64 protein-coding genes and 1 tRNA gene (1 of these 65 running past the window's edge) are annotated in these 56,297 nt (G+C 38.5%); 51 read left to right on the forward strand and 14 right to left on the reverse strand.

Translation table 11 applies throughout. From position 1 onward, the window contains the following. Nucleotides 1-99 precede the first annotated feature (99 nt). Nucleotides 100-173 (forward strand) — tRNA-Arg (locus tag VZD24_RS13290). 233 nt (nt 174-406) lie between these two features. Here the strand turns inward: VZD24_RS13290 and VZD24_RS13295 are convergent. After that, nucleotides 407-850 carry a DUF1569 domain-containing protein gene (locus VZD24_RS13295; protein WP_342687212.1) on the reverse strand — a complete coding sequence of 148 codons (444 nt, stop codon included), beginning with the start codon at nt 848-850 and terminating at the stop codon, nt 407-409. Between the two features lie 133 nt (nt 851-983). Here VZD24_RS13295 and radC point away from each other — a divergent pair, with 133 nt between their 5' ends. The 6 genes from radC to VZD24_RS13325 are packed head-to-tail and all read left to right on the forward strand — an operon-like array spanning nt 984 to nt 6,456. Further along, nucleotides 984-1,679 (forward strand): RadC family protein, encoded by a 696-nt coding sequence (gene radC, locus VZD24_RS13300; RefSeq protein ID WP_279448908.1) that lies wholly within the window; start codon nt 984-986, stop codon nt 1,677-1,679. Nucleotides 1,680-1,685: 6 nt separating this feature from the next. Beyond that, nucleotides 1,686-2,981 carry a DUF7033 domain-containing protein gene (locus tag VZD24_RS13305; protein WP_279448907.1) on the forward strand — a complete coding sequence of 432 codons (1,296 nt, stop codon included), beginning with the start codon at nt 1,686-1,688 and terminating at the stop codon, nt 2,979-2,981. Next, nucleotides 2,971-3,660 (forward strand): YjjG family noncanonical pyrimidine nucleotidase, encoded by a 690-nt coding sequence (locus VZD24_RS13310; protein ID WP_342687213.1) that lies wholly within the window; start codon nt 2,971-2,973, stop codon nt 3,658-3,660. The genes VZD24_RS13305 and VZD24_RS13310 overlap by 11 nt, the downstream gene beginning before the upstream one ends. A 49-nt stretch (nt 3,661-3,709) precedes the next feature. Next, nucleotides 3,710-4,255 (forward strand): hypothetical protein, encoded by a 546-nt coding sequence (locus VZD24_RS13315; RefSeq protein WP_342687214.1) that lies wholly within the window; start codon nt 3,710-3,712, stop codon nt 4,253-4,255. A gap of 3 nt (nt 4,256-4,258) precedes the next feature. After that, nucleotides 4,259-5,674: a DUF5723 family protein gene (locus VZD24_RS13320; RefSeq protein ID WP_342687215.1), complete on the forward strand. Its 1,416-nt coding sequence runs from the start codon at nt 4,259-4,261 to the stop codon at nt 5,672-5,674. Then, nucleotides 5,671-6,456: a hypothetical protein gene (locus tag VZD24_RS13325; protein ID WP_342687216.1), complete on the forward strand. Its 786-nt coding sequence runs from the start codon at nt 5,671-5,673 to the stop codon at nt 6,454-6,456. Before VZD24_RS13320 ends, VZD24_RS13325 begins: the two co-directional genes overlap by 4 nt. Here VZD24_RS13325 and VZD24_RS13330 read toward each other — a convergent pair. Next, a complete protein-coding gene (locus VZD24_RS13330; RefSeq protein WP_342687217.1) occupies nt 6,453-7,730 on the reverse strand; it encodes a replication-associated recombination protein A in 1,278 nt (425 codons plus the stop codon). The genes VZD24_RS13325 and VZD24_RS13330 overlap by 4 nt on opposite strands. Before the next feature lie 90 nt (nt 7,731-7,820). On the opposite strand from VZD24_RS13330, the gene VZD24_RS13335 reads away from it, so the two are divergent. Continuing rightward, entirely contained in the window at nt 7,821-8,618 is a 798-nt protein-coding gene (locus tag VZD24_RS13335; RefSeq protein ID WP_342687218.1) for a rhomboid family intramembrane serine protease, read from the forward strand. A gap of 2 nt (nt 8,619-8,620) precedes the next feature. Here VZD24_RS13335 and rlmB read toward each other — a convergent pair whose 3' ends face one another. The 5 genes from rlmB to VZD24_RS13360 all read right to left on the reverse strand — a co-directional run bounded on the left by rlmB (nt 8,621) and on the right by VZD24_RS13360 (nt 16,274). Then, a complete protein-coding gene (rlmB, locus tag VZD24_RS13340) occupies nt 8,621-9,361 on the reverse strand; it encodes a 23S rRNA (guanosine(2251)-2'-O)-methyltransferase RlmB (RefSeq protein ID WP_342687219.1) in 741 nt (246 codons plus the stop codon). Between the two features lie 128 nt (nt 9,362-9,489). Next, nucleotides 9,490-9,915, reverse strand: a complete 426-nt coding sequence (locus VZD24_RS13345; protein ID WP_279448899.1) for a hypothetical protein — start codon at nt 9,913-9,915, stop codon at nt 9,490-9,492. A 21-nt stretch (nt 9,916-9,936) separates the two neighbouring features. Next, complete coding sequence (locus tag VZD24_RS13350) at nt 9,937-11,343, reverse strand: RagB/SusD family nutrient uptake outer membrane protein (RefSeq protein ID WP_342687220.1); 1,407 nt, start codon at nt 11,341-11,343, stop codon at nt 9,937-9,939. A 50-nt stretch (nt 11,344-11,393) separates the two neighbouring features. Continuing rightward, nucleotides 11,394-14,456: a SusC/RagA family TonB-linked outer membrane protein gene (locus VZD24_RS13355; protein WP_279448897.1), complete on the reverse strand. Its 3,063-nt coding sequence runs from the start codon at nt 14,454-14,456 to the stop codon at nt 11,394-11,396. Between the two features lie 120 nt (nt 14,457-14,576). Then, the gene (locus VZD24_RS13360) at nt 14,577-16,274 is read right to left on the reverse strand and encodes a POTRA domain-containing protein (protein ID WP_342687221.1); all 1,698 of its coding nucleotides are present in this window, start codon (nt 16,272-16,274) and stop codon (nt 14,577-14,579) included. Between the two features lie 187 nt (nt 16,275-16,461). Between VZD24_RS13360 and rpsL the strand changes: the two genes are divergently transcribed. From rpsL to VZD24_RS13560, 40 genes are all read left to right on the forward strand, one after another. Beyond that, nucleotides 16,462-16,836 (forward strand): 30S ribosomal protein S12, encoded by a 375-nt coding sequence (gene rpsL / locus VZD24_RS13365; RefSeq protein ID WP_014782632.1) that lies wholly within the window; start codon nt 16,462-16,464, stop codon nt 16,834-16,836. A 92-nt stretch (nt 16,837-16,928) separates the two neighbouring features. Beyond that, nucleotides 16,929-17,405 carry a 30S ribosomal protein S7 gene (gene rpsG, locus VZD24_RS13370; protein WP_237602263.1) on the forward strand — a complete coding sequence of 159 codons (477 nt, stop codon included), beginning with the start codon at nt 16,929-16,931 and terminating at the stop codon, nt 17,403-17,405. A gap of 3 nt (nt 17,406-17,408) precedes the next feature. After that, nucleotides 17,409-19,538, forward strand: coding sequence for an elongation factor G (fusA, locus tag VZD24_RS13375; RefSeq protein WP_279448887.1), 2,130 nt, complete (start codon nt 17,409-17,411; stop codon nt 19,536-19,538). A gap of 11 nt (nt 19,539-19,549) precedes the next feature. Next, nucleotides 19,550-19,855, forward strand: a complete 306-nt coding sequence (rpsJ, locus tag VZD24_RS13380; protein ID WP_010181931.1) for a 30S ribosomal protein S10 — start codon at nt 19,550-19,552, stop codon at nt 19,853-19,855. A gap of 146 nt (nt 19,856-20,001) precedes the next feature. Continuing rightward, nucleotides 20,002-20,613, forward strand: a complete 612-nt coding sequence (gene rplC, locus VZD24_RS13385; protein ID WP_279448885.1) for a 50S ribosomal protein L3 — start codon at nt 20,002-20,004, stop codon at nt 20,611-20,613. After that, complete coding sequence (rplD, locus tag VZD24_RS13390) at nt 20,613-21,242, forward strand: 50S ribosomal protein L4 (protein ID WP_279448883.1); 630 nt, start codon at nt 20,613-20,615, stop codon at nt 21,240-21,242. Before rplC ends, rplD begins: the two co-directional genes overlap by 1 nt. A 7-nt stretch (nt 21,243-21,249) precedes the next feature. Continuing rightward, a complete protein-coding gene (rplW, locus tag VZD24_RS13395) occupies nt 21,250-21,540 on the forward strand; it encodes a 50S ribosomal protein L23 (RefSeq protein ID WP_279448882.1) in 291 nt (96 codons plus the stop codon). A gap of 26 nt (nt 21,541-21,566) precedes the next feature. Beyond that, nucleotides 21,567-22,391 carry a 50S ribosomal protein L2 gene (gene rplB / locus VZD24_RS13400; protein WP_279448880.1) on the forward strand — a complete coding sequence of 275 codons (825 nt, stop codon included), beginning with the start codon at nt 21,567-21,569 and terminating at the stop codon, nt 22,389-22,391. Nucleotides 22,392-22,394: 3 nt separating this feature from the next. After that, complete coding sequence (gene rpsS, locus VZD24_RS13405; protein WP_062622473.1) at nt 22,395-22,673, forward strand: 30S ribosomal protein S19; 279 nt, start codon at nt 22,395-22,397, stop codon at nt 22,671-22,673. A 6-nt stretch (nt 22,674-22,679) separates the two neighbouring features. Beyond that, entirely contained in the window at nt 22,680-23,090 is a 411-nt protein-coding gene (rplV, locus tag VZD24_RS13410; RefSeq protein ID WP_272855231.1) for a 50S ribosomal protein L22, read from the forward strand. A gap of 4 nt (nt 23,091-23,094) precedes the next feature. Continuing rightward, on the forward strand, nt 23,095-23,823 hold the full coding sequence (rpsC, locus tag VZD24_RS13415) for a 30S ribosomal protein S3 (RefSeq protein WP_279448878.1): 729 nt from the start codon (nt 23,095-23,097) through the stop codon (nt 23,821-23,823). 18 nt (nt 23,824-23,841) lie between these two features. Then, complete coding sequence (gene rplP, locus VZD24_RS13420) at nt 23,842-24,261, forward strand: 50S ribosomal protein L16 (RefSeq protein WP_062622470.1); 420 nt, start codon at nt 23,842-23,844, stop codon at nt 24,259-24,261. 11 nt (nt 24,262-24,272) lie between these two features. Then, on the forward strand, nt 24,273-24,464 hold the full coding sequence (gene rpmC / locus VZD24_RS13425) for a 50S ribosomal protein L29 (RefSeq protein WP_342687222.1): 192 nt from the start codon (nt 24,273-24,275) through the stop codon (nt 24,462-24,464). A gap of 15 nt (nt 24,465-24,479) precedes the next feature. Then, a complete protein-coding gene (rpsQ, locus tag VZD24_RS13430; RefSeq protein WP_279448875.1) occupies nt 24,480-24,743 on the forward strand; it encodes a 30S ribosomal protein S17 in 264 nt (87 codons plus the stop codon). 2 nt (nt 24,744-24,745) lie between these two features. Then, nucleotides 24,746-25,114 (forward strand): 50S ribosomal protein L14, encoded by a 369-nt coding sequence (rplN, locus tag VZD24_RS13435; protein ID WP_272855229.1) that lies wholly within the window; start codon nt 24,746-24,748, stop codon nt 25,112-25,114. A 13-nt stretch (nt 25,115-25,127) separates the two neighbouring features. Then, nucleotides 25,128-25,442: a 50S ribosomal protein L24 gene (gene rplX / locus VZD24_RS13440; protein WP_279448874.1), complete on the forward strand. Its 315-nt coding sequence runs from the start codon at nt 25,128-25,130 to the stop codon at nt 25,440-25,442. Nucleotides 25,443-25,444: 2 nt separating this feature from the next. Next, complete coding sequence (rplE, locus tag VZD24_RS13445; protein ID WP_279448873.1) at nt 25,445-25,996, forward strand: 50S ribosomal protein L5; 552 nt, start codon at nt 25,445-25,447, stop codon at nt 25,994-25,996. Between the two features lie 3 nt (nt 25,997-25,999). Beyond that, nucleotides 26,000-26,269 (forward strand): 30S ribosomal protein S14, encoded by a 270-nt coding sequence (gene rpsN / locus VZD24_RS13450; protein WP_279448872.1) that lies wholly within the window; start codon nt 26,000-26,002, stop codon nt 26,267-26,269. A 93-nt stretch (nt 26,270-26,362) separates the two neighbouring features. After that, a complete protein-coding gene (gene rpsH / locus VZD24_RS13455; protein WP_279448871.1) occupies nt 26,363-26,764 on the forward strand; it encodes a 30S ribosomal protein S8 in 402 nt (133 codons plus the stop codon). 15 nt (nt 26,765-26,779) lie between these two features. Next, nucleotides 26,780-27,325, forward strand: coding sequence for a 50S ribosomal protein L6 (gene rplF / locus VZD24_RS13460; RefSeq protein WP_279448870.1), 546 nt, complete (start codon nt 26,780-26,782; stop codon nt 27,323-27,325). 11 nt (nt 27,326-27,336) lie between these two features. Beyond that, nucleotides 27,337-27,693 (forward strand): 50S ribosomal protein L18, encoded by a 357-nt coding sequence (rplR, locus tag VZD24_RS13465; protein WP_279448869.1) that lies wholly within the window; start codon nt 27,337-27,339, stop codon nt 27,691-27,693. Between the two features lie 8 nt (nt 27,694-27,701). Beyond that, nucleotides 27,702-28,226 (forward strand): 30S ribosomal protein S5, encoded by a 525-nt coding sequence (rpsE, locus tag VZD24_RS13470; RefSeq protein ID WP_237602245.1) that lies wholly within the window; start codon nt 27,702-27,704, stop codon nt 28,224-28,226. 11 nt (nt 28,227-28,237) lie between these two features. Continuing rightward, nucleotides 28,238-28,417: a 50S ribosomal protein L30 gene (rpmD, locus tag VZD24_RS13475; RefSeq protein ID WP_279448868.1), complete on the forward strand. Its 180-nt coding sequence runs from the start codon at nt 28,238-28,240 to the stop codon at nt 28,415-28,417. Between the two features lie 13 nt (nt 28,418-28,430). After that, nucleotides 28,431-28,883, forward strand: a complete 453-nt coding sequence (gene rplO / locus VZD24_RS13480; RefSeq protein WP_279448866.1) for a 50S ribosomal protein L15 — start codon at nt 28,431-28,433, stop codon at nt 28,881-28,883. Between the two features lie 12 nt (nt 28,884-28,895). After that, nucleotides 28,896-30,239, forward strand: coding sequence for a preprotein translocase subunit SecY (gene secY, locus VZD24_RS13485; RefSeq protein ID WP_279448865.1), 1,344 nt, complete (start codon nt 28,896-28,898; stop codon nt 30,237-30,239). Between the two features lie 2 nt (nt 30,240-30,241). Beyond that, on the forward strand, nt 30,242-30,457 hold the full coding sequence (gene infA / locus VZD24_RS13490) for a translation initiation factor IF-1 (RefSeq protein WP_026452613.1): 216 nt from the start codon (nt 30,242-30,244) through the stop codon (nt 30,455-30,457). Between the two features lie 44 nt (nt 30,458-30,501). Further along, nucleotides 30,502-30,618 (forward strand): type B 50S ribosomal protein L36, encoded by a 117-nt coding sequence (ykgO, locus tag VZD24_RS13495; RefSeq protein WP_009779203.1) that lies wholly within the window; start codon nt 30,502-30,504, stop codon nt 30,616-30,618. A gap of 3 nt (nt 30,619-30,621) precedes the next feature. After that, nucleotides 30,622-30,996: a 30S ribosomal protein S13 gene (rpsM, locus tag VZD24_RS13500; RefSeq protein WP_045079257.1), complete on the forward strand. Its 375-nt coding sequence runs from the start codon at nt 30,622-30,624 to the stop codon at nt 30,994-30,996. Between the two features lie 11 nt (nt 30,997-31,007). Continuing rightward, entirely contained in the window at nt 31,008-31,409 is a 402-nt protein-coding gene (rpsK, locus tag VZD24_RS13505) for a 30S ribosomal protein S11 (protein WP_279448864.1), read from the forward strand. 193 nt (nt 31,410-31,602) lie between these two features. After that, nucleotides 31,603-32,208, forward strand: a complete 606-nt coding sequence (gene rpsD / locus VZD24_RS13510; RefSeq protein ID WP_279448863.1) for a 30S ribosomal protein S4 — start codon at nt 31,603-31,605, stop codon at nt 32,206-32,208. A gap of 19 nt (nt 32,209-32,227) precedes the next feature. Continuing rightward, the gene (locus VZD24_RS13515; protein ID WP_279448862.1) at nt 32,228-33,220 is read left to right on the forward strand and encodes a DNA-directed RNA polymerase subunit alpha; all 993 of its coding nucleotides are present in this window, start codon (nt 32,228-32,230) and stop codon (nt 33,218-33,220) included. Between the two features lie 153 nt (nt 33,221-33,373). Next, the gene (gene rplQ, locus VZD24_RS13520) at nt 33,374-33,871 is read left to right on the forward strand and encodes a 50S ribosomal protein L17 (RefSeq protein ID WP_342687223.1); all 498 of its coding nucleotides are present in this window, start codon (nt 33,374-33,376) and stop codon (nt 33,869-33,871) included. 148 nt (nt 33,872-34,019) lie between these two features. Next, a complete protein-coding gene (carA, locus tag VZD24_RS13525; RefSeq protein WP_342687224.1) occupies nt 34,020-35,141 on the forward strand; it encodes a glutamine-hydrolyzing carbamoyl-phosphate synthase small subunit in 1,122 nt (373 codons plus the stop codon). Between the two features lie 74 nt (nt 35,142-35,215). After that, on the forward strand, nt 35,216-36,502 hold the full coding sequence (gene eno / locus VZD24_RS13530) for a phosphopyruvate hydratase (protein ID WP_279448859.1): 1,287 nt from the start codon (nt 35,216-35,218) through the stop codon (nt 36,500-36,502). A 178-nt stretch (nt 36,503-36,680) separates the two neighbouring features. Beyond that, a complete protein-coding gene (locus VZD24_RS13535) occupies nt 36,681-37,967 on the forward strand; it encodes a citrate synthase (protein WP_279448858.1) in 1,287 nt (428 codons plus the stop codon). A gap of 63 nt (nt 37,968-38,030) precedes the next feature. After that, nucleotides 38,031-38,945, forward strand: a complete 915-nt coding sequence (locus VZD24_RS13540; RefSeq protein ID WP_279448857.1) for a dimethylarginine dimethylaminohydrolase family protein — start codon at nt 38,031-38,033, stop codon at nt 38,943-38,945. 475 nt (nt 38,946-39,420) lie between these two features. Next, nucleotides 39,421-41,601: a S9 family peptidase gene (locus VZD24_RS13545; protein ID WP_342687225.1), complete on the forward strand. Its 2,181-nt coding sequence runs from the start codon at nt 39,421-39,423 to the stop codon at nt 41,599-41,601. Nucleotides 41,602-41,627: 26 nt separating this feature from the next. Continuing rightward, nucleotides 41,628-43,031 carry a peptide MFS transporter gene (locus VZD24_RS13550; RefSeq protein WP_279448855.1) on the forward strand — a complete coding sequence of 468 codons (1,404 nt, stop codon included), beginning with the start codon at nt 41,628-41,630 and terminating at the stop codon, nt 43,029-43,031. A 34-nt stretch (nt 43,032-43,065) separates the two neighbouring features. Continuing rightward, nucleotides 43,066-44,856, forward strand: a complete 1,791-nt coding sequence (locus tag VZD24_RS13555) for a peptide MFS transporter (protein ID WP_342687226.1) — start codon at nt 43,066-43,068, stop codon at nt 44,854-44,856. A gap of 85 nt (nt 44,857-44,941) precedes the next feature. After that, complete coding sequence (locus VZD24_RS13560) at nt 44,942-45,475, forward strand: thioredoxin family protein (protein WP_279448853.1); 534 nt, start codon at nt 44,942-44,944, stop codon at nt 45,473-45,475. 27 nt (nt 45,476-45,502) lie between these two features. Here the strand turns inward: VZD24_RS13560 and VZD24_RS13565 are convergent, their stop codons facing one another. The 4 genes from VZD24_RS13565 to VZD24_RS13580 form a co-directional block, all read right to left on the reverse strand. Next, nucleotides 45,503-47,530, reverse strand: a complete 2,028-nt coding sequence (locus VZD24_RS13565; RefSeq protein WP_342687227.1) for a ComEC/Rec2 family competence protein — start codon at nt 47,528-47,530, stop codon at nt 45,503-45,505. A gap of 140 nt (nt 47,531-47,670) precedes the next feature. Continuing rightward, nucleotides 47,671-48,255 carry a C40 family peptidase gene (locus VZD24_RS13570; RefSeq protein WP_279448851.1) on the reverse strand — a complete coding sequence of 195 codons (585 nt, stop codon included), beginning with the start codon at nt 48,253-48,255 and terminating at the stop codon, nt 47,671-47,673. 44 nt (nt 48,256-48,299) lie between these two features. Continuing rightward, nucleotides 48,300-49,415, reverse strand: a complete 1,116-nt coding sequence (gene lpxB / locus VZD24_RS13575) for a lipid-A-disaccharide synthase (RefSeq protein WP_279448850.1) — start codon at nt 49,413-49,415, stop codon at nt 48,300-48,302. 72 nt (nt 49,416-49,487) lie between these two features. Continuing rightward, nucleotides 49,488-50,462, reverse strand: coding sequence for a D-alanine--D-alanine ligase (locus VZD24_RS13580; RefSeq protein WP_279448849.1), 975 nt, complete (start codon nt 50,460-50,462; stop codon nt 49,488-49,490). Nucleotides 50,463-50,642: 180 nt separating this feature from the next. On the opposite strand from VZD24_RS13580, the gene VZD24_RS13585 reads away from it, so the two are divergent. Together VZD24_RS13585 and VZD24_RS13590 are read left to right on the forward strand one after the other, a co-directional pair. Then, nucleotides 50,643-51,269 carry a PASTA domain-containing protein gene (locus VZD24_RS13585; RefSeq protein ID WP_279448848.1) on the forward strand — a complete coding sequence of 209 codons (627 nt, stop codon included), beginning with the start codon at nt 50,643-50,645 and terminating at the stop codon, nt 51,267-51,269. Next, a complete protein-coding gene (locus tag VZD24_RS13590; protein WP_342687228.1) occupies nt 51,259-52,302 on the forward strand; it encodes an RluA family pseudouridine synthase in 1,044 nt (347 codons plus the stop codon). Before VZD24_RS13585 ends, VZD24_RS13590 begins: the two co-directional genes overlap by 11 nt. 4 nt (nt 52,303-52,306) lie before the next feature. On the opposite strand, the gene VZD24_RS15265 is transcribed toward VZD24_RS13590, so the two are convergent. The 3 genes from VZD24_RS15265 to VZD24_RS13600 form a co-directional block, all read right to left on the reverse strand. Next, on the reverse strand, nt 52,307-52,531 hold the full coding sequence (locus VZD24_RS15265; RefSeq protein WP_373693819.1) for a type II toxin-antitoxin system RelE/ParE family toxin: 225 nt from the start codon (nt 52,529-52,531) through the stop codon (nt 52,307-52,309). A 31-nt stretch (nt 52,532-52,562) separates the two neighbouring features. Further along, entirely contained in the window at nt 52,563-52,778 is a 216-nt protein-coding gene (locus VZD24_RS13595) for a hypothetical protein (protein WP_342687229.1), read from the reverse strand. Between the two features lie 88 nt (nt 52,779-52,866). Next, nucleotides 52,867-54,624 (reverse strand): T9SS type A sorting domain-containing protein, encoded by a 1,758-nt coding sequence (locus tag VZD24_RS13600; RefSeq protein ID WP_342687230.1) that lies wholly within the window; start codon nt 54,622-54,624, stop codon nt 52,867-52,869. Between the two features lie 413 nt (nt 54,625-55,037). On the opposite strand from VZD24_RS13600, the gene VZD24_RS13605 reads away from it, so the two are divergent. Continuing rightward, nucleotides 55,038-56,297: the 5' portion of a S46 family peptidase gene (locus VZD24_RS13605; RefSeq protein WP_342687231.1), read on the forward strand. Its footprint extends 882 nt past the window's final position; the window shows 1,260 of its 2,142 coding nt (coding positions 1-1,260); its start codon is at nt 55,038-55,040; its stop codon lies off the right edge, out of view.

The raw sequence follows: 56,297 nt of genomic DNA on the forward strand, positions 1-56,297 counted from the left end.
TCATAAGGAAGAATATTTAACAAGAGAAGAGGCTAGAGATAGAGAAAGATATTTAAAGAGTGCGGCAGGGAGAAGATGGAGAAGAAAGCACTTAAATTTGGCCGCGTGGCGCAACTGAATAGCGCATCAGATTTCGGCTCTGAGGGTTGGGGGTTTGAATCCCTCCGCGGTCACGAATAAATGAAAAGGCAGAAAAAAGTTTTGAGCTTGCTCAAAAAACTTTTTTCTGCCTTTTCATTTTCAAAGCGGAGCTTTGAGGGATCACCGCAGGTACTCCCATTCGTGGATTGTTTGGTGATTGGGCTCGTCCGGGAATCCTGTTTTATTCAACTTCTAAAATAGGACTCATAGCAGCGCTAAAAAAATGTTGGATTGACTACAAAAACAAAATGAAAATTACGTTTAACTATTCTCCAAACTGCTTTAAATGATGATCTAAATGCTTGTATTGCATTTGGCCCCATTGCTGTTTTGTAAAATAACCAAAACCAGGATGTGCGTTCCATTCTTCTTGTGTACGCTTGCTTTCAAATTCGTCTAAAAGTGCAATGAGTTTTGTTCTCTCGTTCGTAAAATTTCTAGGTTCAGTTTCTTTTAAGAATCTGGCGGTAGGTAAACTTTTCTTAAATGGTGAGTCGTTATATAGCATCTTTTTAAAGAATAAGGTAGCTAAAAAATTGGAACGAATACCATAATCTTTCTTTTCTAACATAATATTCAATGGTCCTTGACAGTGGTGAAGCATCTGCCCTACGGTCATTTTGCCCCAATGTTTTTCAGAATTCTCAGTAAGAGCGTTTAGTCTTTTTCTAATTTCTAATAAAGTTTCAGTATCAAAAAGCGATTTCATTTTTTGGCCATTAACGAATTGGAAACTATAAATTTATTGAATAATCGCCATTTATTAATGCCTAAAAAGATTATTTTCAAAACTTTATGCCAATTCCCCATTCCTTATTATCTTTAAGGAAACGCAAAAAACCATGGAAGAAAATCACTCCTTTTCCATAAAAAATTGGAACGAAGACGATCGGCCCCGCGAAAAAATGCTACTTAAAGGGCATATAGCCTTAAGCAACGCAGAACTTATTGCTATTTTAATTGGTTCGGGCAATCGCGAGGAAAGCGCCGTTTCGTTAAGTCAGCGAATTTTATCTTCAGTCAGTAATAATTTAAGCGAACTCGGGAGGCGTTCAATCTCTGAATTAATGCAATTTAAAGGGATAGGCCAAGCAAAGGCCATATGTATTGTAGCGGCTATGGAGCTTGGCCGACGCAGAAGAGCGGGAGAGGCATTGGAACGAAAAAAAATTACCTCCAGCAATTCAGTTTTCGAATATGTACAACCCATAATCGGAGAGCTGCCTCACGAGGAATTTTGGATACTGTATTTAAACAATTCAAATAAAATCATTAAAAGTGCACAACTAAGCAAAGGCGGTATTACGGGCACAATTGTAGATGTGCGTTTGGCGTTTAAAGAAGCTTTACAGCTTGGAGCTGTGGGCATTATCTTGGCCCACAACCATCCTTCGGGAACTTTAAAACCCAGCCAGGCCGATATTCAGCTTACTAGAAAATTAAAAACGGCGGGAGACAGTTTAGACATTAAAGTGTTAGACCACCTTATAATTACCGAAAAAGCGTACTTTAGCTTTGCCGATGAAAATATGCTGTAATCTGCTATGCTATTAATCTACACCCAAAAACTTACGCCCCGAATTTCTTATATTTTTAAGCACATCTGTCTGCGTATTTTGGGTATCGATGTAATTTTTACCTCGGTAATCGATGAATTTATAGCACATACAGGTCCAAAAATATCATACGGTAAAAAGCCGCTCGGGAACGAAATGTTCTTTCAAAGCGATGGTCTTTTGGAACAGCAAGGACTGGAAGCTATCGAGGTTACGGTAAAAAAATGGAACAATACATACGGTTTTTTTTCAGTATCTAACATTAGCACCCTGCCTTTTGATATTTTTGCAGCCAGCTTTTTTATGCTAACCCGCTATGAAGAGTATTTACCCCACGTTAAAGATGAAAAGGGACGCTTTATGGCTTCCGAAAGTCTGGCGTATAAAGAAGGGTTTTTACAGCAGCCCATTGTAGATATCTGGGCTTACATTTTTAAAGAGAAACTTTTATCTGCTTTTCCAGAAATTAATTTTCCTGCAAAAAAGATAGCAATCCATCCTGTAATTAAAGCAGCCCAACCTTATGCTTATAAGCAAAAGGGGTTTTTTCGGTCCTTGGTGGGTTATTTCCACAGTCTGGCTCGGGGAAAATTTAGAGAAATAATTAGCCGAACCCAGGTATTAATAGGATATAAACGCGATCCGATAGACACTTTTAAGTGGATGATAAATATTGCAAATCGCAGTAATTTTAAACTAACCGTTTTTTTCCTATTGGGCAATGCTTTGTCATTTAATGAAAGTATGAACACGCACAGGCAAAAGTTTAAATTACTCATTAAATATGTGTCTGATTATAAGGATGTGGGCCTTATTTTTTCGTACAATGCCCTAAAAAATTACAATGTTTTAAAAACTGAAAAACGCAGAATGGAAGAAATAACAAACCGTGCGTTGGACAGTTCTATGAATTCTGAATTTTTAGTGAATTTACCCGATATTTACCGGCATTTGGTAGAGTTGGAGGTGTATCGAGATTTTACGATGGTTTTTCGCGATACCATAGGCTTTAGGGCCGGAACTTGCACTCCTTTTCTTTTTTACGATTTAGATTTTGAAATTAAAACCCCATTGGTAGTGCATCCGGCGGCTATGACAACTTTTGCTTTTCAAAAGAAGTATGCTTCGGATATAGACAAAATTGTTGGGCAAACTATTGCCGAAGTTGAAAAGGTAAACGGTACTTTTACCATGATTTTTTCAAATAAGGATTTTTCTTCTGAAGCAAACAACAAAGTTTGGCGCGCTATCTTTTCAGAAAAACTACAGAAATATGCAGTATAGCGGTATTACAGACGTTTTTTTTGACCTTGACCACACACTTTGGGATTTTGACCGAAATTCTGGTTTGGCGTTTCAAAGAGTATTTCAAAAGCATAAAATAGAACTGCCTTTAGCTGATTTTCTGAAGGTTTACGAACCGATAAATCTTCAATACTGGAAAAAATATCGCGAAGATAGAGTTTCAAAAGAAGAATTGCGACGAGGGCGCTTAACCGAAACCTTCGCAACTTTTAAACTAAAATTTCCTTTGGAAACTATAGACTCTTTGGCGCATTGCTATATAGAGGAACTTCCTGTGGACAACCATCTTTTTATGGGTGCAATAGAAATTCTGGAGTATCTTTCGCCTAAATATAAACTGCATATTATAACAAATGGTTTTGAAGAAGTGCAGCATTTAAAGCTTCAAAATAGTGGCATAAAACAATATTTTAACACGGTTACAACTTCCGAGGAAACAGGTTTAAAAAAACCGCACCCGGTTATTTTTGAAACTGCCCTAACCAAGGCTGCGGTTAATTCGAAAAGCAGTATAATGATTGGCGATAGTTTTGAAGCAGATATTTTGGGAGCCAAAAACGCCGGTATGCACACCCTATTTTTTAATTACAGAAAGGAAAATGTTTCAACTGCAAGTTTTGCAATCAACGAACTTTCTGAAATAAAAAACCATCTGTAATAATATTCTTTACCAATAGTCGTTTATAATTAGCACTTTATCCCCAATTATGAACAGATTATCCCATAACGTTATAATTTTACTACTCGCATGCGCGTTGTTTACGGCTTGTGTAAAAGATACCGATTTTAATCAGGCGGAAGATATTGCTCTAACTCCCGTAATGGAATTGGACTTAATATACTTTAATATTGAAGCCAATCGTTTTTATGACTCATTAACTTCAAACCCGGTTTTTACAGTTAGAGATACCACCGAAATTCGGTTTCTGGATGACAGCAATCTTCAAGAAAATTTAAAAAAAGCCGACTTCTATTTTAAGTTTACCAATAGTATTCCACGAAATTTTGAAGTAGATTTTCAATTTTTAAGTGAAGCCAACGATACGGCGTACGTCGCCGGTACCCCTGTGCTTGAGGGGGCTGTTTCGGCGCCGGTAATTACCGAATACACCCAAATTGTTGAAGGAGAAGATGTACTGCGACTAACACAAGCTAATAAAGTCGTGGTAAGTGTTACGATAGATTCATCTAACGAAAATCTGGAAGGCAGCTTAAATTTGAAATCCAAGACAACCTACTATCTGGAAAACTAAACCATGCGCTATTTCTTTACCCTATTTTTATGTTTCGTGGGCTATTTTGCTATTTCACAAAATAAGCAAATACTTTACGGTTTTGACGATATTCCCCAATCGTTGTTGCTAAATCCCGGTAGCAAAGTAATTCAGAAAAAACATTTTGGAATTCCCTTTTTATCGCAATTTCATTTTAATGGCGGGGCTTCTGGCGTTACTGCTTACGATATTTTTAAGGAGGGAAACGACAATATTAACGACCGCATTCGTGAAAAGATTTTTGAAATGAAAAATTCAGATTTTTTTACCGCCACGGTACAATTGGAACTTATAAATATTGGATGGCGTGCAAAAAACAATATTTACTTTTCTGGGGGTATTTATGAAGAGCTGGATTTTATAACATATTTCCCCAAAGACTTAGCAATATTAGCGTGGGAAGGCAATCGCGACTATCTGGATTATCCTTTTAATCTAGGTGAAATTAGCACGACAGGCGATTTAACAACTGTGTTTCATTTTGGAGCCAATAAACAAATAAGCGATAGGCTAACGGTGGGCGCACGACTTAAAATATATTCCAGCATGTTTAGCTTTCGGAGCGTAAATAATTCAGGAACTTTTACCACGAGATTGGGCGGTGCTGATTCAGAAAATATTTACGAGCACATAGTTCAAAATGCCGATGTAACCGTTGAAACATCTGGCTATGCGCCGTTGCGCGATTTAGATAATTCGTCGCAGGTTACCAGTGAAATTTTAGGTAGAAGTTTATTGGGAGGAAATCTGGGCGTAGGGGTAGATTTGGGCTTCTCGTACGATATGGGCGAAGCTTGGACAATTTCGGCCAGTGCATTGGATGTAGGCGCTATTTTCCATACAAAGGATGTAGAAACCTATCGTGCCCATGGAACCTATACTTTGGACGGTATAAACCTTATTTTTCCACCGTTAAGCGAAGGTGAGTCCACTTTTCCGTATTATGACAATCTTGAAGATGAAGTAAAACGAGAAATTGATGTTGATACACTCAATAATGCATACACCCAATTTAGACCCTTAAAGCTAAACGCAGCAATAAATTTCGGTTTTGGCCGGTTTAATAGCTCTGGTGCCTGCGATTGTTTAAATATGGGAGGAGGGCAACTTCATAAACAAAACGTGGGATTGCAGCTGTATTCTATTTTTAGACCGCAGGGCCCACAGCTGGCAGGAACCCTTTTTTATCATAGAAGGTTTACCAATTTTCTTTCTGCAAAGGCAACCTATACGGTAGATTCGTATTCGTATACAAATGTAGGGCTGGGCGTTTCGGCAGATATAGGTATCGTTAATTTATATCTTGCGGCAGATAATCTTATGAGCTACGGTAATTTGGCCAAAGCAAAAAGTGTATCTTTACAACTAGGATTTAATATAATAATCGACGAAGAATGAGACCATATTTACTTTTAGCAATCGCTTTACTTATCTCTACAAATATTTTTTCGCAGCGTACAAATTTGAGCGATTACAGCTATGTTGTTGTGCCACAACAATATGATTTTTTAAAGGGTAATGATGAGTATAAGTTAAATACAATGACCAAATTCTACTTTGAAAAATACGGGTTTAATGCCTATATGGCAAATGCAGCCCCCAATGCCAATCGTTGCGACGGACTTTATGCAAATGTGGAAGAGCTAAAAACGCTGTTTGGAACAAAACTTCAGATTGTTTTGAAAGATTGCGATGCGAATGAAATCTACAGAAGCCAAGTGGGAAAAAGTAAATATAAAGAATACGATAAAACCTATCAGGACGCGCTTCGGAAAGCATTTAATAGCATTGAAGCGTTGCGTGTAGAACAAAAGAATATAGCCTTGCAAAATCCTTCTAAAACTACTACTCGTTACACCGTTACTACAAAAGTAGATACGCCTGTAAAAATTGATCCGTCTGCTATTTCTGAAGATAACTTACCTTCCGATAAATTTTCTAATTATTCAAATTCGGGTAAAACGTTTTTACTGAGAAAAACTACCGAAGGGTATTCCTTATACGAAGAATCGCCCGCCGCAGAAGACGGACTTCTTTTAAAGGGAAAAATAATACTGATGGAGAAAGTTGTTAAATACATGGATACCGCAGGAAAAGTATCGGACGCGTCTTTTGATGCTGCCGGAAACCTAACGATAAACGATGGTTCTACAGCGACTGTGTACTTTTTTCAAAATTAAAAATCGTATTTGTCCTTCCAAAGATTTTTTAAATAAGCCTTAAGGCTATTTTCCTTCGGATTGTTGCCAGGTTTGTAAAAAGTACTGCCTTTAATTTCTTCAGGTAAAAATTCGTGCGGTACAAAGTTGCCTTCGTAATTATGTGCATACTCGTATTCTTTGCCGTACCCCAATTGCTTCATAAGCTTTGTGGGCGCATTCCGAATTGATAGGGGAACGGACAGATCGCCGGTTTGTCTTACTAGTTGTTGTGCTTCGCCTATGGCTTTGTAGGCAGCATTGCTTTTAGGCGAAGTGGCTAAATAAATTGTGCATTGGCTTAAAATTATTCGCGCCTCTGGGTATCCAATTGTTGTTACTGCCTGAAACGTACTATTTGCAAGTAAAAGAGCGTTCGGATTTGCAAGGCCTATATCTTCGGAAGCCAAAATAACCAATCTTCGAGCAATAAACTTTATGTCTTCGCCTCCTTCTATCATTCGAGCTAACCAATAAACAGCGGCATTGGGGTCACTACCTCTAATGGATTTTATAAATGCCGAAATAATATCGTAATGTTGTTCGCCAGTTTTGTCATAAAGCACTGTATTCTTTTGTGCTTTTTGCATTACCAGTTCGTTGGTGATATTTATTTTTTCAGATTTTTCAGAAAGTACTACCAATTCTAAAATATTCAATAGTTTTCGGGCATCGCCTCCCGAAAGTCTTATGAGAGCTTCGGTTTCATTTAAAGTTACATTCTTTTCCGATAGAATTTCGTCTTTCTGTAATGCCCGTTTTAGTAAAGATTCCATGTCTTCCCGACTGAACGATTCGAGAACATAAACCTGACAGCGCGATAACAGTGCAGGGATTACTTCAAAACTTGGATTTTCTGTAGTAGCGCCAATTAACGTTATCCAACCTTTTTCTACAGCTCCCAACAGCGAATCTTGTTGCGATTTGCTGAAGCGATGAATTTCGTCAATAAAAAGAATAGGATTTTTAGTTGAAAATAAGGTATCGCTTTTTTTCGCTTTTTCAATTACTTCACGTACTGCTGCAACGCCGCTATCTACAGCACTTAAAGTATAAAATGGTCTGCCGCTTTCATTGGCAATTATATTTGCAAGCGTGGTTTTTCCTGTACCCGGTGGCCCCCATAAAATTATGGAAGGTATCATTCCTGTGTTTAATTGCGAGGTAAGTGAACCTTTTGGACCCACCAAATGTTGCTGGCTCAAATAACCTTCTAAAGTGGTAGGACGGATGCGTTCGGCGAGGGGTGTATTCATGGTTTTCAAAATTACAACATTAATAAATCGGTTTCACTGACAATTTATCATAAATTTGATTTAGGGATTGTTTTTTGTAATCACTTTGCTATGAATAATGCAACTCAATTAAAATATAACGCAGATGTGGTATTATACCCATTACTTTTTGTAATGGTGCTTTGGGTTGTATATTGGATTGAAACGCGGTTTAATATCAATTTAAATTATTTTGGGGTTTATCCACGATCTGTTGAAGGCTTACGCGGTATTATTTTTAGTCCTTTTATCCACGGTAGTTTAAAACATCTTTTTAATAACTCCGTGCCTCTTTTTGTGCTTACTGCTGCACTCTTCTATTTTTATAGAGACATCCGTTGGAGGGTATTGTTTTTTGGTTTGTTATTTACAGGTTTAGCTACTTGGGTAATAGGTCGCTCGTCGTTGCATATTGGGGCAAGCGGGGTAGTGTATATGTTGGTTGCTTTTTTATTTTTTAAAGGAATTTTTTCTAAACAATTTCAGTTAACTGCGCTGGCTTTAGTTGTAGTTTTTCTCTACGGAGGTATGTTCTGGTATGTGTTTCCTGTAAATCCCGAAATATCATGGGAAGGTCATTTATCGGGTTTCTTTGTGGGTTTTTTCTTCTCCTTTTTATTTAAGACAAAGCCAATTGAACGCAAAAAATACGAATGGGAAAGGGAAGGTTATAATCCGGATAACGATCCGTTTTTAAAGCAGTTTGACGAGGATGGAAACTTTATTGAATTACCAAAAGAACCGGTTGAACCAACTGTATCTGTAGATGCTCCGCCTCAGCCTACTATAAAACAAATGGCAGCCCAAAATAGACCAACGGTGAAAATAGTTTACACCTATAAAAATAAAGAAGAAGACGAAACTGATTAGGGCTATTGACGTCGTTGTCTGGTTACTTCGTATAAAAATGCACCACAGGCTACGGAAACATTTAAGGAATTTATCTCGCCAAGTAGGGGAAGAGATGCTTTTTCATCAACCAGCGTAAGAACGGATTTTGACACTCCTTTACCTTCAGAACCCATAATAATTGCCAGAGGTTTAATTAAATCTACAGCGTAAATTTCGTTGGATGTATGTTCTGTCGCTGCAACAGTGGTAATTCCCGAACCATGCAAATAGAATATTGCATCTTTAATATGATCTACTTTGCAAATTGGAATCTTAAAGATAGCTCCAGCTGAGGTTTTTACAGTATCGCCGGATACGGGAGCGCCTCCCGACTTTTGAATTATTACTGCATCAACACCAGTGCATTCCGCGGTGCGTAAAATAGCGCCAAAATTTCGCACATCGGTAATCTGGTCTAACACTAAAAATAATGGGGTTTTATCACTTTCCAAGGCTTTTTCAACAACAGACTCTAAAGAATGAAATGCCACCGGCGAGGTAAGAGCAACAATACCTTGATGATTTCCTTTGGTTAACCTGTTTAATTTTTCGAATGGAACGATATTTATGGTAACCTTGGCTTTCTCCAGCTCCTTTATTAGGCTTTCAATTTTATCGCTTTCTATTCCTTTTTGAATATAAACTTTATCAAAAACAACTTGAGAAGAGAGGGCCTCCTTGATTGGGTAGATTCCAAAAATAGTATTTGTTTTATCGTTCATGGTTTCGTGCTGATATTAATAAGTGTTGGCAAAGGTAAAGAGAATATTCAAGTAATCTTTAGTTAAATTTCAGGTAAAAAAAACACCCCTTAAAAAGGGGTGCTTTATAAACTTGAGGTTATTAAAAATTAATTTTTAACACCTATTTGAGATCTACCTCCAGAAACAATATTAGGTTCTGGCTTAATAGCAATACGGAAATAACGTCTTGTATCGTCAATAGAATTGTCTATTGCAGTAACACCAAACATAACCTCACGGGTATTTGCTGGAATGGTAACTGTGCTTTCAAACGTATAGTTTTCAGGTGCAGTTGGTAATGTATCTGGTGCAACTGTAATTACAGAGAATGTTCTGGCTACATTTGATAAATCAGAAACAAATACCTTTACGCTATCAGTTTTTGAACCGCCTTCAGGAACGCTTATGTTTTTAGTTAAGGTTACAAATCCTACGGTAGTCAGACGATTTTCATCGTAATCGTCGTAAGTTTCACAAGAAACAGCAACAAGTGCGATAGCTAGAATAACGATTAATATATTAACTTTTTTCATTTTGATAGATTTTTAAAATTATTAATATCCAGGGTTCTGAACAAGGTTAGGGTTCACGTCCATAGAGCTTTGCGCAATTGGCATCTGGAATTTAATGTTACCAGCAGAAAGTGCTTGTTGATCTGATGGAGTACCAGAACCGTCGGCAAGGTCACCAAATCCTTCACGATCTACAGGTAAGCCCCAACGTTTAAGATCGAACCATCTTTGGTATTCAAAAGCAAATTCAAGTCTTCTTTCCAATCTAATGGCATCACGTAATGCGGTACCAGTTTCTCCACTTGGAGGCGTAGTGTATCGTTTAGTTCTTACAACGTCTAATGCAGTTCTGGCAGGACCTTCTTGACCTAAGTTATACAAAGCTTCTGCTTTGTTTAAATGTGCTTCGGCAGCACGAAGGATCTTGATGTCAACCTGACCGTTAGACTGACCTGTTCTTCCGAACAACTTTTTGATTGCGTTAAATTGAAGACCGTCAGCATTGTTAGCAGCTTGCATCGTATACGCTTCTTTACGGATATCATCCTCAGCAAATTTAGTGTATAGACCGTAAGAAACTACATACTCAGGAATTAAGTTTGTTAAACCACCTTGGCTCCATACAACACCTACACTAATTCCGAAAATTGGAAGTTCGTTAGGGATGTAAAACAATAAACCTGATTTGTTAGCATCTTCCCATACACCTACAACATCAGAACGAGGTGCAACCGGAGTGCTTACACGGTTAGCTGCATCAATGGCAGATTGCCATTTACCCATATATAGATAAACTCTAGATAATAAAGTATTTACAGCATCTTTGTTTAAACGACCTGGATCGTTTTCTTCGTTTATACCAGCAGCAGCCTCAGTAAGATCGGTTACAATTTGGTCATAAACAGCTCCTACTGTTTCTCTTGCAGGTTCAATATCTGCATCTGGTACAGTTACGTATGCAATACCTAAGCTTCCGTTAGCATCACTAGATTGTGTTGGTATCTTTCCGTAGAAACTAACAACATTAAAGTGAGCTAATGCTCTAAGGGCCTTTGCTTCAGCAACAACATTTTCTTTGTTCTCGCCTTCAAAACCTTCGCTATTTGCTAACAAAAGGTTGGCTCTATAGATTAATTCATAAGCTCCTAAATATAGTCCGTACATTGGACCATCTGCGGCGCCATATTGCCAGTTGTGTAAACTTCTTCTAGACCCACGACCTTTCTGTGCGAAAGTAACGTTGTCTGATAATACATCTGGGGCATCTAACATTCCGCCGGCATCACTACCACCGTAAAAACCACCATTAGTTAAGCTTTCGTAAACACCGCGTATAGCGTTGTCAAAATCTGCAGCAGTAACGTATGCATTTTCATTACCAAATGAGTCAAATGGTATTTGGTCCAATTCCTTATCGCAAGAAGTAAAAGCTCCTACGATGAAGGCCAAAATTGTTATTTTATAAATTATTTTTTTCATTGTATCAATTTTTTTTAAAATTAGAAACTAACATCCAAACCTATTTGGAATGATTTGGTGTTTGGATAGCTATAAAGAGTTGCCTCACCCGGTGCTACCGCATCTCCAAACGCGATGGTCTCTCCTGATGAAATACCAACCTCAGGATCTCCCCAGAATTTTGAAAAGGTCAATAAGTTTTGTCCTTGTACATAAATTCTTAAAGAATTGATTGGTGTTTTATCTAGGGTTGCACTTGGGAACGAATAGCTAAGCGTAACGTTACGCATACGTATGTAATCTCCTTTTTCTAACCATCTGTCTGAACTTCCTGTAATGTTTGAATCTTCAGCGGCATATATTGGGCTTGGAAGAACACCAGTATCGCCAGGTTGTTGCCAGTAGTTAAAGGCATTGGTAGCTTGGTTGTCAGCAATTGCTAATCCATCAGATTCGCGATCTGAACGTACAAAGTTGTTAATCCAGTTACCGTACTTAAATACGAAGTCTGTTCTTAGACCCCAGCCTTTGTAAGTAATGTTAGAGAAGAAACCACCTTCTTTATCTGCAATGGTTGATTTTCCTTGGAAAACACGGTTTTCACCAGCAGGTAGTTCGTTAGCAAAGTAAACGTTGCCATCAGCTCCGTAGAATTGAGATCTACCAGTTGCAGGATCAACACCGGCATATCTAATTAAGAAGTGCTCGTTGATTTTTTGGCCTTCGCTCCAACGAATGTTGAAAGTATCTCCAGCATCAATATCTTCACCTTCTGGAAGGCTCACGATTTCGTGATCTAAGAAGATGATGTTACCTCCTAAAGTCCAAGTTAAGTCTGAGTTACGAAGTACATCAGCTTGTAAAGAGAATTCTAAACCTTTGTTGCGAATGTCTCCAAGGTTACCAGCAATAGTACCAACTCCAGATTCGTCGGCTTTAGGGATATTAAATAATAAATCTGTTGTGTTTCTGATAAAGTAATCGGTAACAGTTCTAACTCTGTTGTTGAACATATTCAACTCAAGACCTACGTTAGTTGTAGTAGTTGTTTCCCAGCTTAATGTGCGGTTTTCAACGTTATCTGGCTCTGTACTTGAACCTCCAGGGTAAGCTCCAAAACCAACGGTTCCTTGCCAAGCATATCTAGATAATCCATTTCTGTTACCTACTGAACCGTAAGAACCTCTTAAAGATAAATCGTTAATAAAACCTACTTGGAAGAATTCTTCTTTAGCTACGTTCCAACCAACACTTCCACTATAGAAAGTACCGAATTTAACGTCTTCACCAAAGTTAGATGATCCATCACGACGTACAGATGCTTGAATAGAATAACGCTCTTTAAAGTCGTAATCTGCGAAAGCACCGTATGATACTAAAGTTAATCTGTTTCTGTTAGTAATACCAACTGTAACTTCTGCCGCGTTAGATTGTGTTGTTAACAAAGCTGAAGGGAAACCAATACTTCTTACAAATTGTCTGTTGAATTCGTTCATGTTGAATTCGTATAAACCAAGAACGTTTAAGTTGTGGTCGTCTGTAGAAAGGTTATAGTTTACACGGTTACTTACTGTAAAGTCAACTCTGTGTTGTTGGTCGTCAAACTTGTTTCCTGGTTTTGTTGGATCTCCAATAAGAGCATCTAATATACCACCTGGCTTAGAATAGCTCTCTCTTCTTCTTGCCAACCAGTTAACAGCAACGTTTAGGTTATAGCTCCAGTGTTCGTTGAAAGTTACAACAGCATCTACACTACCAAGAGTGGTGTTGTCCATATCTTCACTAGGCTCTGAAAGCAATGCTCCTCTAATTGGGAACGTAGTATGTGTTGGGTTGTAAATTGGATTTCCGTTTTCGTCCAATACAAGAGCACCTGTATCGTCAATAACGAATTCAGTTTCGTAACCATTGTAATCTAGCAAACCTCTAAAAGGGTTTTGCGTGTTATTTCTATCTCTTGGCTCATCGCTCATAGATCTAGAATAACCAACATTTACACCAACTGTTAACCATTCTTTAGCATCAAAGTTTACGTTTAAACGTGCACCAGTTCTTTCGAAACCACTAATATTATCAATAATACCTGTGTTTTTATCATTGGTTACAGAAAAATAGTAGTCCATTTTTTCAGCACCCCCAGAAATAGATACACTATTGTTTTGAACAATACCGTCTTTTAAGATTAAATCTGCCCAATCTACTTCGTTATCTAGAAGAAATTGACGCTCAGCAGATCCTGGCGCAGTAGTTACACCTGGAAGGGAAGCAGCACCTGTAACACCTAACGCATACATTTCAGCTTCGTACTGCATTTTTTCAGCAGCCGTCATCATCGTGTAGTTAGGGTCAATTCTAGATGTTACACCATAACGAGAACTAAAGCGCACAACGGCGTCTTTGTTACGGTTACCACTTTTAGTAGTAATAATAACAACCCCGTTAGACCCTCTAGAACCGTATCGAGCGGTCATAGCAGCATCCTTTAAAATGGTAATGTTTTCAATGTCCTCATTTGGGATATTTGCAAGATCTTGCTCCCTGATTGGCGCGTTATCCACTATATATAATGGAGAAGATGCACCAGCAACAAGAGATCCTGTTCCACGAATACGAACAAAAGCTCCTTGGCCCGGTTTCCCGTTGGCAGCAGTTACCTGTACCCCGGCCGCCTTACCTTGCAGCATGTTGTCAATACTGGTAGTTGGCGCCATTTGCGAAAGCTCTGCAGCAGATATTGAAACTACCGCTGAGTTTTGTACCGTTTGGTTTCTTGTAGAATACCCAGTAACGACAACCTCACTCAAGCTTTCACCTGGTTGTAGGTTAACGTCAATTTTATTTTGAGCTCCTACTTTTACTTCCTTGGTGTCAAAACCTACATAACTAAAGGTAAGTGTTTGGCCCACATTTGCAGATATGGAGTAATTTCCATCAAAATCTGACTGTGTTCCAGTACTTGTTCCTTTGATTATAACGTTTGCACCAGGCAATGGCAGACCTGTTTCGTCCGTCACCGTACCTGTAATAGTTTTTTGCTGTGCGAAGGTAAGCTGCACAACTAACGCTAGCAAGAGCGTTAAAATTCCACTAAACTTTGTTCTCATTTTTATAAATTATTTGAATTAGCCAACGGCAAAAATCATAATAAAAAGTTAATTACACAAGTATTTGCTGCCAATTTTTAGGTTTATTTAGCGGGCATCAGTGTTTTAAGCCTAAGTAATTTAGAATTTAGATGAAATACTGATGTGTACTTTGGTGTTTGTAAGATTGAAAGGGGTGTTTTGCCTATTTCCGTTAGCTATGTTAAATCGAAATATTCCTGCTTTTGTGTTTAGGCCAAGTCCGAGCCCAAAACTGTAGATCTTTTCTTTTAAGGAAATGGTCTGATTTTCAAAATAACCTACATCTATAATACTGTGTAAGTAAACCCCATCGTTAAATTGGTAGCGATACTCTGTATTTAGTACCGAAAATAACGATGCGTCTATGCTGTTTTCGTCAAAACCGCGGATGCTGTTTATTCCACCAAAACGAAAAAGTTCGTTTATTAAATATGAGTCGCTAAAAAGCGCGCTCGTACTATTTTGAACAAACAAGGAATTGCGGTAATTAAGATTAAAAATATTTGATATTACAGAGGTGAAGCCAATCTGGTCCTCCGACTCGCTTTTTTGTTTGCGGGATCCAATCCCCATATCTAAATAAATTGCTGTTTTTACGGGGAACAGTTTTCGGTTTTGTGGTTTTTTATAGTTGCCGCCAAAGATAAAAAACCGAGATGTAAAATCTTCAATTGGTATTCCGGCAATTACTTCATCCAGCAGGTTGCTAGATTCGTATCCTTTATATCCCACGTATAAAGTAGATCGAGTGTCTAATTGATAGGTGGAACGCAGTTGTTGTTCTGTAGTGATAAAAGTGCTGTCTCTTTTAAAAATCATTAATTCGCCACTGAGCCCAAATGGTGAGCTAAACAGATAGGGAAGGGTGAGCTTGGTTTTAAAATTAATCTGCTTTTCACCATCAGATTTGTAATTTATTAATAGCTGTTCGCCGTAGTTTAAATTGTTGTTGAGTTCTAAATTTAAATAGCCATTAAACGTCAATTTTTGAGATTCCTCATCGGTGGCAAATCCTAAAATTCCATCAAAGAGATTGTTCTCTTCTTTTTCCAAATAAAAATATACGGTGGTTGAATCTTCCCGGAATAGTGCTTCGGGTGGCTTAATAGACGAAACAAAACCTAGGCTGTTTAGGTTTTCGTTTTGCGCTAACAATTTTTTCTGGTCAAAAAGTTTGCCTTTCCTTACCCCGGCATAGTATTTTAAATAGCTTTTTGGGAATTTTTCGTACCCTTTTAAAACAATGGAATCTACGGTGCGCAACTTGCCGTTTTCTATAAGCAGTGTAGCGCTTAAATTTCCGGCTCCAGTGTTGTTGAACGCAGTTAACCTCACCCGGGCAAAAGCATTTCCTTTGGCGTTTCTATACGCTGTAAGTTTTCTTAACGCGGTTGGAATGGTTTCAAAAGGAAGTATAAAATAGGAGCTGTCTATCTGTGAGGCTACGTGTTGAAGTTCTTTTTTTGAAAAATCTTTTTCCGAATAGTACACCTTTATATTGTTGTACTTCCTTCCAAGAAAAAATGCGGCCGTATAGCTGCTGTCGTTTTCTTTTTTAAGTTGAAGCAATTCACTTTCAATAAAACCCATGCGTTGTAGTTTTAAGTGTAGGGTGTCGGTTTCATTTTTTAGCGAAATAAAATCTTTATAGGAAGCAGGTAGTTGCAATGAATCTACAACCCCTTCCGGAATTTCCTTCTCTGCTTTTAAGGAGAGCGACAATTCCTGTGCCTGAATTCCGAAGAAAAAACAGGAATATATATTAAGGAGTAAAAAAAGTGTGCAATTATTTTTCAAAAAAAGAGCGAATTTACGATGTAAAACTAACGTTTCAACTTGCCATTTCATATGCAAACAAAAAAAATATTAAAAGAGTGCTGAAAATTAATTGAGTATGGTTTGATTAGTAAAAAAATTATTCTACATTTGCATCCCCTAAAAATAGGGGTGTTTTATTTTTAAACAGTAATAATACATATTTTATATGCCAACAATTTCACAATTAGTACGTAAAGGAAGGACCAAAATAACCAAGAAGAGTAAATCGGTTGCTTTGGATTCGTGCCCACAACGTCGTGGTGTTTGTACGCGTGTATATACTACTACGCCTAAGAAGCCTAACTCTGCAATGCGTAAAGTTGCAAGGGTAAGACTTACAAATGGTAAGGAAGTAAACGCATACATCCCAGGCGAGGGTCACAATCTCCAAGAGCACTCGATAGTATTGGTTAGAGGTGGAAGGGTAAAAGATTTGCCAGGAGTTAGATATCACATTGTTCGTGGAGCATTAGACACCGCAGGTGTTGCAGGCCGCACGCAACGTAGATCTAAGTACGGAGCAAAACGCCCTAAGAAGTAAAAACGCAACGCTTGCGTTTTAAGAAAAATGAAAACGGGTTTAGCGCCAATTATTGATAAAATATTTAGCGTTTACCATTAACAAAACAACAAATGAGAAAAAAACAGGCCAAAAAAAGACCTCTTTTACCGGATCCAAGGTTTAACGACCAGTTGGTTACGCGTTTCGTAAACAACATGATGTGGGATGGAAAAAAGAGTGTGGCTTTTAAAGTTTTCTATGATGCAATTGACATTGTAGATGAAAAAAAACAAGACGACGAAAAAACTGCGTTAGAGCTTTGGAAAGATGCGCTTTCTAATGTAATGCCTCACGTAGAGGTGCGTAGCCGTAGAGTTGGTGGGGCAACCTTCCAAATTCCTATGCAAATTCGTCCAGACCGTAAAATTGCAACTGCAATGAAATGGTTAATAACGTATTCAAGAAAAAGAAACGAGAAATCCATGGCCGCTAAATTAGCAGGCGAGATTCTTGCTGCTTCCAAAGAAGAAGGTGCAGCAGTTAAGAAACGTATGGATACTCATAAAATGGCAGAAGCTAACAAAGCATTCTCACATTTCAGATTCTAAACAATGGGAAGAGATTTAACATACACAAGAAATATAGGAATTGCCGCGCATATTGATGCTGGTAAAACAACTACAACTGAACGTATACTTTTTTACACGGGCGTAAACCACAAGTTGGGTGAAACTCACGAAGGTTCTGCAACAATGGACTGGATGGAGCAGGAGCAGGAGCGTGGTATTACCATTACTTCGGCTGCAACTACTTGTAAGTGGAAGTTTCCGATGGAAAATGCGCAACCATTGCCAAATACAAAAGAGTACCACTTTAATATTATAGATACTCCTGGCCACGTAGATTTTACCGTAGAGGTAAACCGTTCGCTTAGAGTTCTTGATGGTTTGGTGTTTTTGTTTAGTGCAGTAGATGGTGTAGAGCCACAATCTGAAACTAACTGGAGATTGGCCGATAACTATAAAGTACCTCGTATTGGTTTTGTAAATAAAATGGACCGTAACGGATCAAACTTCTTGGCAGTATGCCAGCAAGTAAAAGATATGTTAGGATCCAATGCAGTGCCAATCGTTTTGCCTTTAGGTGAAGAAGCTGATTTTAAAGGTATTGTAGATTTGGTTAAGAACCGTGCTATCGTTTGGCACGATGATACCTTTGGCGCTACTTTTGACGTTGTAGATATTCCTGAAGATATGAAAGAGGAGGTGCGTTTGTACCGTGGTAAACTTATTGAAGAAGTTGCTGCCTATGACGAAAACCTACTAGAAAAATATATGGAAGACGAAGATTCAATTACAGAAGATGAAGTGCATGCTGCGCTTCGTGCTGCTGTAATGGATATGAGTATCATACCAATGATATGTGGTTCTTCCTTTAAAAATAAAGGTGTTCAATTCTTAATTGATGGAGTGTGCCGCTACCTTCCTTCTCCAATGGATAAAGATGGTATTGTAGGTGTAAATCCAGATACTGAAAAAGAAGAATTGCGCAAACCAAGTGTAGATGAGCCATTTGCTGCTCTTGCATTTAAAATTGCTACAGACCCTTTTGTTGGTCGTTTAGCTTTCTTCCGTGCATATTCCGGACACTTAGATGCAGGATCTTATGTTCTTAACAACCGTACAGGCAACAAGGAACGTATATCGCGTATTTACCAAATGCACGCTAACAAGCAAAATGCAATTGAGTTTATTGAAGCTGGAGATATTGGAGCGGGTGTAGGTTTTAAGGATATTAAAACTGGAGACACATTAACTGCTGAAAAACATCCAATTATTTTGGAAAGTATGGATTTCCCAGACCCAGTAATTGGTGTTGCGGTAGAGCCAAAAACCAAAGCAGATGTAGATAAATTAGGTATGGCTTTATCTAAGCTAGCCGAAGAAGATCCAACATTCCAAGTGCGTACAGACGAAGCTTCTGGACAAACAATTATTTCTGGAATGGGCGAACTTCACCTTGATGTACTTATAGACCGTTTACGTCGTGAGTTTAAAGTTGAAGTAAACCAAGGTCAGCCACAAGTTGAGTACAAAGAAGCAGTTACAAAAGTTGCAGATCACAGAGAGGTTTATAAAAAGCAATCTGGAGGTCGTGGTAAATTTGCCGATATCGTATTTACACTTGAGCCAGCTGAAGAAGGTAAATTAGGATTGGAATTCGTAAACGCCGTAAAAGGTGGTAACGTACCAAAAGAATTTATCCCTTCGGTTGAAAAAGGATTCAAACAAGCAATGGTGAATGGACCCCTTGCAGGTTTTGAAGTAGATAGTATGAAGGTAACGCTTAAAGACGGATCTTTCCACCCTGTGGATTCTGATGCACTGTCTTTTGAATTGGCTGCAAAACTTGGATTTAAAGAAGTAGCTAAAAAAGCAGGAGCCGTAATCCTTGAACCTATTATGAAACTTGAGGCGCTTACGCCAGAAGAGAATATGGGTGATATTGTAGGTGACCTTAACCGTCGTCGCGGTACTATTACTAGTATGAGCGATCGCGCTGGAGCTAAAGTTATTAAGGCTGAAGTGCCGCTTTCTGAAATGTTCGGATATGTAACCACATTAAGAACATTGTCTTCGGGTCGTGCAACTTCAACTATGGAATTTTCCCATTATGCCGAAACACCTTCAAACATTTCTGAAAGTGTAATAGCTGCAGCAAAAGGAACCGCTAACGTATAATAATATCAGCAATGAGTCAAAAAATAAGAATAAAGCTAAAATCTTACGATCACAATTTGGTGGACAAATCTGCTGAAAAAATCGTAAAGACGGTAAAAAGCACTGGAGCTGTAGTAACAGGACCAATCCCTTTACCAACACACAAAAAAATCTTTACAGTATTGCGTTCTCCGCACGTTAACAAGAAGAGTAGAGAGCAATTCCAATTAAGTTCGTACAAAAGACTTTTGGATATCTACAGTTCTTCTTCAAAAACAATTGACGCTCTAATGAAATTGGAGTTGCCAAGTGGAGTAGAAGTAGAGATCAAAGTATAGTGCAATTCTGAATTCAGAATTAAAAAAAATGTCCTTAACGATGGTTGGGGAAAAACGGTAACAAAATAATATTCAGGGTTGAATTTATTTTGACCCTGTTTTTTTGAATAGAATTTTAAATAGTAATAATCAATAAATAAGTAAATATGTCTGGGTTAATTGGAAGAAAGATAGGGATGACCAGCATCTTTGACGAGAACGGAAAGAACATTCCGTGTACCGTTATTGAAGCAGGACCCTGTGTTGTTACCCAAGTCAGAACCAAAGAGGTTGACGGGTACGAAGCTCTTCAACTTGGTTTCGATGACAAGAAGACTGTAACTAAAGCTGCCGAAGGGCACGCCAAAAAAGCAGGAACCGTTGCAAAACGCAAAGTCGCCGAATTCAAGAATTTTGAAGAAGAATACAAATTAGGTGACACAATAACTGTGGAGCATTTTATCGAAGGAGAATTCGTAGATATAGCGGGTACATCTAAAGGTAAAGGATTTCAAGGAGTTGTTAAGCGTCACGGTTTTGGCGGTGTAGGGCAAGCCACACACGGTCAGCACAACCGTTTACGTGCACCAGGTTCTATTGGAGCCGCATCATATCCTGCGAGAGTGTTCAAGGGAATGCGTATGGCGGGCCAAATGGGCAACGAAAGAGTAAAAGTTGAAAATTTAAGAGTTTTAAAAGTAATTCCTGAAAAGAATCTACTTGTGGTTAAAGGAGCAGTTCCTGGCCATAAAAACGCTTATGTAATGATCGAGAAATAATGAAGGTAGCTGTATTAGACATAAACGGAAAAGACACAGGTCGGAAAGTAGAACTTTCTGCAGATGTGTTCGGAATAGAGCCTAACAATCACGCGGTTTACCTAGATGTGAAACAATATCTTGCCAATCAACGTCAAGGTACTCACAAAGCAAAGGAACGCGCCGAAATTACTGGTTCAACCAGAAAAATTAAAAAACAAAAGGGAACTGGTACTGCCCGTGCGGGTAGCATCAAGTCTGGTATCTTTAAAGGTGGTGGTAGAATGTTTGGACCTCGTCCACGTAACTACTCTTTTAAATTGAACAAAAACCTAAAGCGTTTGGCACGTAAATCTGCCTTATCGATGAAGGCAAATAACAAAGCAATTTTTGTATTGGAAGATCTTAATTTTGACGCTCCAAAAACCAAGAACTTTACCGCGGTTTTAAAGAGTTTAGGGCTTGATGATAAAAAATCTTTATTTGTGTTGGGAGACTTAAATAATAATGTATATTTGTCCTCTCGCAATTTGAAAGGTACTGAAGTTATAACTAACTCACAATTAAGTACTTACAAAATTATGAATGCAAACAGTTTAGTGCTGTTTGAAGGTTCTTTGGAAGGAATTGAAACAAACTTAAGTAAATAGAAGCAAGATGAACATCTTAATTAAACCTATAATTACGGAAAAAGCTACCAAAGATGCTGAAGACAGAAACGTTTTTGGCTTCGTAGTGAACCCCAAGGCGAATAAGGTAGAAATCAAGAAAGCGGTTGAGGCTGCTTACGGAGTTTCTGTTGAAAAAGTTCGCACAATAAATGTCCGCCCTGATAGGAAAACCCGTTATACAAAAACAGGTGTCCAAACTGGTAAAACGAACGCTTATAAAAAAGCAATCGTACAGGTGGCGGAAGGTGATACAATAGATTTTTACAGTAACATCTAAGGAAACTTAGATTTAATTAGACACAAATGTCAGTAAGAAAATTAAAACCAGTCACCCCAGGTCAGCGTTTTAGGGTTGTAAATGGTTTTGACGCCATTACAACCGATAAGCCGGAGAAGTCTTTACTTGTTCCGAATAAACGATCTGGTGGTAGAAACAGTCAAGGAAAAATGACCATGCGCTACATAGGTGGTGGTCATAAGAAAAAATATCGAATTATCGATTTTAAACGCGACAAAGCAGGAATTCCTGCCACTGTTGCAAGTATTCAATACGATCCAAACCGTACTGCATTTATCGCACTTTTAAACTATCAAGATGGTGAAAAGCGATATGTAATTGCACAAAACGGACTACAAGTTGGGCAAAACATCCTCTCTGGCGACGCAGTAGCTCCCGAGATCGGAAATGCAATGCCACTTTCAGCTATTCCTTTAGGTACTATTATTTCCTGCATCGAGCTTCGTCCTGGTCAAGGGGCAATTATGGCTCGTAGTGCTGGTGCTTTTGCACAGCTTATGGCTCGTGAAGGAAGATATGCTACCGTTAAACTTCCGTCAGGTGAAACCCGATTAATTTTGGTAAACTGTATGGCTACTATAGGTGCCGTATCTAACAGTGACCACCAATTGTTGGTTTCTGGTAAAGCCGGTAGAAGCAGATGGCTAGGTAGAAGACCTCGTACAAGACCAGTAGTAATGAACCCAGTAGATCACCCAATGGGTGGTGGTGAGGGCCGTGCTTCAGGTGGTCATCCACGTTCTAGAAAAGGTTTGCCTGCAAAAGGTTACAGAACCCGTACTAAAACGAAAGCAAGTAATAAATATATCTTAGAACGAAGAAAGAAATAAGTTATGGCAAGATCGTTAAAAAAAGGACCGTTCGTTCATTATAAACTAGACAAGAAAGTTCAACAAAACGTTGAGGATAATAAGAAGACCGTAATCAAAACTTGGTCACGTGCTTCTATGATTACTCCAGATTTTGTTGGCCAAACCATAGCAGTTCATAACGGGCGCCAATTTGTTCCTGTATATGTAACAGAAAACATGGTTGGGCATAAACTAGGAGAATTTTCACCTACAAGATCATTCCGTGGTCACGCAGGTGCTAAAAACAAAGGTAAAAAATAATAGGCCATGGGAGTTCGTAAAAGAGAAAGAGCAGAAGCAATCAAGGAAGCCAAGAAAACTATTTACATGGCTAAATTGAACAATTGCCCCACTTCACCAAGAAAAATGCGTTTAATGGCAGACTTGGTACGTGGTGAAAAAATAGACAAAGCACTTAACATTTTGAAGTTTAGTTCAAAAGAATCTTCACGCAAATTGGAGAAACTACTTTTGTCTGCCATCAACAACTGGCAACAAAAGAACGAAGACGCTTCAATAGAAGATGCAGATCTTTTTGTTAAGGAAATCCGTGTGGATGGAGGAACAATGTTGAAGAGACTACGCCCTGCACCACAAGGCCGCGCACACAGAATTAGAAAACGCTCCAACCACGTAACACTCGTGTTGGCAGCAAACGATAACACACAAAGCAAGTAATTAAATGGGACAGAAGACAAATCCAATCGGGAATCGCTTAGGTATCATTAGAGGTTGGGAATCCAACTGGTACGGAGGCAACGACTACGGCGATAAATTGGCCGAAGACGACAAGATTAGAAAATATGTTCACGCGCGTTTAAGCAAAGCTAGTGTGAGTAGAGTAATTATTGAGCGTACGCTTAAGCTTGTAACCGTTACTATAACCACTGCCCGTCCCGGTATCATTATCGGTAAAGGTGGCCAGGAAGTAGACAAGCTAAAAGAAGAGCTTAAAAAAATTACAGATAAAGAAGTACAGATCAACATCCACGAGATTAAAAGACCTGAACTTGACGCATATTTGGTAGCTGCAAGTATTGCACGCCAGATTGAAAGTCGTATTTCTTACCGTCGCGCTATTAAAATGGCAATCGCGGCAACTATGCGAATGAATGCAGAAGGTATTAAGGTACAAATCTCTGGCCGTTTGAATGGGGCAGAAATGGCACGTTCAGAATCTTACAAAGAGGGTCGTATTCCTTTATCAACTTTTAGAGCCGATATTGACTACGCTTTAGTTGAGGCACACACTACTTACGGTAGATTGGGTGTTAAAGTATGGATTATGAAAGGCGAAGTATATGGAAAGAGAGAACTTTCACCATTAGTAGGTTTATCTACAGGAAAAAAGAGTGGTGGTAAAGGGTCTCAAGCAGGACGCGGTGGCAACAAAGCACGTCGCAGAAAGTAATTTTTTAAATAAAAGAAAATGTTACAACCTAAAAGAACAAAATACCGTAAACATCAAAAAGGCCGTATGAAAGGTGATGCCGGACGTGGCAATCAATTGGCGTACGGAACCTTCGGTATAAAATCGTTGGAATCAGAATTTCTTACAGCTAGACAGATTGAAGCTGCTCGTATTGCTGCAACTCGTTTTATGAAAAGAGAAGGTTCTATTTGGATTATGATTTTTCCAGATAAACCAATTACCAAAAAACCTCTTGAAGTACGTATGGGTAAAGGTAAAGGTGCTGTAGAATACTATGCTGCTGTAGTTAAGCCAGGAAGAATACTTTTCGAGGTATCTGGTGTTCCTGTAGAAACAGCAAAAGAAGCATTGCGCCTTGCAGCTCAAAAGCTTCCCGTTAAAACTAAATTTGTAATGTCTCGGGATTTCCAAGCATAATTTTTTAAAAGATGAAACAATCAGAAATTAAAAAAGCATCAACGGCAGAACTTCAGGAAGCATTTGCTGAATCTAGAAAGGCTTATACAGACCTTAAAATGGCTCATACCATTTCACCGTTGGAAAATCCAATTCAACTAAGATCCCAAAGAAGGGTGATAGCAAGAATAGCGACGGAACTAACTAATAGAGAAGTGCAATAATTGTACAGCTGAAAGATGGAAGAAATTAAAAGAAACTTAAGAAAAGAACGTATAGGGGTAGTAACCAGCAATAAAATGGACAAGTCTATTGTAGTTGCAGAGGTTAAAAAAATTAAACACCCTATGTACGGAAAGTACGTAACAAAAACTAAAAAGTACGTTGCGCACGACGAGACAAACAATTGCAACGAAGGCGATACAGTAAGGATCATGGAAACACGCCCTTTAAGTAGAACCAAATGTTGGAGATTAGTAGAAATAATTGAAAGAGCGAAGTAGTTATGTTACAACAAGAATCAAGACTTAAAGTCGCAGATAATACCGGTGCTAAAGAAGTACTTTGCATACGCGTATTGGGCGGTACAAAAAGAAGGTATGCTTCAATAGGCGATAAAATTGTAGTTTCTGTTAAAGAAGCAACGCCAAACGGAAGTATTAAGAAAGGAGCAGTTTCTACAGCAGTCGTAGTACGTACTGTAAAAGAAATTAGAAGGCCTGATGGTTCTTACATCCGTTTCGACGATAACGCTTGTGTACTTTTAAACCCACAGGGTGAAATGAGAGGAACACGCGTTTTCGGACCGGTGGCAAGAGAACTTCGCGACAAGCAATTTATGAAAATAGTATCATTGGCACCAGAGGTGCTTTAATATGAAAACTAAAATGACAAAGCTTAAAATAAAATCAGGAGATACAGTAGTAGTTACCGCCGGAGACCATAAAGGTTCTGAAGGAAAGGTGATGAAGGTAATCCTTGACAAAAACAAAGCAATCGTAGAAGGAGTAAATATGGTTTCAAAACACGAGAAACCAAGCGCGAAAAACCCACAGGGCGGAATCGTAAAAAAAGAAGCTCCTATCCATATTTCTAACCTTTCATTAGTAGATCCAAAATCTGGTAAAGCAACACGTGTAGGGTATAAAACTGAAAATGGTAAAAAAGTACGGTTTTCAAAACAATCGAATCAAGCAATATAGTTATGGCATATACACCAAGACTTAAGGAAGAGTACAAAAGCAGAGTGGTTAACGCCCTTACCGACGAATTTGGTTACAAAAACGTCATGCAAGTACCAAAATTGGAGCGTATTGTTGTTTCCCGCGGAGTGGGTGCAGCGGTAGCAGACAAAAAACTTATTGACTATTCGGTTGATGAGTTTACAAAGATAACCGGGCAAAAAGCGGTTTCAACAAACTCTAAAAAAGACGTTGCAAACTTCAAACTACGTAAAGGCATGCCAATTGGTGTGAAAGTTACGTTGCGTGGAGAGCGTATGTACGAATTTTTAGACAGATTGGTAACTTCGGCTTTGCCTAGGGTACGTGACTTTAACGGAATTAAAGCAACAGGTTTTGACGGAAGAGGAAACTACTCTTTAGGAATTACCGAGCAAATTATCTTCCCAGAAATCGATATTGATAAAGTGAAGAAAATTGAAGGAATGAACATTACGTTTATCACTTCGGCTGCAACCGATAAAGAAGCGAAATCATTATTACAAGAATTGGGATTACCCTTTAAAAAGAACTAAGAGATGGCTAAAGAATCAATGAAAGCCCGCGAGGTTAAGAGACAAAAAATGGTAGCAAAATATGCAGCCAAGCGCAAAGCTCTAAAAGAAGCTGGCGACTGGGAAGGTTTGCAGAAACTACCAAAAAATGCCTCACCAGTGCGTTTACACAACCGTTGTAAACTTACCGGAAGACCAAGAGGGTATATGCGAACTTTCGGTATTTCACGTGTTACTTTCCGTGAAATGGCAAATTCTGGGTTAATTCCTGGTGTGCGCAAAGCATCTTGGTAAAAAAGTAAAGACACCCAATTGTGTGTCTTAGTAAAACAAAAATTAACTGGTTGAAGGTTCTGAAAGGAAAACCACATCCGCAAATTCAAATAAATGAATATAGATCCAATTTCAGATTATCTAACGCGTGTTAGAAATGCTGCAAAAGCTGGGCATCGCGTAGTAGAGATTCCAGCGTCTAATCTTAAAAAGGAGATTACAAAAATCCTTTTCGATCAAGGTTACATTTTAAGCTATAAATTTGATGACGAAAGTACCCCACAAGGTATCATCAAGATAGCCTTAAAGTACGACAAACTTTCTAAGGAGTCGGTAATCAAGAAAATTCAAAGAATAAGTAAACCCGGTTTACGTAAATACGCAGGTTCAACAGAGCTTCCTCGTGTGCTTAATGGTCTTGGTATTGCCATCGTTTCAACTTCATCTGGAGTTATGACAGGCAAACAAGCAAAAGCACAAAACATAGGTGGTGAAGTATTGTGTTACGTTTACTAAAAAATAGACAAAGAAATGTCAAGAATAGGTAAAAACCCGGTATCAATCCCACAAGGAGTTACAGTTGATGTAAAAGACAACGTAATTACCGTAAAAGGAAAATTAGGCGAGTTATCTCAAGAATTTGATTCTGATCTAACCGTAAAAGTAGAAGACGGAAACGTATTGGTGGAACGCCCTTCAGATTCTAAAGACCACACTGCAAAGCACGGTCTATACAGAGCGCTGATCAATAACATGATCGAAGGAGTAAATAACGGATGGACCAAACAATTAGAATTGGTAGGTGTGGGTTACCGCGCTAGCAACCAAGGACAAAAATTAGATTTGGCTTTAGGTTTTTCGCACAATATTGTTTTGGACATTGCGCCAGAAGTAAAAGTGGAAACCGTATCTGATAAGGGTAAAAACCCTATCGTAAAATTAACTTCGCACGACAAACAATTAGTAGGGCAAGTTGCGGCAAAAATTCGTTCTTTCCGTAAACCAGAACCATACAAAGGAAAAGGTATTAAGTTTGTAGGTGAACAATTAAGAAGAAAAGCAGGTAAATCTGCATAACAAATAGAGTTATGGCATTATCAAAATACGAAAGAAGAGAGCGCTTGCGCATGCGAATCAGAAAAACGGTTGAGGGTACCGAAAGTCGCCCACGTTTAGCTGTATTCCGTAGCAACAAAGAAATATACGCTCAGATTATAGACGATGTAAATGGAAAAACCATTATCGCTGCATCTTCTAGAGATAAAGATATTGACGCTTCAAAAGTAAATAAAGTTGAAGCTGCAAAAATGGTAGGAAAAGCAATCGCAGAAAAAGCTGTTAAAGCCGGTGTAGAAACCATCGCTTTTGACAGAGGCGGTTACCTATACCACGGAAGAGTAAAATCATTAGCTGAAGGTGCACGCGAAGGTGGCCTTAAATTCTAAGTAGCATTATGTATCAAGATTATAAAAACGTAGAATTAGTAAAACCAGGAGGGCTTGAATTAAAAGACCGTTTGGTAGGTGTACAACGTGTAACCAAGGTGACCAAAGGTGGTCGTGCCTTCGGATTTTCAGCTATTGTAGTTGTTGGGGACGAAAAAGGTGTGGTAGGCCACGGACTTGGGAAATCTAAGGATGTAGCTAGCGCAATAGCAAAAGCTATTGAAGATGCTAAGAAAAACTTAGTTCGCATTCCTCTTAACAAGGTAACGCTTCCACATGAACAAAAAGGAAAATACGGCGGAGCCCGTGTAAACCTTCTTCCAGCCGCGCCTGGTACCGGAGTAATTGCTGGTGGTGCAGTACGTGCCGTTTTGGAAGCAGTAGGTGTTCACGATGTATTATCAAAATCTCAAGGATCTTCCAATCCACACAACGTGGTAAAAGCAACTTTTGATGCCCTATTGCAAATGCGAAGCGCGCAAACTATTGCTGATCAAAGAGGAATTTCACTTGAAAAAGTATTTAAAGGATAAATATCAGAGCGATGGCAAAAATTAAAGTAACAAAGGTAAGAAGCGTTATAAAACGCCCGAAAGACCAAAAGCAAACTATGGAAGCACTGGGCCTACACAAAATGGGACAGACCGTAGAGCACGACGATACGCCAAGCATTCTTGGTATGATCAATAAAGTTAATCACTTAGTTTCAGTAGAAACTAAATAAGGAAACACGAAAAATGGATTTAAGTAACTTACAACCCGCCGAGGGATCGGTGAAAAATCAAGGCAAGCGAGTAGGTCGCGGACAAGGTTCCGGTAAAGGTGGTACTGCCACCCGCGGACATAAAGGAGCAAAATCACGTTCAGGTTATTCAAAGAAAATTGGATTTGAAGGTGGACAAATGCCCTTACAACGTCGTGTTCCTAAGTTTGGATTTACAAACATCAACCGTAAAGAGTACAAAGGTATTAACATAGATACCCTACAACAATTGGTTGACGACAAGAAAATAAAAGATGCCGTTGACTTTGAAACCTTATTTGGTTTAGGTCTTGCTGGAAAGAACGAAATGGTAAAGATTTTAGGTAGAGGAGAATTAAAAGCAAAACTAAAAGTATCTGCACACAAGTTTACTGCCTCGGCAAAACAAGCTATTGAAGCTGCCGGAGGTGAAGTAGTAACATTGTAACAACAGCTAAGGATGAAATTTATTGAAACCTTAAAAAATGTTTGGAAAATAGAAGAATTGCGTAACCGTATTCTTCTTACCCTAGGAATGCTCTTGGTATATCGTTTTGGTGCCCAGGTAGTTCTTCCAGGGATCGATGCAGATATGCTAGCGCAATTTGCCGGTAAATTTGATGGAGGCGGAATTGGTAGTTTACTGAACGCATTTACAGGAGGGGCTTTTGCCAACGCTTCTGTTTTTGCATTGGGTATTATGCCATATATTTCTGCATCTATTGTAGTACAGTTAATGCAAATTGCTGTACCATACCTGCAAAAACTACAGAAAGAAGGTGAGAGTGGTCGTAAAAAAATCAATCAGATTACGCGTTGGTTAACCATCGGTATCTGTTTGGTACAAGCGCCAAGTTACCTTGCAGGTCTTCCGGCAATGGGAGTGCCAGCCGAAGCTTTTGTTATGGGCCAAAGCTTAATGTTCTATGTTTCTTCAGTTATAATACTTGTTACTGGAACAATATTTGCAATGTGGCTAGGTGAAAAAATTACCGATAAAGGTATTGGTAATGGTATCTCCATATTAATTATGGTTGGTATTATTGCAAACTTACCTCAGTCATTCGCTCAGGAATTTGTTTCGAGAGTAATGGAATCAAACGGTGGTTTAATTATGATTCTTATTGAGTTGGTTATCTGGTTCGTTATTATCCTATTATCAATTATGTTGGTAATGGCGGTAAGAAAGATTCCGGTGCAGTACGCAAGAAGAACAGCAACCGGTGGTTTTGAAAAAAACATCTTTGGAGCACGACAGTTTATTCCGTTAAAGCTAAACGCTTCTGGGGTAATGCCAATTATCTTTGCGCAAGCAATTATGTTTGTTCCGTCGGCAGTAGCTAGTTTAAACGATAGTGATTTATCACAAAGCATTCAAGCTACTTTTAGCGATATCTTCGGATTTTGGTACAACTTGGTATTTGCAATATTGATTATAATATTCACATATTTTTATACTGCTATTACGGTACCAACCAATAAAATGGCAGACGATCTTAAACGTAGTGGTGGGTTTATTCCGGGTATAAAACCAGGTTCGCAAACCGCTGAATATTTAGACCGAATTATGTCCCAAATAACCCTTCCAGGTTCTATTTTCTTAGCACTGATCGCAATATTTCCTGCCTTCGTTGTTAAGTTAATGGGTATTCAGCAGGGATGGGCATTATTCTACGGTGGTACTTCACTACTTATTATGGTAGGGGTAGCTATCGATACAATGCAACAAGTAAATTCGTATTTATTAAACCGTCATTACGATGGCTTAATGAAAAGCGGCAAAAACAGAAAAGCAGTAGCATAATTATGGCAAAACAAAGCGCAATTGAACAAGATGGTAGCATAGTGGAAGCACTATCAAACGCAATGTTCCGTGTAGAACTGGAAAACGGTCACATTGTAACCGCACACATTTCTGGTAAAATGCGAATGCACTACATTAAGTTGTTGCCAGGAGATAAAGTAAAGCTAGAAATGAGTCCGTACGACTTGACGAAAGCAAGAATAACATACAGATACTAATACAACGGACCTCACGGTTCATTGAACTATAAAAACGAAAACAGATGAAAGTTAGAGCATCCGTAAAAAAAAGAAGTGCCGACTGCAAGATTGTTCGCAGAAAAGGCAGATTATATGTAATTAACAAAAAGAACCCAAAGTTCAAACAAAGACAAGGATAAGTTATGGCAAGAATCGCAGGTGTAGATATCCCGAAGCACAAAAGGGGTGTAATCGCGTTAACGTATATCTTCGGAATCGGTAAGAGCCGTGCCCAAGATATTCTGAACAAAGCCGGAGTTGACGAAGACAAAAAAGTAAGCGAATGGAACGATGATGAAATCGGTGCTATTCGTGACGCTGTAAGCTCTTTTAAAATTGAAGGTGAATTACGTAGTGAAGTTCAATTAAGCATTAAACGCTTAATGGATATTGGTTGTTACAGAGGTATTCGTCACAGATCGGGTCTTCCGCTAAGAGGACAACGTACTAAGAATAACTCTCGTACTAGAAAAGGAAAACGTAAAACTGTTGCTAACAAGAAAAAAGCAACTAAATAAAACCTAGAGTTATGGCAAAGACAACGTCTAAAACTACAAAAGCAGTTAAAAAACGCAAAGTTAATGTTGAATCTGTTGGTGAAGCGCACATTACCGCTTCCTTCAACAACATTATTGTGTCGTTAACAAATAAAAACGGCGATGTTATCGCTTGGTCCTCAGCCGGTAAAATGGGTTTCCGTGGATCTAAGAAAAACACACCGTATGCAGCTCAATTAGCATCAGAAGATTGCGCAAAAGTTGCACACGACGCTGGTTTACGTAAAGTAAAAGTTTATGTAAAAGGCCCAGGAAACGGTAGAGAATCTGCAATACGTTCCATCCACAATGCCGGAATTGAAGTAACCGAAATTATCGATGTTACGCCAATGCCACACAACGGATGCCGTCCACCAAAAAGAAGAAGAGTATAATTATTTTTTATTTTCTATTGCTTATTACTACCTAAGGTATTAGTAGCTAAGAAATAAAAAATAATAATAGACAATAATTAATAACAAGTATCAATCTGAAGAAATCAAAAACTAAAGGATAGTAAAGACAGGATATATCCTGTCTCAACAAAATGACCTTAATTTAGTTTTCCTTCATAACCTTAAATTAGAAATGGCAAGATATACTGGTCCAAAAACTAAAATAGCCCGTAAATTCGGGGAAGCAATTTTCGGAGATGACAAATCTTTCGAAAAAAGAAATTATCCTCCAGGGCAACACGGTAACACCCGTCGCCGTGGGAAAAAATCTGAATACGCAATCCAACTTGCTGAAAAGCAAAAAACAAAATACACGTATGGTATTTTAGAGCGCCAGTTCAGAAATATGTTTAAAAAAGCAACAGCAGCGCCAGGAATTACCGGTACTGTATTGCTACAATTGTGTGAGTCTCGCTTGGATAACGTAGTGTACAGAATGGGAATATCTCCTAGTCGCTCAGGTGCCAGACAACTAGTTTCTCACCGTCATATCACCGTTAATGGTGAAAAAGTAAACATTCCATCGTACCAGCTTAAACCTGGAGATGTTGTAGGCGTTAGAGAAAAATCTAAGTCGCTTGTAGCGATTAACGATTCTTTGGCCAATGCAAGTCACGTTTACGAGTGGATTAGTTGGAATGGTGAAAAGAAGGAAGGAACATTTGTTTCTATTCCAGAACGTATCCAAATTCCAGAAAACATCAACGAGCAGTTGATCGTCGAATTATATTCTAAATAATAAAAACAGCAAGTCAATTATGGCAGTATTTAGTTTTCAGAAGCCTGATAAAGTTATAATGGTAAATTCTACCGATTTTGAAGGGAAATTTGAATTTCGTCCCTTAGAACCGGGGTACGGACTTACCATTGGTAACGCATTAAGACGCGTATTACTTTCCTCTTTGGAAGGATTCGCCATTACTTCAGTTCGCATGGAAGGCGTGGATCACGAATTTTCTACCATCGCTGGTGTAGTGGAAGACGTTACCGAAATTATTTTGAACCTTAAACAAGTTCGTTTTAAAAGACAAATAGACGAAGTAGATAACGAAACCGTTACTATTTCGGTATCTGGAAACGAACAGTTAAAAGCAGGCGATTTCCAAAAATTCATTTCAGGTTTCCAAGTATTGAACCCAGAATTGGTTATTTGTAATATGGATAAGAAAGTGAACCTTAATATGGAAATCACTATCGAAAAAGGTCGCGGTTACGTTCCTGCAGAAGAGAACAAAAAAGCAAACGCTCCTTTGGGAACCATCTTTACAGATTCTATCTACACTCCAATTAAAAATGTGAAGTACAGTATTGAAAACTTCCGTGTAGAGCAGAAAACAGATTACGAAAAATTAGTTTTCGAAATTGTTACCGACGGATCTATTCATCCAAAAGATGCTTTAACCGAAGCTGCAAAAACCTTAATCCACCACTTTATGCTGTTCAGCGATGAGCGCATTACCTTGGAGGCGGATGAGATTGCACAAACCGAGACCTATGATGAAGAATCCCTTCACATGCGTCAGTTGCTTAAAACAAAACTAGTAGATATGGATCTTTCGGTTCGTGCGCTAAACTGTTTAAAAGCGGCAGAGGTTGATACTTTGGGCGACTTGGTATCATATAACAAAAACGACTTGATGAAGTTCCGTAACTTCGGTAAAAAATCGCTTACAGAGCTAGAAGAGCTTGTAAACGTAAAAGGCCTAAACTTCGGGATGGATCTTGCAAAGTATAAATTAGATAAAGACTAGTTGATTAACGATTTCCGATTTATGATTTCAGATTTTTGAAGTTGTAAATCTGAAATCAACAATCATAAATCAACAATCGTTAATAAATTAACCCATCATAATTTGCTCTCCGAAGAACGGATTTTGTAGCAAGATGATGAAAACAAAAATGTCATGAGACACGGAAAAAAAATAAATCAATTAAGTAGAAAAACTGCCCATAGACACTCAATGTTGGCTAACATGGCGAGTTCTTTAATAGAACACAAAAGAATCAACACAACGGTTGCAAAAGCAAAAGCGTTAAAACAATTTGTTGAGCCATTGGTAACTAAGTCTAAGGAAGATACTACTCACAACCGTCGATTGGTTTTTGCAAAATTGCGTCAAAAAGATGCAGTAGCCGAACTTTTTAGAACTGTTGCACCAAAAGTTGGCGATCGTCCAGGAGGGTACACCCGTATTATTAAATTGGGAAATCGTCTAGGTGATAACGCAGATATGGCAATGATAGAGCTTGTTGATTTTAACGAACTTTACAATGCTGGCAAAGCAACCAAGAAAAAAACTACACGTAGAAGTCGTCGTGGAAGCGGTTCTTCAGCTGCTGCTCCTGCTGCGAAAGCCGCTCCTGCAAAAGCCGAGAAAGAAGCTAAAAATGAAGAAGAATAAATGAATTTAAATTCATTAAATCACAAAGGGATAAGCGTTTTCGTTTATCCCTTTTTTTGTATTACTTTTGCAAAGAATTTTGAAAAAATAATTTGACTGTCAAGACATTTCGATGTCTGATCGAGCGCAGTCGAGACCTCTTTTAACGATGAAATACCAAACACGAAAAAAAGCCCTTATTTTATTAGCAGACGGAACCATTTTCTACGGAAAAGCGGTTGGAAACAAAGAAGGCACTGCCTTTGGTGAAGTTTGCTTCAATACAGGAATGACCGGTTATCAGGAAATTTTTACCGATCCTTCCTATTTTGGACAGATTATGGTTGCCACAAACGCACACATCGGAAATTACGGAGTTAATAGAGATGAAGTAGAATCTGAAGGAATTAAAATTGCAGGTTTGGTGGTACGCAATTTCAGCTACCATTATTCCCGTCCCGCAGCAGACGATTCATTAGAAGAATTTTTAAACACTAATAACCTGCTCGCCATTAGCGACGTAGATACACGCGCTTTGGTAAGTTACATTCGCGATAACGGAGCAATGAACGCAGTAATTTCTACCGATGTAGATAATATTGAAGACCTTAAAAAGCAGCTTGCCGCCGTGCCAGATATGGATGGTTTGGAGCTCGCTTCAAAAGTTTCTACAAAGGAGCCGTATTTATACGGAGACGAAAACGCCAAATACAAAATCTCGGCTTTAGATTTAGGTATAAAGAAAAACATCCTTCGCAGACTTGCAGAGCGCGATTGCTACATTAAAGTGTTTCCTTACAACGCCAGTTTTGCTGAAATGGAAGCATTTAGTCCCGATGGATATTTTATATCTAACGGGCCTGGAGATCCGCAGCCACTCCATAGCGCTATAGAAGTTGTAAAAACTATTTTGGAAAAGGAATTACCTATGTTCGGTATTTGTTTGGGGCACCAAATGCTGGCTTTGGCCAATGGCGTTTCAACCTATAAAATGCACAATGGGCATCGCGGTATAAACCATCCTGTTATGAATTTAATCACCGGTAAAGGTGAAATTACCTCGCAAAATCACGGTTTTGCTATAAATAGAGAAGAAGCGGAAGCCAATTCAAATATCGAAATTACGCACGAACATCTTAACGATCATACTGCGGCAGGAATTCGTTTAAAAAATAAACCTGCCTTTTCGGTACAATATCACCCCGAAGCAAGTCCCGGACCGCACGATGCTTCGTATCTTTTTGATCAGTTTATCGAAAGTATTGAAAAATATAAATTACAAACCGTATAAAATCAATAGACCCCGAAGGTTTTTAAAACTTTTGGGGTCTTTCAATTAACAAATATCACTAACTAATAATTCCAATGAGCATCATAATAGACATCAACGCCAGACAAATTTTTGATTCAAGAGGAAATCCAACCGTAGAAGTAGACGTAATCACCGAAAACGGATTTATGGGCCGCGCCGCCGTTCCGTCGGGAGCTTCAACAGGCGAGCACGAAGCTGTGGAGCTTCGCGACGGCGACAAAGCATATATGGGAAAAGGGGTTTTAAAAGCTGTTGAAAATGTACAGGGTAAAATAGCTGGGACACTCTTGGGGATTTCAGTTTTTGAACAGGAGCTCATAGACAAAACTATGATAGAGTTAGACGGTACACCCAATAAATCGCAACTCGGAGCCAATGCCATTTTGGGCGTTTCATTAGCATGTGCCAAAGCTGCTGCAGCCGAACTAGGCATGCCTCTGTACCGTTATGTGGGCGGGGTAAGTGCCAAAACACTCCCTGTGCCCATGATGAATATTATTAACGGAGGCTCGCATAGCGACGCCCCTATTGCTTTTCAGGAATTTATGGTCATGCCAATTAAGGCGAAAAGTTTTACACATGCCATGCAAATGGGATCTGAGATATTTCACAATCTGAAAAAAGTATTGCACGATCGTGGGTTGAGTACGGCCGTAGGCGACGAAGGAGGGTTTGCTCCAACGCTAAACGGAACAGAAGATGCCTTAGACACCATTGCAAAAGCTACTCAAAATGCGGGTTATAAATTAGGCGATGATGTTATGATTGCTTTAGATTGCGCCGCTGCCGAATTTTATGTGAATAATAAATACGATTACACAAAATTTGAAGGGGAAAAAGGTAAGGTGCGAACGTCAAAAGAACAGGCGGATTACTTAGCGCAATTATGCGACAAATATCCAATAATTTCAATTGAAGATGGGATGGACGAAAATGATTGGGACGGTTGGAAATACTTAACCGAAAAAGTGGGCCATAAAGTACAATTGGTGGGAGACGACTTATTTGTTACCAATGTTGAAAGACTTTCGAAGGGTATATCTGAAAAGATAGCCAATTCAATTTTAATAAAAGTAAACCAAATTGGTACGCTTACCGAAACCATTGCAGCTGTAAATATGGCGCACAATGCTGGTTATACTTCAGTAATGAGTCACCGAAGTGGGGAAACCGAAGACAACACAATTGCAGATTTGGCCGTGGCCTTAAATTGTGGTCAAATTAAAACAGGTTCCGCTTCGCGAAGTGATAGAATGGCCAAATACAATCAATTGCTTCGAATTGAAGAGCAATTGGGCGATGTGGCTTATTTTCCGCAGGAAAAGGCCTTTAAAATATAAGAAGGAGTTAATTCTTTGTAAAACCTTGCTATTCGCGAGGTTTTTTTTGTTTTGTATAATATTTCACCTCATTTTATTTAAGGTTTTTTTAACCTAAGATTACGTGCAATTGTTAAAAAATTTGCTTTAGATTTTGTAATTTAGCGATTCTGAATAATTAAAAAACACACTATATTTTATGGCAAAGATGGCGACCCTCGAGATTGAAGGTAAAAAATATGATTTCCCCATCGTAGAGGGAACTGAGAATGAATTAGGAATTGATGTTAAAAGTCTTCGAGCAGACACCGGAGGTGTTGTTACCCTTGACCCAGGTTATAAAAATACGGGCGCTTGCGAAAGTGCAATCACTTTTTTGGATGGTGAAAAAGGAGTGCTGCGATATCGTGGTTACTCTATTGAGGAACTGGCCGAGAAAGCCCACTTTTTAGAAGTATGCTATCTTCTTATCTTTGGGGAATTACCTACCACCCCACAACTAAATAAATTTCACGCAGATATAAAAGCACAATCCCACGTAGATGAGGATGTGAAAAAAATATTAGACGGATTTCCGAAATCTGCCCACCCGATGGGGGTTTTGTCTTCCTTAACTTCGGCTTTGGTGGCGTTTAACCCATCTTCGGTAAACGTAGATAGCGAAGAAGATATGTATAAGGCCATTGTAAAGATTCTGGGGAAATTTCCTGTTTTAACGGCTTGGACTTATAGAAAGCGTATGGGGCTTCCGCTAGACTACGGTGGCGATTCTCTAGGATATGTAGACAACTTTATTAAAATGATGTTCAAAAAACCTAGTGCCGATTACGCCACAAACGATATTATTTTGGAGGCATTAGACAAGTTGTTAATCCTTCACGCAGATCACGAACAAAATTGCTCTACCTCTACGGTGCGTATTGTAGGATCTTCGCACGCAGGCTTGTTTATTTCTATTTCGGCTGGAATTGCCGCTTTATGGGGGCCACTTCACGGAGGTGCTAACCAAGCGGTAATTGAAATGCTGGAAGCAATTAAAGAAGATGGTGGCGATACCAAAAAATTTATGGCAAAAGCCAAAGATAAAAACGATCCGTTCCGTTTAATGGGCTTCGGACACCGAGTTTACAAGAATTTTGATCCACGTGCAAAAATTATTAAGAAAGCGGCAGATGCTGTTTTAGACGATTTGGGCATAGACGATGAAATATTAGATATTGCTAAAGCACTTGAAAAGGAAGCTTTGGAAGATCCGTACTTCGTAGAAAGAAAATTGTACCCGAATGTAGATTTCTACTCTGGGATAATTTATAGAGCTCTAGGCATTCCCGTTGAAATGTTTACCCCAATGTTTGCTCTTGGGCGTTTGCCGGGTTGGATTGCACAATGGAGGGAAATGCGCCTAAACAAAGAACCAATAGGCCGTCCAAGACAGATCTACGTTGGGAAAACGCATCGTGAATTTGTGCCAGTAGAAAAAAGATAATACTAAATTTTTAATACGCAAAAAAGCACTTCGGTATCGAGGTGCTTTTTTTATATTTGCCGTATGATTAAACTGAACGTTACAGACGAAATTTCTAGATTGCGCGCCGTAATATTGGGCCGCGCAGATAGCAATGGCCCCGTGCCAAAATTGGAAGATGCATACGACCCAAAATCTGCCGAACACATTAAAGCGGGGACCTACCCCAAAGATGAAGATATGGTGAAGGAAATAGACGCTGTGGCCGAAGTTTTTAGCAAGTACAACGTAAAGGTTTACAGACCCCATTCCATAAAAGATTACAACCAGATTTTTTCGCGAGACATCGCTTTTGTTATTGAAGACAAATTTATAATTGCCAACATACTCGACGATCGTTCAAAAGAAATTGAGGCCATTGAGCACGTAATTAATCAAATAGATCCTTCAAAAGTTATAGAATTTCCGGAAAACGCCCATATTGAAGGTGGTGATGTGATGCCCTGGGGCGAATATATTTTTGTGGGTACTTACTACGGCGACGATTATGAAAATTTTATTACAGCTCGAACAAATATGAAGGCTGTAAAACATCTTCAAAAACTGTTCCCGTATAAAAAAGTAAAATCCTTCAACTTAAAAAAGAGCAATACAGTTGCCAATGAAAACGCTTTGCATTTAGATTGCTGCTTTCAGCCTTTGGGCAAGGGAAAAGCAATTATTCATAAAGAAGGTTTCTTGATTGAAGAAGAGTACGAATGGTTGGTGGATTTCTTTGGGAAAGACAATTGTTTCCATATTACAAAAGACGAAATGTATAATATGAATAGCAATGTTTTTTCTATTTCGCCCGACGTAATTATATCTGAAAAAAACTTTACCCGTTTAAATACTTGGCTTCGCGAACAAGGCTTCACTGTTGAAGAAGTTCCATATGCCGAAATCGCCAAGCAGGAAGGATTGCTGCGCTGTACTACAATGCCGTTAATTCGGGATTGAACCAAGTTGTTAAAGCTTAGCTGCCAAACAAAACTTAATAACTATCTCGACATAAATATACCTTTAAATTAAGACGAAATAGCACATTAAATTTACGAGATGCTTGTTTAAACTTTCTTTTTAAAACTTCGAATGAAATAATTTTGCAGAGGATTAAACAAAGATTGGTGCGACAAACGTTTTTAAATGTTTTTTGAAATCAAAAATTTCCGTGGAAGATGTTTTATGGTAAAATTATTACTTCAAGCTTATTGATGTTTGCAATTTTGAAATTATACTAAAAACTTCATTAAAAACGCTTTTGGCCTTTATCTTGAGGGAGTTATTTAAAATTCATTCTACAATGTACAATTTGTAAGCTATTGCAACAAATTGTTATTACTATTAAATAGGGCTGCAAAGGCTTATTTAACACAAAAACGACCCCCACTTTCACAAAAATTTAGTAAACTTGGCGTATTAAAATTTTAACACTTTGAAAAGATTTAAATCCCTTCCTTTTTTATTGCTGTTTCTAACAGCAATTACTACCATTAATGCCCAACAGAAAAACATAAGCCTTGAAGAAATTTGGGGCGGTGCATTTAGAACCCAAGGTTTAGATGCCCTGCATTCCATGAATAACGGCAAGGAATACGCCGTACTAAATTACGATAGGCAAAATAAGGCGTCAACCGTAGATGTATTTGAGTATAAAAGCGGCGAAAAGGTGCGAACACTTTTAAACACAAACGATTTAAAGGGAATTAACTACGTTATTTCGTACGAATTTAGCGCCGATGAATCTAAAATTCTTTTCACTACCGAATTGCAGCAAATATACCGTCGTTCGTCCCGGGGTACTTTTTACGTTTACGATGTTGCCTCCAAACAGTTCAGTTTAGTTTCTACCAATAAAATACAAGAACCTACTTTTAGTAATGACGGCAGTAAGATTGCGTACGGTTTTGAAAATAATCTGTACATAAAAGATTTAAATACCGGGGAAACAAAGCAAATTACTTCCGACGGTAAAAAAAATAGTATCATTAACGGAATTACAGATTGGGTTTACGAAGAAGAATTTGCCTTTGTTCGCGCTTTTGAATGGAGCACAAGTGGCGATAAACTGGCCTACATAAAATTTGATGAATCCGAAGTGCCACAATTTAATATGGATCTGTACGGCAATCAATTATACCCAACGGCAGATACTTTTAAATACCCAAAAGCGGGAGAGGCAAATTCTAAAGTTTCCTTGCATCTTTATGATCTTAATGGTGGGAAAACTTCGGAAGTAAATCTTTCAAACTACAACAATTACTACATCCCCAGATTGCTTTGGACCGAAGACAATAATCTGTTAAGTGTACAGCTTGCCAACAGGCATCAAAATGTAATCGACTTGGTTTTTGTAGATGCTTCAAACAATACTTCAAAATTAATCTTATCCGAAAAAGATGATGCATACGTTGACGTTACCGACAATCTTACTTTTTTAAACAACAACAGTTTTTTCTGGACCAGCGAAAAGGATGGCTGGAACCATATTTATCAGTACGACAAAAACGGAAAATTGCTACACCAAGTAACCAGCGGCCCGTGGGAAGTTACCGCCTATTACGGATTTGATCAAAATACGGGGCGCGTTTATTACCAAAGTACCGAAAATGGCAGTATAAACCGCGATGTGTATTCTATTCTTCCTTCCGGAAAGAACAAAGTGCGTTTAACCCAACAGACGGGAACCAATGCAGCAGATTTTAGCGCAGACTTTTCGTACTTTATAAATACTTTTTCAAATGCCACAACACCTTATGTATATACCTTGCACGACGCAAAAACAGGGAAGTTGCTACGCGAAATAAAAAATAACAACGACCTTAAAAATCGGTTGGATGCGTTTAAGATTTCACCGAAGGAATTTTCAACTATACATATTAATGGCGAAGATTTAAACATGTACACCATTAAACCGGTAGATTTTGATGAAACCAAACAATACCCATTGTTTTTATATCAGTATTCAGGTCCCGGTTCGCAAAATGTTTCAAACAGTTGGATGGGTACAAATGATTACTGGCATGAAATGCTCGCCAATGAGTTAGATATAATCGTGGCTTGTGTAGATGGTCGCGGAACAGGTTTTAAAGGAAGGGATTTTAAGAAGATGACGCAAAAGGAATTGGGTAAATATGAAGTCCAAGACCAAATAACGGTTGCTAAAAAGTTAAGTGAGTTACCATATATAGACGCTTCTCGTACTGGAATTTGGGGTTGGAGTTATGGTGGGTTTATGTCGTCAAACGCATTGTTTCAAGCACCCGAAACGTTTGAAATGGCCATTGCGGTGGCTCCAGTAACCAGTTGGAGATTTTATGACAGCATTTATACCGAGCGCTATATGCAAACCCCACAGGAAAATCCCACGGGTTATGATGAAAATTCACCATTGTCGCACGTTAACGGACTTAAAGGTGAGTTTTTATTGGTTCATGGAAGCGCTGATGACAACGTACATGTGCAGAATAGCATGCGTTTAATAGAAGCGTTGGTACAGGCCAATAAACAATTTGATTGGCGAATTTACCCCGATAAAAACCACGGTATTTACGGCGGAAATACCAGACTTCATCTTTATACATTAATGACCGATTTCATCAAGAAAAACTTATAAAACAACAACAACTAATAATAAATCTTATGTCAGACGCACTACAATATCAAAAGCAAAAGGAATTATTTGGCCATCCTGTTGGTCTTTACATCTTGTTTTTTACCGAAATGTGGGAACGCTTTTCCTATTACGGAATGCGTGCTATTTTGGTACTTTACTTAGTGGCAGAATCTACTGGTGGAAACCCAGGTTTGGGTTGGACAAATGCCGAAGCATTATCAGTATATGGCTGGTACACCATGTTTGTATATGTAGCATCTATTCCCGGTGGTTGGATAGCCGATAAATTCTTAGGGCAAAAACAATCGGTGCTAGTAGGTGGAATTTTACTGGTTGCTGGTCACGGAATTTTATCTTTTGAATATATGTGGGCTTTTTATACCGGTTTAGGGCTAATCGTTGCTGGTGTGGGTATGCTTAAGCCAAATATCTCTACTATGGTTGGTGGTTTGTATAAGCCTGGCGATATTAGAAGAGATAAGGGATTTACCATATTCTATATCGGTATAAATATTGGCGCCTTCCTTTCCAGTTTAATTGTTGGTTATGTAGGTGAAGTTTATGGATGGCACTATGGTTTTGGTCTTGCCGCAATTGGTATGGCGTTGGGATTAATTCAGTATTTAGTTGGTCAAAAACATTTAAAATATGTTGGAAACAACACCAATAAATCTATAGATCCGGAAGAAAAGGCAGCAATGGCCAGACCGTTGAATAAAATTGAAAAGGATAGAATGATCGTATTGTTTATCTCCTTTGTGCTTGTAATTGTATTTTGGGGTGCCTTTGAACAAGCTGGCGGTTTGATGAACATTTACGCTTCAGAAAAAACCGATCGTATGTTGATGGGTTTTACTGTTCCAGCATCTTGGTTTCAGTCTCTAAATGCCATGTTTATAATTATATTCGGTACAGTTGTAGCTGCATATTGGGCCAAAAGAAAACTAAAGGGAAAAATCTCTACGTCTCTCTTTAAAATGTGTATTGGGTTAATTATAATGGGAACAGGATTCTTCTTTATGACTGCCGCTGCTGCTGAATTTAAGATAGAAGGTTCGTCTGCAATGTATTGGTTGGTCTTGGCGTATTTATTTCACACTATTGGCGAATTATGCCTATCGCCAGTGGCGCTTTCATATATTACAAAATTGGCTCCTCTAAAGTACGCTTCTCTTATGATGGGAGTTTACTTTGCAATGACTGGCTTCGGAAATAAAGTGGCCGGGCTATTAGGCGAATCTGCATCCGATTTAGGAGAATACACTGTCTTTACAGGTATTGCAATATTCTGTATAGTTTTTGGTCTATTGGTTCTGTTAATACGTAAGAAATTGGAAAACCTTACCCACGGAGCGGAAGATAACGAACGTGAGCTTCATGATAATGAACCGTTTGAACTTGCAGATCCAGACATCAATAAAGCGAACTAATCCTTCATTAACTATCTAACCAAAATTGAGAGTCATGAATACCGATATTGAAAATTTATTTAAAGACAAAGTTTTAGGACATCCAGCCGGACTTTTTATACTTTTCTTTACCGAAATGTGGGAACGTTTCTCCTTTTACGGAATGCGAATCCTCTTAGTGTTGTTTTTAACGGCACCGCTTATGAGCGACAACCCAGGTTGGGACTGGCCAAGAGAACATGCTTTAGCGCTTATTGGTACCTACGCATCGCTCTTATACCTAACGCCGATAATTGGCGGTTATATTGCAGATAAAATAACTGGTTACCGAATGGCAGTGGTTATTGGCTGTATTATTATGACCTTGGGGCATGCCTCTATGGCACTCGAAACTACTTCGTCATTTTATCTTGGACTTGCACTTTTGGTTATTGGTACTGGTTTTTTTAAGCCCAATATTACGTCTATCATCTCCGAAATGTACAAGGGCAAGGAATCAAAAAAAGATGGCGCTTATACTATTTTTTATATGGGTGTTAATGCCGGAGCTTTTTTTGGAATGATGCTCTGCGGGTACTTAGCCGAAAATAAAGGTTGGGCTTGGGGCTTTGGTCTTGCTGGAATATTTATGTTTTTAGGAATGCTTCAATTTTTATTGGCACATAAAATATTTGGAAATATTGGTGCAAAACCTTCCAAAGTCCACGAAGTTGAAATACCTCAAAATATAAACGAAGAAAGGCCGGAACTACGCCAAGACGAAGTAGAGGAAGCGCCAATTAAACTCAACCCATTTACGGTGTTTGATTATATACTTATAGTATTATCCTCTATCGGCGGATTGTTGTATCTGTTTAATGATCCCTTAGAAACTATCTATTCTAAATCGTTGGTGCCTTTTGAAATTGGCGGAATGAGTGGAACCAATATTGTCGTGCTCGCTGCTTTGGCAATGTTTTTAATACTATTGGTTACCCGTATTGCACGTTATTTGCCAATTGTTAGAGACAGGCTTATTGCCGTTTCAATCTTTGGACTTTTTACGGTATTCTTTTTTGCATTTTTTGAACAATCCTTAGGCTCAATGACGCTTTTTGCACAGGATTATACAGATAGGGACTTAACCGGAAATTCTGCCATGATTTTCAAAATTATAGATGCGCTATTAACGACCGTTCCCTTGATTATTATTTCTTGGGTCATTTATTTGCTCGTCAAGAAAACGTATAGTAGAATTGCCTTGTCCAATGTAGCTTTGGTGATCGCATTTATTGGTATTTGGGGGCTGGTTATTTATAGATTGTACGATAAATTCAATCAAACTGAATTGCAGGTAGATGCCACTTGGTTTGGAATTTTAAACTCCTTTTTCATTATTACCCTTGCTCCATTATTCTCCAAATGGTGGGAAAGTAAATACAACCCCAGCGCAGCGGTAAAATACGGTATCGGATTGGTACTTTTAGGATTGGGCTTTGCCATTCTTTCCTATGGCGCATCAGACATTCCTCCGGGAGCTATGACCGCAAAGGTGAGTATGATATTTCTTATACTAGCTTATTTAATGCACACGATGGGCGAGCTTTGTTTATCGCCATTGGGGCTTTCATATTTAAGTAAATTAGTGCCCGCCCGAATGATTGGTTTTATGTTTGGTGTTTGGTACCTCGCCATAGCGGTCGGGCAAAAAGCAGCCAATACAATGGGAGGTATGATCGATAAAATTTCGTCTGAATATTCTATGGGAACATTCTTTTTAATATTTACGCTAATACCTATAGGAGTTGGGATTATTTCAATGTTATTAAACCCTGTTCTAAAAAAACTAATGCACGGCATTCGTTAATACACAATACTTTACAATAAAAAAGCGTTCCTTTTTATGGAACGCTTTTTGTTTCAAAAACATAAAATTTTTTAAAGCCTTTAGAATGAAATATATACTACTACTTTTTCTTTTAGTTTCCGCAACCAACATCAATGCGCAAAAAATAAATTGGATGACAATGAACGAAGCGCTTGAAGCCCAGAAAAAAGAACCTAAAAAAATCTTTATGGACGTTTATACTACATGGTGCGGGCCATGTAAATTACTCGACAAAAATACCTTTAGCGATGCAGACGTTATTGAATACGTAAATAAAAATTACTACGCTGTAAAGTTTAACGCCGAAGGTACCGAAGAGGTGACTTTTAACGATTTCACCTACACCAACCCAAATTACGATCCAAATAGAAAAGGAAGAAATTCGCAGCATTTGTTTGCACACGCACTAAAGGTAAATGCCTATCCCACGGTTGTATTTTTTAAGGAAAATGGAGATTTAATCCAAGCAGTTCCGGGCTATAGAACCCCGCCACAGCTCGAAATTTTTTTGAAAATGATACACACAGATGATTATTTAAAAGTTACCACTGCCGAAGCATGGGCAGCGTATCAGAAAAATTTTAAACCTACTTTTTAGGTTAGCTATTTCGGTTTCATATTCTAGCTAATCTATTGGGAAAGCTCCTTGTTTTGCTGTATGGCAAAACGGGAGCTTTTTTAATTTACAGCTTTTTTCCCAACGGGTTACATATGTAAAATAATTGCTCCCGTCTGCTATAATCTGTTTAGGTTGTAAACTGTCAATAAGCCTATTTAAATTTACTTTTGGACTATGGGTAAGTATAATAGTATGTACTTTTTTATGGGTTGGAAAAACCCCCAAACTGTCTAAAACTAAAATAGTTTTGCGCTTATATTGAAATACTTTCGGCAGCAATTCTTCGGAATAGGCAGTGCTATTTACTGCTGTTTTAAACGATTTTATAGGGTATATTTCGGAACTACTCGAAATGGTGTCGCTTTTATAAACAATTAGTTTCTTTCCATTTTTATAACCTATTAGCGTCTGCTTATTTTTTTGAAAAACCACTAATTGGTTGTTTGAGGTTCTGTAATCCTCAAAAATATAAATTGTAATAAATGCTGCGAATGCCAATAACGAAACCATCAATTTGCGATATTTCATTTTTTTAAAAAACAGAGCTACCGCAATTATTAGTATATAAGCTCCCAATACTTTTACTTCGGAAAAATGAATGCTTTTAAAGAGAAATTCATCTTGTACCGAAACCCAGGTTATAAAATTGTTTAGACTTTCTATTACTGCGTTATAAGCCTGGGCCAACCAATGGGGAAGCATTTGGAGTGCAGCCAAAATTACAATCAATATGCCACCGCACATCAACACGGTTAGTAGGGGTAGCACCACAATATTCGTCAATAAAAACAAGCCGGGAAACTGATGAAAATAATACAAACTTAGCGGCAATACGCCAATCTGGGCACAGAGGGTAACGGTAATTATCCCCCATATTTTACGCACTACGGTGTATTTGGAAAATCCAACTTTATAAAAAAGAGGTTGCAGCCAAACAATAAAGAATACCGCCAAAAAACTCAACTGAAACCCAACCTGAAACAACCAAAGCGGATTAATTAAAAGCAAGGTTAAAAAGGAAAGAAATAACGTGTTAATAGAATTTGTTTCGCGGTTGAGAAGTTTCGCTACAGCAAAAAAGCTAAACATGGTAACCGCGCGCGTTACCGAAGGTGAAAGTCCGGAAAGTAAGGCAAACCCCCAGAGAAGAAGCACAATTACAAATGCATGTAAAAATGCGCCGTATTTTATTTGTAAAAACGGTTTAAGAAGAAACGCGAGTACAAGATATAAAATACCCACATGAAGCCCCGACACCGCTAAGATATGCACAGCTCCTGCTGCAGCATAGGCATTGTAAAGATCGGTGTCTATATCTTTTTTTTCACCTAAAACCAAGGCTTGTATTATCGCGCGTTCATTGGATTGTAATTCGGTTTTTTGAAGTTTGCTTACAATAGTACTTCTAAAGTTTTGGGCTATTCCAAATAGCGTTTTTCTTCCAGTTGTAGTATGTACAATTTCCTTTTCTGAAATTTTTATTTGTCCGTAAACACTCAAAGATTTCATATATTCTGAATAATCAAATTGGTGCGGATTTAATGGTTCTGGAATTTTTGATATGGCGCCGTAAACCAAAAGAATATCATCTACGGAAAACGAAGTATTTGATGAATCTTTTGAAATTTGCAGTAGGATTTTACCCGTGGCAGCTTCGCCTTGAATGGCGTTTACCGTTGAAAAATATTTTGTATTGTAGGTATCCGGTTTTAAAACTTCGGTGATTTTAAGCTGAATAATTTTAAAATCGTCATTCGCATTAATTATATGCGAAAAGTGTTCTGTTTGAAAGTGTGGTAACCTAACTTGATAATTGTAATAGCCAATTGCGAAAAAGCAGAGATACGCTGCAATCCCGAAGTAAGTGGTTTCTATTAACTGCTTTCTGTTATAGAACCAAAGTATAAGTACGCCAAAAAGAAGCGGCAAAACCAAGTAGGCTGAAATCGTGGTAGTAGGAAAAAAGTGTGCTGCAAGTATCCCCATTACAATACAGGCGGAAAACTTTACAACTGCGAAGTTTATAAATTTCATATCCCAAGTTTTAAGTTGAACACTTAAAATTTACTGGGGAGAATTAATTTTTACAATTTAAAGGAATCTGGGTTTTGCCTACTATCCCAAATTCTTAGGATTAATTGCATAAAATTTATTCTAAAATACAAAAATCTGTTTTAAATAACCCTTCTAACTTCAACAAAGGCTTTTTTCCAATAGGCTTCATCGAGCGATGAAATAATAACGCCGGCGCTTGTGGTAGAGTGAATAAATTTTACTTCGCCGCGTTTAGATTCAACTACAAGGCCTACATGATTAATTGTATTTCGCCTACTTGTTTTAAAGAATACCAAATCGCCCGCCTCAATATCCTTAAAGGAAATAAGAATTCCTTTGGTTGCCATATCGCGCGAAATTCGGGGTAACGAAATGTTTTCCTTCCCAAAGGCAGTACACACCAATCCCGAGCAATCCATACCAGCTTCCGTGGTGCCGCCGTATTTATAGCGTGTGCCTTCAAAAGTTTTGGCGTAGGCTATAATTTCCTGCTTTATTTCTTTCGGACTTTCTTCAACAATCTCTGGCGTTGTAACTACTTTCGCTTTTCTTCCACTATTGCGGTGATTATTGTGGGTGTCTATTTTTTTAGTTGGGGGTTCGGTAGTGCCAATAATGGCTTCGGGAACTTTGCCGGTATTCTTAGTACTTCCGCAGGAAATAAGAAATAGTGCAAAAAAAGAAAGAAGTACGAGTTTTTTCATTTGAAGCGCATTGTGAATTAACGTTTAAAAATATGAAATTTTATTTACTTCGAAATTGCTGAATAAATTAGTTTGGCAGTTTTTTCACTGGCACCGCGTCCGCCAAGTGCTTTTTCTAACTCGTAATAATCTAGAAAAACCGTGGCGCGGGTGTAGGGATCTAAAATATTTGTCAACTCTTTTTTTAATCTTTTTTTGTTAAAATCGGCTTGAATAAGTTCGGTGACGGCAGTTTTATTCAAGATTAAATTCACCAACGAAATATAGTCTAATTTTATTACGCGTTTTGCAATTTCGTAACTAATTCTGTTCCCTTTGTAGCAAACTACTTGCGGTACTTTAAACAATGCCGTTTCTAAAGTGGCAGTGCCCGAAGTAACCAAAGCAGCTTCCGAAATACTTAATAGATCGTAGGTTTTATTCGTTACAAAATGCACATTTTTGGTGCTGAGAAAAGTTTCGTAAAACGATTGTTCCTGACTCGGGGCGCCGGCAATTACAAATTGGTAATCCTTAAAATCCTTTGCCACCGAAATCATAATTTCGAGCATTTTTTTAATTTCTTGTTTGCGGCTCCCGGGAAGCAGCGCAATAACCGGACGTTCGTCTAATCTATTTTCTTTTTTAAATATTTCGGGTATAACTTGTTTTCTATTATAAATGGCATCTATTAAAGGATGCCCTACAAAATGAACCGGAAAGTTGTGTTTTTCTTCGTAAAACTCTTTTTCAAAAGGAAGAATAACATACATTTCATCTACATCGCGTTTTATTTCTTTAATCCGGCCTTCTTTCCAGGCCCAGATTTGCGGTGAAATATAATAATGTGTTTTGTAATTTTTTAAACGCGCCCACTTTGCAATACGAAGGTTAAAACCGGGATAATCTATAAATATAATTACATCTGGATTATACGCTTCTATATCTATTTTGCAGCGTTTTATATTTTTTAAAATGGTGCCGAGATTCATAATAACCTCTGCAAAACCCATAAACGCAAGTTCGCGATAATGTTTTACTTCCGTGCCGCCAACGGCCTTCATTAAATCGCCACCCCAAAACCGAAAATCTGCATCGGGATCTTCGTTTTTTAAAGCTTTCATTAAATTTGCACCGTGCAAATCGCCAGAGGCCTCGCCTGCTATGAGGTAGTATTTCATTTTAAAAAGTTATGAGTTATGGGTTAAGAGTTGTCGAGTTTTTTTAAACTTGAAACTTGCAAACTTTAACAATTATAGCACATTCTGCACCAAGATATCAAAAAATTCGGTTAGTGACATTCCGGCTTCCCGCGCTTGTTTTGGGATAATACTTTCTGCCGAAAGTCCTGGGTTGGTGTTTATTTCCAAAAAGAAAGGTTTTCCTTTTTCAATGATAAATTCACTGCGGGTAATACCTTTCATGTTCAGTAATTTGTAAATGCGAATGGCCTCTTTTTGCACCATTTCGGTTTCTTCTTCTGAAATTCGGGCGGGCGTTATTTCTTGGGATTTTCCCAGGTATTTTGCCTCATAATCGAAGAATTCATTTTCTGTAACAATTTCGGTTACCGGTAAGGCAATTATTTCTTCACCCTCATTATAAACCCCAACGCTCACTTCAACTCCTACCAAAGCCGTTTCAATTATTATTTCAGAATCTTCGGTAAAGGCTTTTTCTATGGCGGCCTCCATTTCAGATATATCGTTTACTTTGCTAATGCCAAAACTGGAACCGGAACGGTTGGGTTTTACAAAACACGGCAGACCAGTTTTTAGGATTATTTCTTCGACTTTTACCTCTGAACCGCGATTTACAAAATATGAGTTTGCCGCGCGCACGCCGAAGTTTTTAAGTACAGACAGGCAGTCGCGTTTATTAAAACTCAGTGCAGCCGAATAGTAATCGGTACTTGTGTGGGGAATGCCCAACAACTCCCAGTAGGCCTGTAAATAACCGTCTTCGCCGGGGGTACCGTGAATAGTGTTAAAAACAGCATCGGGACATATAGTTTCTTCCCCGCTTTTAAAACTGAAATCGGCTTTATTTACCGGATATTTTGTACCATTTGCGGCAACAAAAAACCACCCTTTTTCCAAAATATGGATAGGATATATTTCGTATTTACTTTTATCGAGGGCGTTACAAACTATTGCGCCACTATTAATTGAAATCTCGAACTCGCTAGAATATCCGCCCATAGCTACGGCAATATGTTTTTTTCCCATAACAAACTATTAAAAGCTGCGTTTACAAAAGTATTAAAAAGTTAGAGTAGACCGTTATCAGTTGTCAGTTATATATCGACAAAGGATTATAATTTTAATTTCTGGCAATGCTTGGCGATCAATTTCGTTAAAAGATACTACCTTTGGCTTTTGTATTTTTGTTTATAAACAAAGAAATCTATGACTTTTATCCAGTTCGTGTTTTCCAAAGCATTTTTAAAACAATTGCTATTGGCTATAGTAGCCTTGCTTGTTTTGGGCTTTTTAACCTTGTGGTGGTTGCGAATGAGTACAAACCATAACGAAACAATTGAAGTGCCCAATTTGGCAAAACTGTCTTTAGACAAAGTAGAGGAGAAGTTAGATGAAATGGATCTGCGGTACGAAATTTTAGATTCGGCAAATTACAATCCTGAATATCCTAAATACTCGGTTATTGAACAAATTCCGAAACCGGGAAAGTTTGTAAAGGAAAATAGAAAGTTGTACTTAACTTTAAATCCCTCGGGCTATCGCAAAATTGAAGTGCCAAACATAGTAGGTCGTACACGTCGCCAAGCAGAACCCACGCTATTGGCAATGGGCTTTAAGATTGGTAAAATTAGCTATCGCCCCCATATTAGCGATAACGTTTTGGAAATGCGTTTTAAAGGTGAAAAACTAGAACCAGGCACCTCGCTTCAAAAAACGTCGGTGATAGACTTAATTGTGGGCGATCAATCCGAAAACCGGATTCAAACGGAAGATTCGATTGATACGGACCCAGACAACACCCCAATTCAGGAAGAGAGCAGTGATGAGTTTTAACGAAGAAGAAATAGAAGATACCGACGGTAATGATGAGCTTTACGAACATTATCGTTTTACGGCAGATAAAGGACAGCGGGCACTGCGGGTAGATAAATACCTGATGAATCTTATTGAAAAAGCTACGCGTAATAAAATCCAAAAAGCAGCAGTTGCCGGAAATATTCACGTAAATGGAGTTGCGGTAAAAAGCAATTATAAAGTAAAGGGCAATGATGTGGTAACGGTGCTTTTTGAACATCCTCCTTATGAATTTTTGCTGGTGCCTGAAAATATCCCGATTGACGTAGTTTATGAAGACAACGATGTGCTCGTAGTAAATAAACCCGCCGGAATGGTCGTGCATCCCGGACATGGCAACTATAGCGGCACACTCATAAATGCTTTAACGTATCACTTTGAAAATCTACCCAATAACTCCAGCAACAGGCCGGGTCTGGTTCATAGAATAGATAAAGACACAAGCGGTCTTTTGGTTATTGCAAAAACTGAGGAAGCCATGACCCACCTTGCCAAACAGTTTTTTGACAAAAGCACTGAACGTGAATATGTGGCTTTGGTTTGGGGAAATGTAGAAGAAGACGAAGGTACCATTGAGGGTAATATTGGTCGCCATCCCAAAAACCGTTTGCAGAACACCGTTTACGAAAACGATGAAGAGGAAAAAGGGAAACCTGCAGTTACGCATTACAAGGTTTTAGAACGTTTGGGTTATGTGACTCTTGTTTCGTGTAGATTGGAAACCGGTAGAACCCACCAAATCCGTGTGCATATGAAATATATTGGCCACACCCTTTTTAACGATGAGCGCTACGGTGGCGAAAAAATATTAAAGGGAACAACCTTTTCTAAATACAAACAATTTGTGGAAAACTGTTTTAAGGTGCTGCCGCGCCAAGCTTTGCACGCCCGCACTTTAGGCTTCGTGCATCCCACTACTGGAGATTTTATGCGCTATGAATGTGAAATTCCAGAAGATATGGAAGCGTGTTTGGAGAAATGGCGAAATTATTCGCAGCATGTTATTGAGTAGGGATTTATCTATTTCGTTTTGTCCAAATTTTTGGGTTGCGGTTTGTGTGGATAACAGATAATATTTCAATTAATTCTTCGTCAACGATTCTATAGTAAATTCCGTAAGGGAATTTTCTCAAATAACGAACTTTTGTGTTTTTATATTTTAGTTGAAACAGTTCTGGATTTTTCGCAACTGTATCAATCTCTGTGTATAATTCACTTAAAAAACGCATTGCTAAAGACAAATTAATTCCACTGTAATATTCAAATATTTCATCAGCATTTTGATGGGCGAGTATGCGAATTCGCAGCTGATACGTTTATTTTTTTTTTGAATGTATCTTTAAATTCTTGATATGTTACGTAATTATCTGGATTGGCATCGGCTTCCGCAACGCGGTCATCAATAATTTTTTTATGGGCATCAATTAAGGAATAATCCTCAGGTTGAATTCTTTCCTGCATCATCAAATACAATTGAAACTCTTCCATTGTTTTAAAATGCAGTTTTTATAAAAAACAAGTCCCTTTTCCAAACAAAGAAAAAGGGACTGAGTGTATTTAAAAATTTTAAATCTACCTATTTTTTGACCCACTTAGCTGTAGTTATATTTTTCCCGTCTGAAATTGACACAAAATACAAGCCGCTATTTAAATGTTTTAAATTATAGCTGCTTGTGGTTTCCAGATTTCTTTCTTCCGAAAACACCACTTTTCCATCAATGCTATATATTTTCACTTTCGCATTTTGAATTACCGAAGGAATTTTAAAAGTCAAGATACCTTCAGAAGGATTTGGAAAAATATTAATTGTTGAAATTGCATTTAAATCTGATAAACCTGCAATAGCCTCTAATTCAACCAAACCATTGCGAGTATTGTTGCCTTTATAACCATTTCGTTTTATGCTATCGGGGTTATACGGCACATTTAAATTATAAACATTTACAAAGGTAGAATCTACCCCCGCACCAAAATTTAAAGTATAGCTATTAGCAGTTAAATCTAAAAGTCCGTCGTTATCTACATCGCCTAAAACAGCGCCATTTAAAAATGTAAAACCGCGGGTGCGTAAAGGGAAGCCGTCAATTTCGCCACTACCATCCATAGCATAGGCATGTATGTAACCAAAGCCATTTGCATCAGTCATTATACTTGGGAAAATAAGGTCTAGGTTGCCATCGGCATTTACATCTGCTATTGAAATAACACCTTCGGTACCGCCATATTTTTCTATTGGGAAATTAGGAAGATTATTGCCATCGGGATCAAGCCCGTAAAGTACGGGTAGTTCCTCGCCTTGCGTTCCGCTGGTGTTTCTATCAGACATAAATATTTCAAAAGTACCGTCGTTATCCACGTCCCAAACTGTGGAAGGAGAGTAGGTCCATTCGCTAATGGCAATGGGCCAGCCAGCTTTATAGCTCCCATCATGTTCCATTACATAAAAGCCAGGAGTGTCGCCGTGATTGCTTCCTATAATTTCCAAATCCCCATCGTCGTCAAGATCAGCAAGCATAGGGGATTGGTACGAATATTTAACGTTTGGATCTACCACTGGAAATCCAGGGAAAACTTGTCCTTGGTTGTCAAAAATATACATCCCTGCAGAAGATGCCGCAATAACCACATCGGCATTGCCGTCATTATCAACATCTCCAATTGAAGGCGTAAAAGCGGGTGTGGCGAGAACTTCTACGGGCCAATTGGCATTAATTGGTGTGCCGTCCATTTTTATGGCATGTACAAAACCCTGGGCGCTGGCCACACGTTCGCCTGTAACTATATCCAGTATTCCATCGCCATCTACATCGGCAATGGCGGGGGCATTAATCATCCAGTGGTCGTCAAAGTTTAGGGGCCAACCGGGTAAATCGGTACCTTGGGGATCCATTAAGTAAACACGACCTGCATTGGGTACACCGCCAGTATTTAGTACAATTTCTAGTGTGCCATCGTCATCTAAATCTGCCACGGACGGAGGAAGCAATATAGTACCGCTAACGGTTTTTTCCCAAAGAACAGTTCCGTCGCCCTTAAGAGCGTATAAGGTATTCCAAATTCCGTAGAGTATTTCGTCTATACCGTCGTTGTCTATATCGGCCAAAGTTACCCCGCGACTGTTTTTAATGTTCGGGTGTGCCGGCTCCCCGAAGCGCCAAATCCTATCGAGTACTAGTGTTTGTTCGCTATTGTAATAGTTTTCAGGCAGCATCACAGTTTCAACGGAAATTGTGCCGTCTTCATTTAGGCTTGCTTTTTTGCCTTGTTGCTGGGCGGTGGCAATAGTGGCTGTTCCAATAAAGAGCAGCACTAGGAGGGTAATTGTTTTTTTCATTTGGCATAGTTTGAAGTTAATTTCTATAAAGCTATTAATAAATGTTCAGTTATCCATTGAAAAATTATCGCTAATTTGTTTTTTAGGGCCTTATAGCTCTTTCACACTGTAAAAATTTCCAATAAAAGTTCAAATCTGTTATAATGGGAAGGTTACTTTAAGCCTATTCTGCCAAAAGGCGGAAGGAGTTTTTAATATTTTATTTTTCTTGTTTATCCACCCCGCTCTTCGGGCGCTCCATCCATTCAGAACGCAGAGCGCTCTTTACTCTTAACAAAAAGTTAAAGTTGTTCTTTTCAGTAACGTTTCCGCAGTAAAAAAGACATATCATTCTATATTTACCAGCCGATAAATATTTAGTGCATGCAGCCTATTATTTATCGCTTTTTTATAAATAAAAACATCTTTTAATAATGAAAAAATTAATTATTTGCTTCCTGCTAACAGCCTTTGTAATGCCTGTTCAGGCCAATGAAGGTATGTGGTTTTTAATGCATATAGAACGGTTAAATTACCGGGATATGCAAAAAATGGGTCTTCAACTTACTGCCGAAGAAATTTACAGTATAAACAATGCCAGCCTTAAAGATGCCATTGTACAGTTTAACCGTGGGTGTACTGCCGAAATTATTTCAGATAGCGGTTTGGTGCTTACTAACCACCACTGTGGGTATAGCCAAATTGCAGAACTTTCTACGGCCGAAAACGACTACCTAACAAACGGATTTTGGGCAGCCAATCACAGCGAAGAACTTAAACCTAAAAGTTTATCAGTTCGTTTCTTTGTTAGAATGGACGATGTTTCAAAACGTATTTTGGCGTTGGTAAATGATAAAATGACAGAGGCAGAACGCGAGGCCACCATTAACCGTGAGATTGCAAAAATTGAGCAAGAAAATAACGAAGGTGGCAAATACACTGTTTCGGTAAAATCATTCTACCAAGGCAATGAGTTTTACTATTTTGTTTACCAAGATTACAACGATGTGCGTTTGGTGGGAACTCCGCCGGCGAGCATTGGAAAATTTGGTGGCGATACCGACAACTGGGAATGGCCACGCCACACTGGCGATTTTTCACTGTTTAGAGTGTATGCCGATAAAGATGGAAATCCTGCTGAATACTCCGAGGACAATGTGCCACTTAAGCCAAAACACCACTTAACTACGAGTATAAAAGGTTTTGAGGAAAATGATTTCGCAATGATTATGGGGTATCCGGGCAGAACCAACCGATGGATGCCTGCTGGCGGAATTGAGCAAAACGTAGAATACGCATATCCCGCGTGGGTTGAAGCTTCAAAAACAGCTATGGATGTGATGAAGAAATATATGGATAAAGATCAGCAAGTTAAGCTCGATTATGCTTCTAGCTATGCCTCCACAGCCAATTATTGGAAAAATCGACAAGGAATGATCGATGCGCTAAAACAACACAAAACCGCAGATAGCAAACGAAAGGATGAAAAGGCTTTTCAGAAATGGGCCAAAAAGAAAGGCAACGGTGAATACGCAGATGTAATTCCGGTAATTAATAATTACTATGAAAAGACGAACGAAGCCAGTCGTCATGATAATTACCTAAGAATGTTACTCAGAACCAATATGGCGGTTATTCCGTATCGTATCGGTGGCGGTATAGACTATTACTTGCAACAAAACGAAGCCAAGCAG

It is taken from the genome of Aequorivita flava (assembly GCF_038742595.1).
Lineage (GTDB): Bacteria > Bacteroidota > Bacteroidia > Flavobacteriales > Flavobacteriaceae > Aequorivita > Aequorivita marisscotiae.

What these genes read in the sequence shown, in the direction of transcription:
- rpsN (WP_279448872.1), top strand. Translation starts at nt 26,000, where the DNA reads ATGGCTAAAGAATCAATGAAAGCCCGCGAGGTTAAGAGACAAAAAATG.
- rlmB (WP_342687219.1), bottom strand. Translation starts at nt 9,361, where the DNA reads ATGAACGATAAAACAAATACTATTTTTGGAATCTACCCAATCAAGGAG.
- VZD24_RS13515 (WP_279448862.1), top strand. Translation starts at nt 32,228, where the DNA reads ATGGCAGTATTTAGTTTTCAGAAGCCTGATAAAGTTATAATGGTAAAT.
- VZD24_RS13310 (WP_342687213.1), top strand. Translation starts at nt 2,971, where the DNA reads ATGCAGTATAGCGGTATTACAGACGTTTTTTTTGACCTTGACCACACA.
- rplC (WP_279448885.1), top strand. Translation starts at nt 20,002, where the DNA reads ATGTCTGGGTTAATTGGAAGAAAGATAGGGATGACCAGCATCTTTGAC.
- rplO (WP_279448866.1), top strand. Translation starts at nt 28,431, where the DNA reads ATGGATTTAAGTAACTTACAACCCGCCGAGGGATCGGTGAAAAATCAA.
- VZD24_RS13550 (WP_279448855.1), top strand. Translation starts at nt 41,628, where the DNA reads ATGTCAGACGCACTACAATATCAAAAGCAAAAGGAATTATTTGGCCAT.
- VZD24_RS13315 (WP_342687214.1), top strand. Translation starts at nt 3,710, where the DNA reads ATGAACAGATTATCCCATAACGTTATAATTTTACTACTCGCATGCGCG.
- lpxB (WP_279448850.1), bottom strand. Translation starts at nt 49,415, where the DNA reads ATGAAATACTACCTCATAGCAGGCGAGGCCTCTGGCGATTTGCACGGT.
- rplQ (WP_342687223.1), top strand. Translation starts at nt 33,374, where the DNA reads ATGAGACACGGAAAAAAAATAAATCAATTAAGTAGAAAAACTGCCCAT.
- VZD24_RS13330 (WP_342687217.1), bottom strand. Translation starts at nt 7,730, where the DNA reads ATGAATACACCCCTCGCCGAACGCATCCGTCCTACCACTTTAGAAGGT.
- VZD24_RS13580 (WP_279448849.1), bottom strand. Translation starts at nt 50,462, where the DNA reads ATGGGAAAAAAACATATTGCCGTAGCTATGGGCGGATATTCTAGCGAG.
- rpsC (WP_279448878.1), top strand. Translation starts at nt 23,095, where the DNA reads ATGGGACAGAAGACAAATCCAATCGGGAATCGCTTAGGTATCATTAGA.
- eno (WP_279448859.1), top strand. Translation starts at nt 35,216, where the DNA reads ATGAGCATCATAATAGACATCAACGCCAGACAAATTTTTGATTCAAGA.
- rplP (WP_062622470.1), top strand. Translation starts at nt 23,842, where the DNA reads ATGTTACAACCTAAAAGAACAAAATACCGTAAACATCAAAAAGGCCGT.
- carA (WP_342687224.1), top strand. Translation starts at nt 34,020, where the DNA reads ATGAAATACCAAACACGAAAAAAAGCCCTTATTTTATTAGCAGACGGA.
- rpsL (WP_014782632.1), top strand. Translation starts at nt 16,462, where the DNA reads ATGCCAACAATTTCACAATTAGTACGTAAAGGAAGGACCAAAATAACC.
- VZD24_RS13560 (WP_279448853.1), top strand. Translation starts at nt 44,942, where the DNA reads ATGAAATATATACTACTACTTTTTCTTTTAGTTTCCGCAACCAACATC.
- ykgO (WP_009779203.1), top strand. Translation starts at nt 30,502, where the DNA reads ATGAAAGTTAGAGCATCCGTAAAAAAAAGAAGTGCCGACTGCAAGATT.
- rpsJ (WP_010181931.1), top strand. Translation starts at nt 19,550, where the DNA reads ATGAGTCAAAAAATAAGAATAAAGCTAAAATCTTACGATCACAATTTG.
- rplD (WP_279448883.1), top strand. Translation starts at nt 20,613, where the DNA reads ATGAAGGTAGCTGTATTAGACATAAACGGAAAAGACACAGGTCGGAAA.
- secY (WP_279448865.1), top strand. Translation starts at nt 28,896, where the DNA reads ATGAAATTTATTGAAACCTTAAAAAATGTTTGGAAAATAGAAGAATTG.
- rplV (WP_272855231.1), top strand. Translation starts at nt 22,680, where the DNA reads ATGGGAGTTCGTAAAAGAGAAAGAGCAGAAGCAATCAAGGAAGCCAAG.
- rpsQ (WP_279448875.1), top strand. Translation starts at nt 24,480, where the DNA reads ATGGAAGAAATTAAAAGAAACTTAAGAAAAGAACGTATAGGGGTAGTA.
- rpsG (WP_237602263.1), top strand. Translation starts at nt 16,929, where the DNA reads ATGAGAAAAAAACAGGCCAAAAAAAGACCTCTTTTACCGGATCCAAGG.
- VZD24_RS13540 (WP_279448857.1), top strand. Translation starts at nt 38,031, where the DNA reads ATGATTAAACTGAACGTTACAGACGAAATTTCTAGATTGCGCGCCGTA.
- VZD24_RS13345 (WP_279448899.1), bottom strand. Translation starts at nt 9,915, where the DNA reads ATGAAAAAAGTTAATATATTAATCGTTATTCTAGCTATCGCACTTGTT.
- rplN (WP_272855229.1), top strand. Translation starts at nt 24,746, where the DNA reads ATGTTACAACAAGAATCAAGACTTAAAGTCGCAGATAATACCGGTGCT.
- VZD24_RS13335 (WP_342687218.1), top strand. Translation starts at nt 7,821, where the DNA reads ATGAATAATGCAACTCAATTAAAATATAACGCAGATGTGGTATTATAC.
- rpmC (WP_342687222.1), top strand. Translation starts at nt 24,273, where the DNA reads ATGAAACAATCAGAAATTAAAAAAGCATCAACGGCAGAACTTCAGGAA.
- VZD24_RS13305 (WP_279448907.1), top strand. Translation starts at nt 1,686, where the DNA reads ATGCTATTAATCTACACCCAAAAACTTACGCCCCGAATTTCTTATATT.
- VZD24_RS13600 (WP_342687230.1), bottom strand. Translation starts at nt 54,624, where the DNA reads ATGAAAAAAACAATTACCCTCCTAGTGCTGCTCTTTATTGGAACAGCC.
- rpmD (WP_279448868.1), top strand. Translation starts at nt 28,238, where the DNA reads ATGGCAAAAATTAAAGTAACAAAGGTAAGAAGCGTTATAAAACGCCCG.
- VZD24_RS13595 (WP_342687229.1), bottom strand. Translation starts at nt 52,778, where the DNA reads ATGGAAGAGTTTCAATTGTATTTGATGATGCAGGAAAGAATTCAACCT.
- rpsK (WP_279448864.1), top strand. Translation starts at nt 31,008, where the DNA reads ATGGCAAAGACAACGTCTAAAACTACAAAAGCAGTTAAAAAACGCAAA.
- VZD24_RS13355 (WP_279448897.1), bottom strand. Translation starts at nt 14,456, where the DNA reads ATGAGAACAAAGTTTAGTGGAATTTTAACGCTCTTGCTAGCGTTAGTT.
- rpsD (WP_279448863.1), top strand. Translation starts at nt 31,603, where the DNA reads ATGGCAAGATATACTGGTCCAAAAACTAAAATAGCCCGTAAATTCGGG.
- VZD24_RS13590 (WP_342687228.1), top strand. Translation starts at nt 51,259, where the DNA reads ATGAGTTTTAACGAAGAAGAAATAGAAGATACCGACGGTAATGATGAG.
- rplR (WP_279448869.1), top strand. Translation starts at nt 27,337, where the DNA reads ATGGCATTATCAAAATACGAAAGAAGAGAGCGCTTGCGCATGCGAATC.
- rplW (WP_279448882.1), top strand. Translation starts at nt 21,250, where the DNA reads ATGAACATCTTAATTAAACCTATAATTACGGAAAAAGCTACCAAAGAT.
- VZD24_RS13325 (WP_342687216.1), top strand. Translation starts at nt 5,671, where the DNA reads ATGAGACCATATTTACTTTTAGCAATCGCTTTACTTATCTCTACAAAT.
- VZD24_RS13295 (WP_342687212.1), bottom strand. Translation starts at nt 850, where the DNA reads ATGAAATCGCTTTTTGATACTGAAACTTTATTAGAAATTAGAAAAAGA.
- VZD24_RS13555 (WP_342687226.1), top strand. Translation starts at nt 43,066, where the DNA reads ATGAATACCGATATTGAAAATTTATTTAAAGACAAAGTTTTAGGACAT.
- VZD24_RS13535 (WP_279448858.1), top strand. Translation starts at nt 36,681, where the DNA reads ATGGCAAAGATGGCGACCCTCGAGATTGAAGGTAAAAAATATGATTTC.
- rplX (WP_279448874.1), top strand. Translation starts at nt 25,128, where the DNA reads ATGACAAAGCTTAAAATAAAATCAGGAGATACAGTAGTAGTTACCGCC.
- VZD24_RS13585 (WP_279448848.1), top strand. Translation starts at nt 50,643, where the DNA reads ATGACTTTTATCCAGTTCGTGTTTTCCAAAGCATTTTTAAAACAATTG.
- rpsE (WP_237602245.1), top strand. Translation starts at nt 27,702, where the DNA reads ATGTATCAAGATTATAAAAACGTAGAATTAGTAAAACCAGGAGGGCTT.
- rplF (WP_279448870.1), top strand. Translation starts at nt 26,780, where the DNA reads ATGTCAAGAATAGGTAAAAACCCGGTATCAATCCCACAAGGAGTTACA.
- infA (WP_026452613.1), top strand. Translation starts at nt 30,242, where the DNA reads ATGGCAAAACAAAGCGCAATTGAACAAGATGGTAGCATAGTGGAAGCA.
- rplB (WP_279448880.1), top strand. Translation starts at nt 21,567, where the DNA reads ATGTCAGTAAGAAAATTAAAACCAGTCACCCCAGGTCAGCGTTTTAGG.
- fusA (WP_279448887.1), top strand. Translation starts at nt 17,409, where the DNA reads ATGGGAAGAGATTTAACATACACAAGAAATATAGGAATTGCCGCGCAT.
- rplE (WP_279448873.1), top strand. Translation starts at nt 25,445, where the DNA reads ATGGCATATACACCAAGACTTAAGGAAGAGTACAAAAGCAGAGTGGTT.
- rpsH (WP_279448871.1), top strand. Translation starts at nt 26,363, where the DNA reads ATGAATATAGATCCAATTTCAGATTATCTAACGCGTGTTAGAAATGCT.
- radC (WP_279448908.1), top strand. Translation starts at nt 984, where the DNA reads ATGGAAGAAAATCACTCCTTTTCCATAAAAAATTGGAACGAAGACGAT.
- VZD24_RS13570 (WP_279448851.1), bottom strand. Translation starts at nt 48,255, where the DNA reads ATGAAAAAACTCGTACTTCTTTCTTTTTTTGCACTATTTCTTATTTCC.
- rpsS (WP_062622473.1), top strand. Translation starts at nt 22,395, where the DNA reads ATGGCAAGATCGTTAAAAAAAGGACCGTTCGTTCATTATAAACTAGAC.
- VZD24_RS13320 (WP_342687215.1), top strand. Translation starts at nt 4,259, where the DNA reads ATGCGCTATTTCTTTACCCTATTTTTATGTTTCGTGGGCTATTTTGCT.
- VZD24_RS13565 (WP_342687227.1), bottom strand. Translation starts at nt 47,530, where the DNA reads ATGAAATTTATAAACTTCGCAGTTGTAAAGTTTTCCGCCTGTATTGTA.
- rpsM (WP_045079257.1), top strand. Translation starts at nt 30,622, where the DNA reads ATGGCAAGAATCGCAGGTGTAGATATCCCGAAGCACAAAAGGGGTGTA.